Below are 57,671 nucleotides of genomic sequence, written 5' to 3'. Positions count from 1 at the left end.
CTGCCATGCTTGAAGATACTGAACGGTTAATGAAAGTATGCCGCACGTTATCTCCCGCTGACCTGTCATCGCTAATGAAAATCAGTGACAAATTAGCTACCTTAAACGCTAATCGCTTTGCAGAATTTTCTACACCGTTTACGCCAGATAACGCACGTCAGGCTATGTATGCATTTAATGGTGATGTTTATACTGGGCTTGATGCTTATTCGCTAGACAGTGAAACAGTAGAATACGCCCAGAAGCACCTTCGTATTCTGTCGGGCCTATACGGACTGCTTAGACCACTAGATTTAATGCAGGCCTATCGTCTAGAGATGGGCACTAAGTTAGCAAACTCTGCAGGCAAAGACCTATATGCGTTTTGGGACGATCGCATTACCTATATGCTTAATAAAGCACTGGAAGCACAGGGTGATAATGTGTTAATTAACCTTGCTTCAAATGAATATTTTAAAGCGGTTCAAAAGAAATCTCTTGATGGCATGATCATCACGCCCACCTTTAAAGATTGCAAAAACGGCCAGTATAAGATTATTAGCTTCTTTGCGAAGAAAGCCCGTGGCTTGATGGCACGTTATATTCTTGAAAACCGTGTAGAAGACGTTGAAGGTTTAAAAAACTTCGACGTAGACGGCTATCAGTTTAGCGAAGAACAAAGTTCATCGACGGAACTTGTATTTCTTCGTAACCAAGAGGGATAAGCCCCCCTCTCTGGGTACTTATCTATGCGGACTGGTATTATTCGGCGTTACCTTAAGAGCGGTAAAGAAACGGTGCGTGATCACATGCTACAATATACCTTACCATTATTATCAACTGAGTTGAGTCATACCTTGAGCATACTAGTTCGCAATTTACCTAAATCATTTACCCAAGAAAGTCTTGAAGATCTGTTCTTTGAGTTTGGTTCCATTGTGTCATGTGACATGGTGATGGACGATGCAACAGGCTTATCTAAAGGCTTTGGCTTTGTTGAAATGAGCACGCAAGATGAAACCGACAATGCCATTAAAGCGCTAAACGCAAAGATTATTGACGGGAAAAAAATTCGCGTTAAATGGTCAAATCAAGAGAAAAAGCAGGCCGCCGCGGAAGAGCTTGCTCCTGCAGCACCTAGAGATATACCTGAAAACGTGTGGGGAAGTGCTGCTAGCACCAATGATAAGCATAAAAGCGAGTCAGAATAATTGCTTAAAGTTCGATGGTTAGTGTTACGACGAATCGTTGTTATTTTCTCAAATGTTGCCGGGCAAAAAACGCCTGCAAAACGAGATCGATAAAGTAAGAGAAACTTTATTTAATTGCAGCGCCAGCGCGTAGTTACCCTGTAGAGATAAAAACGCGCTAGCGCTTTTTCTATTTCACGAAAAAGGGAAAGTTCGCATGTGCGGCATTACCTTTTCCATCATAAACAAACGCATACAACCGATAAGCCCCCGGAGATTCTGGCGCTTTCAATGTTATTTTCTGTGCTTCAGAGTTCTTTATCAGCCCTAATACTTCCTCTGGCACTACTTCACGGTCGCCACCCACTTCTGTGGCTGTAGACTCTTTTCTCACTTCCCATCTAAATAGCAACGGATCGCCATCGGGATCCACTGCGTTGAGCGTTGCCTCATAACTGTCGCCGGAAAAGAGAAAAACGTTATCAAACGCTACCTTATCATCTAAACCAATGGGGCTTACCCTAGGTGTACGGTTTTCAGGCCACTTTCCTTTCCATATATAGTGCATTACATCTATAGCTTCGGTGCGCTCTCCTGAGTCCAAAAACATTCCGTACCACGTGCTTGTGCGTTCTTGCTTTTGCCCCCAAAGAAAAACATAGTTGCCAATAAGTTGTTTCTTTTCCGGTTCAATTGCCCTTACAAAGCTTTTCGCATAGTTACTGGCCTTTTCTGAACTGGTAGTTTCAACGGGGGCACCCCATTTAGTTTCATATACTTCCCAGTGACCCACTGCGCCCCATTCAGTGATCATATAAGGCCCTTCATAGCCATACTTTTCAATATATTTAGGAAGATTGACCACGTCAGCATAAAGCTGAAAACTGACGAAATCGAGTGACTGAGCACGACGCATAATTGCGTCCATGGCTTTTTTGTCAAACCCGGCAATGGTGGTTGTGGTTGGGTGATGCGGGTCAATTGACTTGATCAATTCCGCAGCCTCATTAACCGCGTCGTATACTTTGGGGTTAGTGAAATCAAAATTCAGCTCATTTCCAATGAACCAAGTAAGTAGGGCAGGATGGTCTTTGTGAGCCAGTACGCTGGCTTTTACCTTCTCAAGCTGTGCAGCGACAGCTTGTTCATCATTATAGTCAAAGCCATGTCGTTCACGAGCGAAGTCAATGCCTAAAGAGACGGTCATTCCAAGCTCATGGGCTTTATCTAATAAAGCTTGGGCAGGCATTGCTCCACCATCTATCGACCATGTTCGAACTGAATTGGCACCGTATGCAGCCAAAGTGGCAAGGTCGGCACCATCTACGCCAGCACCTTTGACTTGATACGGTTTACCGTCACGTAGCAAGATGTAACTGCCATCAGGAAGCTTACTTACTTCTACGTGCACTGGCTTCGCGGCTATTTCGCCACCTGATAACATAGTGAATAGAAATAGCAGACCTCCAATGATAGGGAAACGTTGCACATTATTCTCCTTTAATCATATTTACGTCGAAAATACAGCAGAATGACGATGTTTAAGAGTAATAAAAAATAACGCGCATACTCCTTTCGGTTTATATGCGCGTTGGTTTTGCTTAGTTAAAAACTTAGCGTTTTTCGCTGCTGTTCAACAGTTACATTAGTAGGTGTACCTTACGCGCACGCCAAACGTTCTTGGACGTGTAAAAAAGCGTGTGTTGTCAAACTGGGTAATAATTGTTGCAGCGGTGCGCACTTCATCAAAAAGATTGTTTGCGAAAGCTTCTACACGAAGTGCACCATCGCCATGGGTATAGCCCATACCCGCATCCACTGTCCAATACGTATCTACAGAATCGTCTAGTCGGCGACGAGGATTATCAGGGTTTTGATAATCAATGCTGTTGAATATGGTCAAGAATTGAGAGTCGCGCCACCCTGTAGAAATAACATAATCGAGGGTGCCGCTACCTATATCAAAAATTTGACTTAATGAAGCATTAAGCTGGAAGCGCGGTGTGCGGGGCAGACGATTACCGTCAATAGACTGGAATACGGCTTCATCTGGCGCTACGTCGGCCTGAAAACGGGAATCTTGTATTTCCTGACTATTCTCAATTTCCGCCTCTAGCCACAGTGCGGTCCAGTTGAAGTTAATGTCGTAAGGTAGCTCAAACTTACCATCGAACTGCATACCATAAATTGCTGAGTCTGCAGCGTTAAAGCTAAATGACACTACCAGTGCTCCTGGCGTTGCATCAAGTGGGTCAACAGGTGCGCCAGAGTTGAACTCAAGGGCTTGTTCAACCGACAGAAGGTTTGTAAACACTTGGTCGCGATAATCATTGTAAAACGCCGAGAAGTTAAAGGTGGTAGGAATATCACCAAGATCGAACTCGTTCTTCGAACCAACCTCGAACAATGTTACGCTTTCTTCTTGATAAGTTGGTGCCAACGTTAACCCAGTTGTAGGGTCGCTAAACGTATCGTTAAATCCACCTGATTTGTGACCTGTAGCAATCAGACCATACAACAATTGGTCGTTGTTTAAGTCATGTTCGAGTCTGATACGCCAGTCCACAAACTCATTGTCTATACGACCATCCTGCACGGTTATTGAGTTGTTTGGCGAGATAGGTACTGCGAATGAGTGAGTACCATCTTCATTACAGATAAGTCCATCCGTCACATCACTGTCTGAGCAGGCAGGGCGGTTTTCTGCGCCGCCTTGGGTAACGCCATTAGCAAAGATATCGTCAAGGGTGTCTCTGTCACCAAACTGAGCAATACCGTCGAAGTAGAATGCTAAGAATTCGTCATCAGAAACATTACCATCTCCATTTTGATCTGGGTCGTAAATAGAGCGCCCAAATCCAGCGAACTGGAAGCCTTCTGTGCCCACTCTGGCGCCCATACAGCAACCAAATGGGTTACCGGTATTAACATCGAAGCCGCCGAGTGCAAAAGCATAGCGTGCATTCACACCTTGTCGTGTCTTAGTATCTTTGGTGTAACGTAAGCCAAGCGTTAGGCGTGTATCCGCACTGAACTCGTAGGTCGCGTCACCATATATTGAAAATGAATCTGTATCGGTGTTTGGCTGGTTAAATTCAGCACCCTGAAAAAAGCCGCCGCGATCACCTGCCGATGCCAAAAATGTTTGCTGACGTTCGTCAAACAAAAAGATGCCAGCAGTGTAGGTGAGTCGACTTGCATCGTCGTCAGACAACAAACGTAGCTCGTGAATGATTGACTCAGAGTCAGTTAAAAACTGGAAACGAGAGAAATCATCAAGTGCTTGGTCTAACGGGGCTAGGGCGTCGAAAACGCCAGGGAAGTCTGGTGACAATGGCGTTGCGGCTTGATAGTCGTATATTAGGTCGCGATAGCTTCCATTATATTCCAGCTTAACATTACCCAAGTCATAGGTTATCTCAAGCTTGAAGCCATCGTGAATAGTGTCTTGGATGGGAGAAAAACCGCGGCCTACCACGTCACGAGGGTCTTCAATGGTGTCAGGGTCTATGCCAAGACCAAGTGGCAAGGCGTAGTTCGTGCCCGTGTAACCAGTGCCCTGTTCTCTCGCAAAGTCGTAAGACATGTAAATGCTTAAGTCGTCATTAGGCTCGTAAAGCGCTTGAAATCTTAAGCCTAGATTATCAGCGGCTTCCGCCAGTTCAAGATCGAGCGGACCAACATCGTTGTAATACGAGTCATGGTCGGTTTTGATACCGGCAACACGAAAGGCCAAGACGTCATTGACGGGAATATTTAAAGCGCCTGTGATAGTCCGGTGATTGTAATTACCGAACTCAACTTCGGCACTGCCATTCCACTGACCAATAGCTGGGCGCCAAGGGATGATGTTGACAGAGCCAGCGGTCGCATTTCTTCCGCGGAGGGTACCTTGAGGACCAACGTTTACTTCAACGCGAGATATATCGAAAAATGCTGAACCGATACCAGAGGGGCGCGGTATATATACGCCGTCTAAATGCGTCGCCGCCGCCGGGTCGCCAAGCTCAGTATTGTTAGAGCTGCCTATACCGCGGATCCATACCTCTACGTTACCTTGATTATTACCGATTTCTAAACCGGGAATGGACTCAGAAATATCGGTGATATCTTGAATACCTTGTGCCTTTAGGTCTTCGCCAGAAAACGCAAACGCTGTTCCTCCTAAATCTTGAATATCTTGAGAGCGACGTTCTACGGTTACCACTATGCGTTCTAAGTCTGCTTCCTTTTCTTCCTCGGTTTTTTCTACTTCTTGTGCAACCGCCGATGCGACACTAAAGACAATGGAAGAGGCCAAGATACAGTGTCCGAATAATTTCATAAGGTTTCCCGCACCGACCGATGTTGTAATTGTTGGCATGTCATTAAAATCTCGATTAAAACATTTCATTTTTGACCCTCCCTATTCAACTATTGAAAAATTAACGTTGTCGTAGAAGACACCGCTGGGGTTATAGTCAGTAGCTGAATTTGAAAAACCAAACTGAAGGATTTGACCGTCTAAACTCTCGTCTAGTGTCGCCTCAACATTGTAGCGAGCCCATTCCGTATTACTTACCGCACTCAAATCCACTCTCACGTCCACACTAGATGCAAAACCGTTGTTAGGATCGAGTACTCTGATGTAGGCATACGCTGTGGTGGGTGGGGCAATCCCCCCTTCAAACGGTGCTTTAGCGTCAAATGAGAACACGTAGCTACCGGCGTCAGACGCGCTGAACACGGTCTCTTGGAAACTAGCGGCTTCAATCACCAAGCCATTAGCATGGTCGCCATTATTGTAATCACTGAATACGTTTAAGTACTGAGTACCTTGCGCTTCACCAGCTTCGCCAGTGGCATAACTTGTGAACCCGCCCGTGTTGTTAGGGGAGGGGAATGGACCGTAACTATAGGCAAAGTTGCCGTCAGCAAATACCGCTGCAAAGCTTAGCCATCCATCACCAATTTCTCCTGCACCAGCGTTACCTGATTCGAAATCTGTTTCGTAGAACACACCCGGTTGTGCTTTATCAAAGTCAACGTTATCGACAATGATGGCTGAAGGCGCAAAGTTGGTTGTCCTAGAGGTGAAACCAAACTCTAGTAATTGGCCAGCCATAGCGTCGGTGATATCAAAGTTGACGCTATAAGTTTGCCAGTCGCTACCTGATATCGCCGACAGATCAATTTCTACCCGTGCGGTGGTTGAAAATCCATTGCTGGGATCTAAGGTCTGTACGTAGGCGGTGGCTGTTGTAGGGTCAGCAATTGCGCCTTCGCTTGGTGCCCTTGCATCGAAGGTAAAGGTGTAAGTACCGGTGTCTTCAGCAACCAAATTAAACTGTTGGAATGTCGCCGCTTCTATAAATAAGCCATTACCATGGTCGGCATTGTTGTAATCGTTGAACAACACCAACTGTTGTGAGCCCTGCGCAGCATCGCCTTGTCCCACGGCAATATTAGCAAAGCTATTAGAGTTGAGTGGGGTACCAAATGGTGCGCCATAATTGTAAACAAAGCTTCCGTCAGCAGTAAAAGCCGTACCAAAACTCATCCAGTTGTTACCCAGTGCAGTGGCTTGAGGGTCAACGCCTTCAAAGTCTGCGTAAAAACTTAGCGGTAGTACTTCTTCTTCCACGATATCGGTAAACGGTTCCCAACGAACGTTATCGATAGTGAACGAAGTGGTGGCGTTAACATCCGTAACTGAAAGCACCAAACCAGCACTGACTGTCGTGGTGTTTAGCCCGGCGTTGATAAGTTGATTGAGAGGAATTTCAATTTCCTGCCACTCGCCATCAGCCGGTCGACCTAAGTCTTGTGGACCGCTTGTGCAAGGGAATACACAGTCTATTTGCATAGTAATGGTGTTTGTTTCACTACCAAAGTCTGACACAAACAAATCAAACACCACTGCGCCATTATTGTATCCTGCTAAATTCTGAGGGTCCGTTGCGATAAACCATACGCCGTTTTCTCCATCGCCATTGAAGGTGATATCGATAACTTGGTCTCGTAATGCATCGTCGCTGGTGACAATTTCCCATTCTATTTTGTTAACACCATCGGGATTGCTTCCATCGGTGTAGGTTTCAAAGCCAGATCCGCTATCGACTGCGCCTATGCCAAAGGTCCAGAAGGGGTCAACCTCATCAATGAATACGTTTTGCGGCACGGTAGTAATTCGAACAATACCGCACGGCTCAGATTGTGGCGTTCCGCACACCAGCCGTATATTGTCGAACCGCATTTTCGCAGCGCCACCTACTGGTTCAAGTACAATGAGGTTTACGACTTCCTCGACATTCATTGGGCCGCCGCCAAACGCACCAATATTGCTCTGGATAACGTCACTTAGTGCTAGAGATACTGATGTCCACTCGTCAGTAGGAAGGTTAGCAAGCGGCACCTGGGTAAATCCAATATTTGGGAAACCGCTGTCAACGCCTACTTGCAGCGCGGTCGCTTGTGTGGCAGCACTGTCGATGTACACGTCAAATTTTAATTCGCCGCCATAAAACTCGTTGTTGTCGGCTCTACCCATTCCAAATAATTCAAAGGTGTTGCCTTCTGGATCATTTATTTGGATATTTCCGCCACCACTTGTAGTGACTTCGATTACCGTACCTCTCGTCGTGTCACTTGACTCTACTTCAGCAACGGTTAGCGCACCGTCATTGTCGAATACACCAATGCCCAAAGGTCTTTCGCTGTTAGTGCCGCTAAATAACACGCCCGGAGCGTTGTCATACAAAGGGAACGTATTTACGACTACATCTTGTGGGGGCGGCGTACCGTCGCCTCCTTGAGTGATAACAAACGGGTCTACCTCATCTATGCTATTTTCGCACCCAAGACCGTCGCCTAAAGGTGGTAGAGGGCATTGATAAACGCGAATGTAGTCGACCAAAAGCTGCCCGGGAAATACGTCTGCGTCATTGGGGTTGGGTACACCTGCAGGATTGCCTCCAACGGCTAGGTTAACAATGAGATGCTGATCTTCATTGAAAGGCGCATCGTTCTCACCAGAGAGAAACCCTTCCATTTGGTTTTTGAAATAATAATTCCAGTAGGTATCTCTGCTGATTGTAAAATAGTGATCACCGTCTATAAACCAACGAATGCGCTGCGAGTCCCATTCAACCGCGTATTGGTGAAAACCATCTGTAGGGTCGATATCGTAGGTTTTAGACTCGCTAACATTTAGAGGAAATCGCTGACCGAAGTGCGCAGTACCTGCGACAAATGGCGTAGCCTGACCGAAGCTTTCCATTACGTCTATCTCACCACGCGCCGCCCACTCTCCAAATGGAGATGGATCGCTGCCAAGGGTCCAAAAAGCGGCCCAAAGTCCAACACCCTCGGGAACTTGAATGCTCGCCTCTATTCGACCGTAAGTAAAATCGAATAAGCCCTGAGTTCGCATACGACCGGAGGTGTAAGCGAAATTAGGGTCAGGAGAGTCACCAACACGTGCTTCGATGATTAATGTTCCGTCTTCCACCGTTATGTTGTCAGCCGTGTAATATTGTAATTCGTTGTTACCCCATCCCGGTGGTAATCCCACTGATGTGCCGTCTCCGACTTGTATTTCCCACTTGCTCGTATCTACAGCAGAGCCGTCGAATTCATCAGCCCAAACAAGTTCAAAATTTGCTGAGGTAGGAGGAGGTGGATTTTCAAGCTGGCCGCCTATCGCTTCGTCATCATTCTGACAGCCACTTAAAAGTATGGAAGCGCTTACAATTGACGCTAAACTTAATACGAGTGTTGGTCTGCTCATGTATCTTTCTCTTATTAACAGGACAGGTAGTGAATACTCATGTACACGTTTAACGCTTTGTAGTTGTTTTATTAAGCGTCGTGTGAGCACCCAACTGTAAGTTATAGACAAAAATTTTTAAATTGAAAGAAAATGTATCGTTAATTTAATGTTAACTATGGTGGGACTTATTAATAATGAGGATGTCGATAATGGTGGGGGTGATAAAGCATCAGGTGTCGCTTCCGTTAGCCAACGTTCTTCGAGGTTTAGTAAAAGAGGGTATTGTTGAACAGACACTTACGTCGTTCTATCGGTTCTGGTTGGGGAAAGAAGGGCGGCGCCAAGGCTTTGAGAGGAATGGCAGCAAGATATGGTATCACCCTAAGAAGATGTGCTGGCAATTGTATCCGCCAGCACAAATCAGCAGCTTAATCGGATACCGTTGCTGTCTGAGCTTTGGTATTGCGCGCCGACATCACGATCGCCAGCCAAACCAGCACACCGCCCACAGCAAGAGCAATACCTACCCAGCCCGTTGAAGAATAGCCATAGCCAGCAGATAAAGCCATACCCGCCAGCCAAGGCCCTAATGCGTTGGCTGTGTTAAACGCCGCATGATTCATCGCACCAGCCAGTGTTTGTGCGTCGCCTGCCACATCCATTAACCTAGTTTGTAGCGGAACGACCATGCCGCCCCCGATACCTATGAAAAATAGTGATATTGCCATTAGGTAAGGGTTGCCCATAGAAGCTGCGTAAGCTGCTGCCGATAAGCCTAGCAGTAGTTGAAACATTATGGCTGAAGTGAGCAGACGGCCTTCAGAATACCGTCCGGCAATAATGTTACCCAGCGTTACGCCAATGCCGTAAATCAATAAGGTTGCAGATATTCCCCATTCTGGGGCTGTTGTGGTACTCAGGTACGAGGCACTGAAGTAGGAGTACACCGAAAACATACCACCAAAGCCAATTGCGCCCATTAGCAGCACTAGCAAAACGTCTTTATTTTTAAGGGCTTTAAGCTCAGTGAGCGGTTTGGCATCTGGGTTGGGCCCTCGATACGGTGCCGTTTTCCACACCATGAGGGCAGTCACTATAGCGAAAGCCGAAATCATGAAGAATCCGGTTCTCCAACCAAACATTTGCCCTATGCCACTAATTGACGGCACACCAATAATATTGGCAATGGCCAAGCCTAGAATGACGTTACTAACCGCTTGCGCACGTTTATTTTTTCCTGCGATATCAGCGGCGAATAGCATGGCAATACCGAAATAGGCGCCGTGGGGCAGGCCGGCAATGAAACGAGCAATATTCATTGTCCATTCTGACCATGCCAGTGCTGTAAGCAGGTTTCCAACTGCATAAAACACCATCATTGAAATAAGCATGGTGCGGCGGGCAAGCCGAGAAAAGAATATGGTTATAAGCGGCGCACCCACAACCACCCCGACGGCGTAGGCGCTGATTGCGTAGCCCGCGACATGTTCGGTAATGCCGAAGTCATCTGCAAAGTAAGGTAATAGACCCATAGCAGCAAATTCGCTACATCCTATAACGAAGGTACCGAAAGCCAACCAGAATGTAATAGTGGCGAGTGAATATTCTCCTTTTCCAGGAGTATGGTTGTGATCCGCAGGATTAGACGCCACCTCGTCAGTTTGGTTTGCCATAAACGACCTTTTGTTCCTTCAGTTTTTGTTTCCCATTAAGCTGGACACTAACGTTTTGCATTTAGCCGACATAACAAAACGCCCACACATGCAAAATCGGACAAGCAGTGAGACTGCCGATTTTTGCAATGTGTAACGGCTCTGCGAATAAAAGCGGTAAACCTCAAATGACGCTTTCCCATTGAAGATAAGCAGCACGTGGCTTGATCTTCCACCTATCCGTCGACTAGGAAAGATCGTAACATCATCAAGTTAGCAACGTAACGGTAGCTGATAAGATTTATTAGTGTATTCAACGACTTGATTGTTACCTTTATGTTAAGGGAAAGGGCTTGGCGTGTTTTTTCAAGAATGGTTAAAAGGTAATTGCAAAATGATGCCTCTGACTTTTAGGCAAAAAACATGTGCTTCTATGAAATATAAATCAAGTAACGATTCACATTTACGGTAACATATTGTCGGGGTCAAATTGTGGCTTGCAGCGCTGATTTAACTCACGTACATGAAATACAAGACGATTGGGCGAAATGCCTGATCGCTATCGTTTATTAAAAAGAGACAAAGCAATGAGCACGACTGCAATGCGAAGTGGACTAATACAGGGTGTTATAGACGGGCTGCCTCTGCTGGGTGGTTACATTCCGGTTGCCATTTCATTTGGTGTTATTGCGGTTCAAGCGGGTTTTTCCACACTAGAGGCCACGCTGATTTCTGTATTTATTTACGCAGGGGCCTCGCAGTTTCTGTTAGTTGCTATGGTGGCGGCAGGTTCGTCGCTCTGGCTCGCGGTATGTATGACATTATTGGTAAACGTTCGCCATGTAGTATATGCCCCAAATTTAGTGCCATATTTGCCGCAAAGTAAGGCATGGCCCTTTTTAATGCATGGTCTAACAGATCAAATATTTGCGCTTGCACACGCTCGCTTACCGATACTAGAAGATTCCAGAAAGGTAGATTGGTTTAAGGGCGTTTCGATGGTTGCATGGCTAAGTTGGATTTTGGGCACTGCGCTGGGTGGCATTGCTGGTGAGTCGCTCACACAGCAGTGGCCAGTGCTTGATAGTGTAATGCCCTTCGCGTTACCAGCGCTTTTTCTCGTGTTATTAGCCCCCAAGTTTTCAAGTAAACTATGGAGTACTACTCTACTTGTAACCATCGCGGCTGCGTTAGTTATTGCACTTGGTAGCTTTAAAAACGCAGCTATTCCATTCGCCGCACTATGCGGTGCACTAACTTTTTACGTACTTACGTCACATGTCGATAGGAAGCAGTTCAATGCCAATTGATACTTGGGTAGCAATTATAGTAGCCGCAGTAGGTACATATGCTTTGCGTGTAGGGCCCTTGTTGTGGACACAGCGTCACTTTAATAAACACAAGGCCAACAACACCCAAGCACGTTTGCCTACTTGGTTGAGTGTACTTGGCCCATTGATGATAGCGGCCATGTTGGGAGCATCGCTTATTCCAAAAGCGCCATCAGCAGAAAGCTGGGCCGCAACTGCTATTGGCGTTTTTATAACTACACTTACATGGCGTAAATACAGAAGTTTAGGGCTGCCCGTTTTTTGCGGTGTTGTATCATTTGGTCTAGCGTTCGTACTGCTGGGTTAAGAATCTTTCTTTCCCAATGCCTTGTCCCCCCAAATTTCTTTTAAACGCTGGTCGCGACCGCAGTTCCATCGATAGAATTTGTAGCGAACAGGACTTTTTTTGTAGAAATCTTGATGACCAATTTCATCGCCCTTTATTGGATAAAAAGTAGAGGCGTCGAAAATAGGTGTAACAATCTCTTTATTCGGAAACTGGGCTATTACTGCCGCTTTCGTTTTTTCTGCAATCGCCCGCTCTTTATCGTTAGCAACAAATATGGCGCTTAAATAGCTTGGGCCTTTGTCACAAAACTGTCCGCGGCTGTCGAAGGGATCTATGTTTACCCAAAAATGATCAAGAATATCTCGGTATGAAAGTTTTGATCCATCATAGGTTATTTTGACCGCTTCATAGTGCCCTTTGTGATTGCCGTTGTAGGTTGGATTTGGCGCACTTCCACCGGTGAAGCCAGAGACTACATCGGTTACCCCCTCTAGCTTTTCAAAATCAGATTCCATACACCAAAAGCAGCCACCCGCTAAAACGGCTTCGTCTGCATAAGATGCTGGTAAAAAAATAGCGGTACTAAGCACAGCGCTTAGAAGTAATGTAGAGAAAGTTGATTTCATTTTTTACCTTCTGTCGTGATAACGAATTCTGCGCTAATAATTAGAAATGTCGAAATGGTGCAAAACTATTGACCTACTTCCTAATCATATACGCCACACCAATAGAGAACGTTTAAGTGCGCGAAATATTTCATCGCAGTATTCGTCTTCTGCTGTTTCTCCACCTTTTTAGATAACTTCTTTCAAAAAAATGTAGCAAGCCAGCACGTAAAATTTTCACTTTAGTCTGTAGTCTGACTATGTTTTTAGTCATTAGCTTACCTTACATATAAACCTGCTCTTTCCTAAGGCCAGGCATAACAAGGGGGAGCGCTAAATTGTGATGTCGGCAAAGCGTTTGCATTATTGAAGTTACATAAAAGCCGATTTGTTTGACCGCAGGTTGGCTTTAACCCGCTTATTGCTAAAAGCTCTGTTTAAAGCAGTTCAGTTAGAGTTTGAATATGTTCGTAGCAGTCAAAACGTTTAGCGAGAAGTTAGTTCAGTCAAAAATGTAAGGATGAATGATATGTCGATAGTAAAATCAGGTAGTGCAGCGTACAAACCACTTGGCAAAAAAGGGAAGGGGAGTATCTCTACAGAAACAGGTGCATTGTCTAATCAGCCCTATGGTTTTAATACACGATTTGAAGACGGAAAAGGGACTAACCCTGAAGAGCTAATTGGTGCTGCTCACGCAAGTTGCTTCACAATGGCGCTTTCATTTGCACTATCAGACGCTGGCTATGACGATGGCGAGTTAAATACGACGGCTAAAATTACTTTAGAGAAGAGCGATGACGGTTTTGAAATTACTCAATCAGCGCTAAGCCTGGATGCCAATGTTGAAGGTATTACCGAAGATGAGTTCGAAAAAATTGCACAGGACGCGAAAGAGAATTGCCCCGTATCTCAACTTCTAAACGCTAATATTACGTTGGAATACAAACTGAACAAAAGCTGAGAAAACAGCAAAAACCTTTTTTCAAACAGATGAGAGAAAAGCGGCATTGGCCGCTTTTCTTGATTTTGGAATTTAATGAGTTCATTTGAGTTCTAAATAAACTTTCCAGGGCTTATTTCCCAATTACACCACAAGCGACGCGCTCACCACCGCCGCCCAGCTTTTTAGGTGAATCGGAATAATAGTCGCCGCCTGCGTGGTTATAGGTTTATAGAAAGGAAAGATGAACGAATTAATGGGGAAAAAAGCCGACATTTGAAGTCAGAAGCACCTTTAATGTGCAAGTCGTATGTAATGCACGCCATAAAATTGAAGTCCCGTGGTTTGGTAAACCTTTAATTACACCCTTAAAACTCAGTTACAATATGTCGCTAGCACTCTTAGCGCATTAGACTTAAAGTGAATACACATTAACTTGATAAGGGCGGGATATGTATACGCTTTACGGCTACCCGAAAACGCGCTCGGTACGAATAGCATGGGCGTTGGAAGAAATTGGTTTACCTTACGACTACAAGGTTATTGATTTAAAGGCAGGCGAGCATCTGTCCGATGAATACAAGGCAATTAGCCCCGCCGCCAAAATCCCAGTACTTACAACACCTGAAGGTACCTTGACTGAATCAGCAGCTATTGTCACTTTTTTGGCTGAAAGACACGGTATGCATGAGTTTATTCCTGCACCCGGTAGTTTTGAAAGAGCCAAATATGAAGAGATGATGCTGTTTCTTACTAACGAGTTAGAACAGCCCATCTGGAACTTAGCGAAGCACACCTTCGCGTTGCCTAAAGAGCAAAGGCTTGAGCAAATGCGAGATGTGGCAGTATGGGAGTTTAAACGAGCTCTTCCCGTATTTTCGTCCATGCTTGGCGACAACGAATTTGTGTGCGGCAGCATGTTTACCATGGCTGACGTTATAGCAGGTCATATTTTGGCATGGGCGAAAGGAAGTAGATTAGACTTAACATTAGATGGAAATTTAGAAAATGTTTCGGTTTACGCGCAGCGCGTATTAAGTCGAGAAGCGCATGAGAGAGCGTGGCGAAAAGAAATGGCTCAGATAGCCGAAAACTAATAGCGCATATGCATGTTCTCAAGATGAGACTTATAAAGCTTCTCTTAAAAGAATCTGACCTTGAGGCTTTTAATAGAAATGCAGCATACGAAGTTTAAATAACGTCTGGTGGCTCCGCGCATCCGCTAAGCGATATAGCACTTAAAATTATAACGAATTAAACACGACAGCGCCCTCGTTGCAAAACGGCGGCGAAATAGCTGCAAAACGGCGGCGAAATAGCTGCAAAATAGCGGCGATAAAACAAGGAACAAATATGAAAGCATTTAAAACACTACTGGTTAGTAGCGCAGTTACTATGGCTTTAGGCTTCAGCGCTACGGTGGCGTTTGCTCATAATCACGCAAAGCAGCAAAACGATAAACCAAGTGTGTCGGCAGCAAAAGACGCGTCTGAGCACGATAAGCTTTTTACACTATTTGCGGCTGCTGATCAGCGCAATATAGAGCTAAACCCTATTATGGCTATTTTCCGTGGCGATATGCGTTATGCAGATAGAATGGGAGATTTCTTAACAGACTCCCATGCATTAGCTGGCAAAACGGCCACACTGCTAAACTTGTCAGAGCTTAAACAAATTGACCGTAGTCAATTAAGCGATACAGACAAGCTTGCCTACGATGTATTTAAATACAACCAAGAGCGCTCGCTGAAAATGTCGACAGACGAGATTGAAGCGCTAACTGAAGTTCGTCCTGTTAACCACTTCAGCGGGTTTCACACCTTCTATCCAACCTTTGCGAGCGGAAAGGGCGCAGCGCCATTTAAAACGGTAGAGGATTACCAAAATAACCTATCTCGCCATGAAGATTACATTGCGATTTCTGACCGCGCTATCGATAAGTTTCGAGAAGGCATGGAAAGTGGCGTGCTTGAAACCAAGCTTACTATTGACCGCGTAATTAAGCAGTTTGATACCCAGTTGGCTATCCCAATTAAAGAGTCACAATATTGGGGGCCAATCAACATGCTCCCAGAGAGCTTTTCTGATGAAGAAAAAGCTCGTTTAACTGCTGATTACGAAAAAGCGACGCAAGATATTTACGATGCAACTACACGTATGCGTGACTTCCTTCGCGACGAGTACCTTCCCGTTGCTCGTGAAACTATTGGCCTTAGCGATATGAAAGGCGGCGCGAAGCTTTATCAGCTTATGGTGGAAGGCTCTACAACGTTGCCGATGACGCCAGATGAACTTCACAAACTGGGCTTGAAAGAAGTGAAGCGTATCAAAACTGACATGCTTGAAATTAAGGATGAAGTGAAGTTTGAAGGGACGCTAAACGAGTTCTTCGACTATGTGCGCACCGACCCTAAGTTTAAGCCTGAAAGTCGCGAGGCGCTAACGCAAAGCTATTACGATATTGGCCGCGAAGTTGACGAGAAAATTGACCAATACTTTTCTTTATTGCCAAAGTCTGAACTAGAAATAAAACCGTATGATCCCGCCATTGAGCAATTTAGCGCGGGTGGTTCTTATCAGCCGGGCACGCCTGATGGTTCACGCCCAGGTACTTTCTACTTTAACGCGTATGACCTTCCTAGTCGCTTAACCACAGGGAACGTTACCTTGTACCTACACGAAGGCGCGCCGGGTCACCATTTCCAAGTGAGTCTAGCGCAAGAAAATGAAGCGCTACCTTCATTTATGCGCTTTAGCTTCCTTCCTGCCTTCGGTGAAGGTTGGGCGCTGTATTCTGAAACGTTAGGCTACGAAATGGGCTTCTTCGATGACCCATGGAATCGCTATGGTACGCTTCAAGATGAACAACTGCGCGCCATGCGTTTGGTGGTAGATACAGGTATTCATGCCAAAGGGTGGACCCGAGAACAAGCTATCGACTTTATGCTTGATAATTCAGGTATGACACGTACAGAAGTTGTGGCTGAGGTAGAGCGTTATATCGCTATTCCTTCCCAAGCCCTGTCTTACAAAGTTGGCGCGCTAAAAATTCAGGAATTGCGTACTCGCGCTGAAAAAGCGTTAGGTGATAATTTTGATATCCGTGAATTTCATGCACAGGTGTTAAATACAGGTGGTATACCATTGGCCATACTTGAACAGAAAATTGACCGCTGGATTGCGAGCCAGAAAAGTTAGATAGCATCTACACACTAGGTAGACGTTAAAACATATTAAAGCCAGCAAGTTTAAAGCCTTGCTGGCTTTTTTCGTTTTTGCGACCAATGGCAGTGATATTGGTAAGTAGCTTCACTAGAGTAGTAATTAATCATTATTTACGACTTATAAGGAAGCGGAAGGTGGATTTAGGGCTATTTTCGTTGAGTTTAGCGGTAAAGGACATCAGCAAGTCGAAGGCATTTTATGAGGCGTTGGGCTTTAAAGCCATGCCTTCATGCGGCTCGGTGGAAGACAAATGGTTAATGATGAAAAATGGCACCACCATGATTGGCCTATTCGAAGGAATGTTTGAAGACAATATTATGACTTTTAACCCTGACGATGTTAGAGCCCTTCAGGCTGACCTAGTAGAACAGGGAATAGCCCTAGAGGTTCCTGTGAAAGGCGATAGCGGCCCTGGGCATTTAATCGTTAAAGACCCAGACGGCAACGCTATCATGTTTGATCAGTTTTAAATATTCGCTGCGAGCTCCGCGCCTTGACGAATCGCACGCTTGGCGTCTAGCTCTGCAGCTACATCAGCCCCACCTATAATGTGTACAGTTAATCCCGCATTTTCCAGCGGTTCTTGGAGAGGCTTAAACGGCTCTTGGCCTGCGCATACAATGATATGATCAACAGGCAATACTTTTGGTTTATCGTTGATTAGAACGTGTAGACCCTCATCGTCCACTTTTTCGTAGCTTACCCCATTTATCATCTGTACATTATGGTGTTTTAATGATTGCCTGTGGATCCAGCCCGTTGTTTTGCCAAGCCCTTTGCCTACTTTTGAGGTCTTACGCTGAAGTAAATAAACGTCGCGGTCTGAAGGCGCTATTGATTTTTGTTTGAGCGCACCTGGCGTTGAATAATCTTTATCGATACCCCAGTGGTCAAGCCATTTGTCTTTATCTTTGGCTAAATGTTCATGCTCAACTAAAAACTCTGCCACATCAAAACCGATACCGCCAGCGCCCACAATTGCTACTTTTTTGCCTACCTGCTTGTGGTCTCGCAGTACATCCAAATAGCTCATCACTTTGGGGTGGTTGTGGCCTTCAATTGTCAGTTTACGTGGGTTGATACCGGTTGCTAACACGACTTCATCAAAGCCGCCTTTAGCAAGGTTTTCAGCATTCACGTCAGTATTAAGATGGAGAGTAACGCCAACACGTGCCAACTGATTGTCGAAATAGCGTAACGTTTCGTAAAATTCTTCTTTGCCTGGCACTTGTTTAGCGTAGTTAAATTGCCCCCCAATCTCAGCGGCTTTATCGAACAAATGTACGTCATGACCACGTTCAGCGGCATACATGGAAAACGCCAGACCAGCTGGACCTGCACCTACTACCGCTAACTTTTTCTTGTTTTGGGTGGGTTCAAAAGTCAGTTCAGTTTCATAGCATGCCTGCGGGTTGACCAAGCAGCTCGCACGCTTTTGTTCAAATGCGTGGTCAAGACATGCCTGATTACACGCAATGCAGGTGTTGATAAGCTTTGATTCATTGCGCATGGCTTTGGCAACAAAGTGTGCATCAGCCAGGAAAGGGCGGGCCATCGACACCATATCAGCATGACCTTGAGCCAACACCGACTCTGCAACTTCAGGCGTATTGATACGGTTAGTCGTAATAAGAGGGACAGACACCTCTTTTTTCATCCGTTCGGTTATCCAGGTAAACGCCGCGCGAGGCACCGAGGTGGAAATAGTGGGGACCCGCGCTTCGTGCCAACCAATGCCGGTATTAATGAGTGTTGCGCCTGCTTTTTCAATTTCTTTAGCCAAGTACACGACTTCATCCCATTTAGCCCCGCCTTCAACCAAATCCAGCATAGACAGTCGGTAAATAATTATGAAGTTAGTACCTACTTTTTCCCGTACGCCTTTAACTATCTCTACAGCAAGACGAGCACGGTTTTCCAGACTGCCGCCCCATTCGTCACTTCTATGATTGGTACGCTCGCAGAAAAACTGGTTAATCAGATAACCTTCAGAGCCCATAATTTCGACGCCGTCGTATCCTGCATCTTGGGCTAAGCTAGCGCATTTTATGTAGTCTTTAATGGTGCTTCTTACGCCCCGTGAGGAAAGTTCCCGTGGCTTAAAAGGTGTGATAGGCGACTTCATAGGTGAGGCTGAAACGGCTAGAGGATGATAACCGTAACGGCCTGAATGCAGAATTTGCATGCAAATTTTGCCGTTTTCTTTATGCACAGCATCAGTAATCACACGATGTTTTTTTGCATGACTTGAGCGCGTCATTCTTCCGGCGAAGGGCGCTACCCAACCTGAAATATTAGGGCTGATCCCGCCAGTTACGATAAGACCTGCACCGCCTTTCGCACGCTCGGCATAAAATGCAGCTAGTTTGTCGAAACCGCCTTTTTCTTCTTCAAGGCCAAGGTGCATAGAACCCATTAGCGTTCTGTTGCGAAGCGTAGTAAAACCTAAATCTAGTGGTTCAAGTAGGTGAGGGTAAGGTGAAGGCTGCGACGAGGGCGTACTCATAATTATTCTCTGTTTTTATATGCTATGAAGGCGACTGGTGTAAGGTTTACGCGCTAAGGTTTACCGCACAACGTATAAACCTTAGCTTGACCGACCAGTTGTTCTGATTATTTACCACTGCATGCAATTGGTAAAGGAGAGTCATCAAGTTTTTATAATAATAAAAAAGCGAGATACCCGTTAAACGGAAATCTCGCTTTGAATAGGTTAAATTTATTAACCATGACTTGGTGCAACGCATGAGCTAACTGTTACGCTTATATTTGGCGTAAGTGCTTAAATATATCGCTATCTATTCATCAACATACATTTTTTGCTGGAACTTCAACGTTTGTTTACTCGCACCTTTTTGTACATCAATATCAAACCTAAAGGTTTCCTGATCGCGAAACGGTAAAACAGCTAAATAATAAATTGCGTCGCCATCTTCAACTTTTTTGAAGGTGAGCTTGCGGGTGTTACCTAAGAGGTTCTTTGCTGTACCTGTGACGTCTGCACGTTGCGCTTCGCCAGAAACTTTGTCGAGTACAGAAATGTTCACCAGCGCATTAAACTTGCTTCTTACGATGCCATAGCTAGCAGCTACTTCGGGCGTTAAAAATGGGGTGCCGACCACCATATAATGTACATCCCATTCACCCAGCGTTTGCTTTTGCTCGGCAAAAACAGAAATGCTTAAGCAAGCCATCGCTATTGCAAGAAATGCCAAATAGCCTTTTTTAATTCGGTTTAATTTATTCATGATAGACCTTATCGTTGCCTTCATTTTTACTTATGTTTTTCCGCTCACGATGCAACAGACTTCATTGCTTGAACCGTAGATTCCTATTGATATGTCGGTATGTAGACATTAATTACATAGGGAAAGTATCTTGGATCAGTAGCTGTAAAAACTGTAATGCAATGATGGCAATAAGCACCGATAAGTCCAAGCCGCCTAACGGAGGGATCACTTTACGAATAGGCGCTAAAAACGGTTCGGTAAGCTGATATAAAACGTAGTCAACAGGAGATTGACCTTGCGATACCCAGCTTAAAATAGCCCGTAATAGTAATACCCAAAACATCAGCGACAAGGTTTCTTTTACCACGCCAATCAATGACAGAATAGCAATGCCGACGGGGTTAAGGCTACCGCCAAACATGAGCCCTAATGTAATTAGTTTGAGGGCACACACGGCCACCGCTAACACAAAGGTAGCGGTGTCGAATCTGCCGATTGACGGGATGACACGGCGCAACGGCCCCACGATAGGGTGGGTTGCTTTTACAACAAACTGACTAAGTGGATTATAGAAATCTGCTTGAACCACTTGTAACCAAAGGCGCAGAATAACCACCATCAAATAAAGGCTAAATAAGGTATCAACCAAAAATACCGTTGCATTCATGTTGTGCTTTTCCTAATACGTTATAGCTGTTTTGCCATTTCTTCAGCACGTGCTACGGCTGCGCGCATCGACTTGCTGACAATGTCTTGTAAACCTTCATTAATGAAAGTATTTACGGCTTCTGCTGTCGTGCCGCCTTTAGACGTAACTTGGGCACGAAGCTCGCTTAATTCAAGATCAGGGTTGTTACAAACCATTTCGGCAGCGCCTAACATGGCCTGCTGAACCATTAAGCGCGATTGCGCTTTATCAAAGCCCATGTTCATGGCTTCTTCCTGCATATTTTGCAGGAACAAGAAGAAATAAGCAGGGCTGCTGCCCGCTGCAGCGATAACACCGTTTATACCCTCTTCTTTATCTACCCATACGGTTTCGCCCACGCTGTTCATTACATCGTCAACGTATTGCCTGTCAGATTCTGAAACCGTGTCGTCGGCATACATGCCCGACATACCCTTACCTAACAAGCTTGGGGTGTTTGGCATAATGCGAACAACAGGGTATTCACCACCTAGCATTTCTTGAAGCCGAGCAACGGGTAGACCGGCAGCAATACTCATAAACAACTTGCCAGATAGGTCATTGTTCTTTTGTAACTCGGCGCACATATCGCCCATTATTTGTGGTTTTACCGCAAGCACGATGGCATCAGCGAATTGGCAAGCTTCATCATTAGATTGTGTGGTGTGAATACCAAACTCGGCTTTCAGGCCGTCTAACTTGGGTGTGGAAGGGTTTGCCGCCAAGATATTTTCTTTGGCGTAACCAGATTTGATAAGACCACTGATGATGCTGCGGCTCATGTTACCCGCGCCAATAAATGCTAATTTTTTCTGTTGCATGTAAATCCTATTAATTAGTTTCGTTTAAGTCTGTGTAGTGAGGTGTCGACCTAATTTCGTTTGCCGAAAATAGCGGTACCTACGCGCACCATCGTCGACCCGTGCTGAATCGCTTCTGCCATATCACTACTCATTCCTACGGATAGGGTATCAAAATTGCTCAGTGATGTATGGTAGTGGTCGAATAATTCTTTAAGTTTGGCAAGCGACTTATGCTGCTGCTCTTCACTCGGGTTGGCTTTGGGAATGGCCATCAATCCACGCAAAATTAGGCGTTCCTGCGATTCTATGAGCGTTACGAGTGCGTCTAATTCGCTTAATGCGACCCCTGATTTGCTGTCTTCATCATCAATATTCACCTGAATACACACATTGAGCGGCGGCATTGTATCAGGTCGTTGGTCATTTAAGCGACGGGCAATTTTTTCTCTGTCGACGGACTGAACCCAATCGAAATGCTCAGCAACGATTTTAGTTTTGTTTGATTGAATTGGGCCAATCATATGCCATTCCAGATCACTGAGATGCGAAAGTTCTTGAACCTTTTCAACACCTTCCTGTACGTAGTTTTCACCGAACATTCGTTGTCCCGCTTCATACGCTTCCATGATATCTGATACGGGTTTTGTTTTGCTAACCGCTAGCAATTTAACGGAATTTGGTGGACGATGTGCACTGGTAGCGGCTTGGTCTATTCCTTTTAGTGCGGAATTTAGTCTTTCTGCTATTGTTTGCATTATTCACCTTGTTTTGGAGAAGTGGTTGTGGATATTACCGAACTTTTGGCTTTCAGTGTTAAGAATAACGCCTCAGATTTACACTTATCAGCAGGCTTACCACCAATTATTCGTGTAGATGGCGAGATGCGTAAACTGAATGTGCCTGCTCTCGACCACAAGCAAGTGCACAGTCTCATTTATGAGATTATGAATGACATGCAGCGCAAAGAATACGAAGAAAATCTAGAAACCGATTTTTCTTTCGAAGTAAATGGTCTGTCGCGCTTTCGTGTAAATGCATTCGTTCAAAATCGCGGTGCTGCCGCTGTACTGCGTACCATTCCCAGCAAGGTATTGACGCTAGACGATTTAGGCGCACCTGAAATTTTTAAAGATATAATAAACCAACCTACGGGAATTGTACTGGTAACGGGAGCAACAGGCTCGGGTAAAAGTACCACGCTTGCAGCAATGGTCGATCATATCAACACGCACAAGCGTGAGCACATTCTCACCATTGAAGATCCCATCGAATTCGTTCATGAAAACAAGCTTTGCTTGGTAAACCAGCGCGAGGTGCACCGCGATACCCATTCGTTTAACAATGCGTTGCGCTCTGCACTTCGTGAAGACCCTGATGTTATTCTAGTGGGCGAGCTACGTGACCTCGAAACTATACGCCTTGCTATTTCAGCTGCGGAAACCGGTCACTTGGTGTTTGGAACGCTTCACACTAACTCTGCGCCAAAGACTATCGACCGTATTATCGATGTATTCCCAGCCGAAGAAAAGGCCATGGTGCGCTCCATGCTCTCAGAGTCGCTGCGCGCAGTAATATCTCAAACCCTGCTGAAGAAAGTCGGGGGAGGTCGAATAGCAGCCCATGAGATTATGGTAGGTATCCCAGCTATTCGTAATCTTATTCGTGAAGATAAGGTGCCGCAAATGTACTCTGTCATTCAAACGGGTCAGGCACATGGTATGCAAACGATGGATCAGTGCTTACAGCGTTTAGTGGCCATGGGGGTGATTACTAAACAAGATGCGGCGGCTAAGTCGGTGGATAAACAGTCGATGAACAACTTTTAGAGGCCGATATGTTAGATTCACTATTACAAAAAATGGTCGACACCAATGCGTCGGACTTGTTCATTACCGCAGGGTTTCCTGTTAGCGCCAAGATAAACGGTAAGCTTACGCCTGTCACTGAAACTGCGACTTCTGAGGACGCCTCATTAGCGCTTGTTCATGAAGCCATGACCGAAAAGCAGCAAAATGAATTCCATACCTCGAAGGAATGTAACTTCGCGATAGTGCGAGAGGGAATTGGCCGCTTTCGTTGCTCGGCGTTTTGGCAGCGAGACCAAGCGGGCATGGTCATTCGTCGAATTGTTACTCAGATACCCAAAGCGGATGATTTAGGTCTGCCGCGAGTATTGAAAGAAATCATTATGTCCAAACGCGGTCTGGTTCTTTTTGTGGGTGGAACCGGAACGGGTAAATCAACCTCGCTTGCTGCGCTTATTGGTCATAGAAATGAAAACTCTCATGGTCATATATTAACTATCGAAGACCCTATTGAATTTGTGCATGAGCACAAAAACTGCGTTATTACTCAGCGTGAAGTGGGTATTGATACTCAATCTTTTGACGATGCTCTCAAGAGCTCGCTACGTCAGGCGCCAGATGTCATTCTCATTGGTGAGATTCGTTCTATGGAAACCATGGAATACGCCATGTCGTTTGCCGATACGGGGCATTTGTGTGTGGCAACATTGCACGCTAACAATGCAAACCAAGCCATAGAACGTATTATGCATTTAGCGCCTAAAGATCAGCACGACAAGCTGCGCTTCGATTTAAGCCTAAACATTCGGGCTATTGTTGCCCAGCAGCTTGTTCCTACTCCGGATGGTAAAGGCCGGGTAGCTGCAATTGAAATACTGTTAAATTCACCACTAGTGCGCGACCTCATTCAGCGAAATGAAATTGGTGCGTTAAAAGAAGCGATGAAGAAGGGCAAAGAGCAGGGCATGCAGAGCTTTGATATGGCCCTTTATGATCTTTACAAAGCGGGCAAGATCGATATGGATCAAGCGCTACACCATGCTGACTCGCCTAACGACTTACGCTTAATGATTAAGCTTGATACTAGCGATGGATCTAGTTTGGGCACGTTGTCTAACGTGTCCATTGATATGGACGATTAGAAAGCGATTTAGTTGAATTTAGACATATTGCAGGTCTTTATTTTTTGTGGTCTGTTAATTTCAGTAGACAGGATAGATGACAAAAGCAGCCCACAGTGGCTGCTTTTGGATCTGAATAAGGATAGCTTTTGAAAAAACTTTTCACTTCGCAAGATGCCTTTGAAATGCAAGCCGTTCGCAGTGAATTAGACGCCCTAACGATACCTTATATGGTAAAAAACGAGTTCGCTAGCGGCGCCATTGGTGAGTTGCCCTGGCAAGACTCACAACAAGAAGTATGGCTTGTTGATGAGAGTTGGTATGGCAGAGCCTCTCAAGTGGTTGAAGCGTTAATAAACAACGCAAATAAAGCAGCGAGTGCCAGAGAAGACTGGCTTTGCACGCAGTGTGGAGAGGAAAACGGTAGCGCATTTGAGCTATGTTGGCAGTGTAACGAAGGAAACCGCCCAGAATAACGTTAGCTCAATAATTTTTTATGTGAAGTGCCACGTTGTTATGCTGGGTCGAAGAAAAGGCACAACTTTCTCAATAGCCTTAGCCATACTGGCTTTCACTCCAACTGGCAAAAATAACACAAGCAGACACACTATCTACCTTATCTTTGGTCAATTTCTTATAGCCGCCTAGCTCAAATAGCATGGATTTGGCATCGGTGGTAGTAAGGCGCTCATCACAGGTCTCTACCGCAACACGAAATCGCCCATGCAATCGGTTGGCAAACTTGCGCGCTCGCTGGGTCATTTCTTGCTCGGTCCCATCCATATTAAGCGGTAATCCCACTACGACAACATCAGGCTGCCATTCCTCGTAGAGTTTCTCAATAACCGTCCAGTCTGGAATGCCGTCTCGGGCTTTCAACGCGGCTAAAGGAGAAGCGGTGCCGGTAATTTCTTGCCCTACCGCCACGCCAATGCTTTTAGTACCAAAATCAAATGCAAGTACTGTACGACTACCTAGTTCAGGCATGTCCGGCCCCTGGTGCAAGCTGCCAAACGTCAACCCCGAGTTTATTAACCGTCGCCTGCCACTTTTTGTGCATGGGCGTGTTAAACAAAATGTCTTCATCGGCCTCGAATGTCAGCCACGCGTTCGCTTGCATTTCTTTTTCAAGCTGTCCTGCTGTCCAACCTGCATAGCCCAGGGCGATAAGCACGTCCGTTGGCCCTTCGTCATTGGCAATTGCAGTAAGTATATCTTTCGATGTGGTAACCATTATGCCGGGTGCAAGCTTGAGACTCGACGCCCATGCTTTTTGCGACGAATGCAGCACAAATCCGCGCTCTTGACTGACCGGACCGCCAGCTAGCACTATCTGCTCGGCTTTATCGTCAGACACATTGAGGTCTTTATCAGTCTGTTCTAAAAGTTGCTTTACGTTCATTGTGGAAGGCTGATTTACTACAATACCCATTGCACCGTCAGCATTATGCTCACAAACATAAATGAGTGATCGGGAAAAGTACGGATCGTCCAAACTCGGCATTGCGACTAAAAAGTGGTTCTGTAAGCTTTTCAATTCCGTCATAGGTTTTCTTTCACTTCTATTGGACTGCGAGTTGATGGTGTGCAGGCCTTATCTAACTCATTATTCATTGTATAGTCAGTGTAAGGCTCAATGGTGTTGAGCCTTTTGATCATTACTTCGTGAGGCGCTTTTCAATCGCATCAAACAGCGCACCAATTATATTAATGTCGTAAGCCGCCTCTATTTCTCTTACGCACGTTGGGCTGGTAATGTTTATTTCGGTAATTTTATTCCCAATAACATCAAGACCCACAAAAAGAATATTGTTTTCTTTTAGCGTAGGCGCTATGGCCTCAGCGAGCGCTCTGTCAGACGCTGAAATAGGCTGCGGGCGACCTGTACCTCCGGCAGCCAAATTACCTCGGGTCTCGCCTTTAGTTGGTAGGCGTGCCAAGCAATAGGGCATGACCTCGCCATCAACAATTAGTACACGCTTATCGCCATCTTTTATTTCTGGCAAATACTCTTGGACCATCATGTAGCGCGTGCCCAACTTGGTTAACGTTTCAATGACAACGCCCAAATTGTTGCCGTCAGGTTTAATTCTGAAGATAGAGGCACCGCCCATACCGTCCAATGGCTTACAGATAATATCCTGGTGCTTAGCGTGAAACTCGCGGATCAAGGTTTGATTGTTTGAAACCAATGTATGAGGAATATGTTCTGGAAAGTAGGACGTAAATAGCTTTTCGTTGTAATCACGCAGCGCCTGCGGATTATTAACCACGAGCGCGCCTTCATCTTGAGCGAGCGAAAGTATTTGAGTGGCATAGAGAAACTCACTGTCAAAAGGAGGGTCTTTGCGCATTAGCAATACATCGATATCCCCTAAGTGAACAGTAAATTCATCCTCAACAGTATAAAATTCTGTTGCTTGATCTTTTACTGATACGGTCTTACCTAGCCCCATAGGCTTACCGTTATCCAAGTACAAGTCTTTTAGCTCAAAATAGACAACTTTTGCACCGCGGCGCTGAGCTTCAAGCATCATTGCAAAGCTTGTGTCTTTATGTGGCTTAATGCTCTCAATGGGGTCCATGATTACGCCAACGGTATATTGCATAGTTTCTCACCTTGAATAATTTTAACATCCCATCAAAGATGGATTATCTTCTTATCGCGTTATATTGGGGCACAGCTTAAATTCTTCAAGCTAACCACGTTTTAAGGTAGCGGCGCTAAAAATCGCCATGCTGCGCTTGAAGTATACTTAGGCTGGTAATTGCTGCGGTTTCCGTTCGCAATATCCGAGGACCCAAGCTTACCGACTGATAGCCGTTTTCATTTGCAATATGTATTTCTGATTCGGATAAACCGCCTTCAGGACCGATCAATAAACGAAAACCCTGGGTGTTGTAGGGTTGTCTGGCTAGGCTTTGCTCTGCCCCTGGAGCAAGTACAAGCCTAGTTGTGCTTGTCGATGATGACAGCCACTGGTTTAGCCTTACTGGCGCATTAAGCGTTGGAATAACGTTGCGGCCGCTTTGTTCACACGCGCCGATAATGATCTTTTCCCATTGCTGAATTTTCTTTTCCCAGCGCGACTCGTCGAGCTTGACGGTGCAGCGCTCGGTGATGATAGGTGTAATTTCAGACACCCCAAGTTCCACACCCTTTTGTAACACAGTGTCCATTCTATCGCCCTTTGAAACGCCCTGACCTAAATGAAGGTGAAGTGGCGATTCTTTTGCCAATGAAAGGCAAGCATCGGCTTCCACAATGACTTTTTTTCTTTGAATGCTGATGATTTGGGCGCTGTATTCATTGCCATCACCGTTAAAAAGCACTATTGGGCGATTAGGCTTGATACGCAAAACAGTGGCGATATGATGCCCTGCATCTTCGGTTAACTCGAACTCTTGTTCTAAAGAAATAGGGTAGGGGTAATAGACTCTAGGTATACGCATAGTAAATCAAGTGTATGGTTTTACCGCGTATAATACGTGTGTGGAGATACAGGTTGCAATGCTGTTGAAGACTTCGTGTATACATTAAGGCCAAATTTACCTCAATAACAGATAACACCAACAACAGCACGCGGCCTTTTAATACTCGCTGACTCGGTTTTACTCTACGCTGCCGTTGGCGAAGAGTCGTTAGAAGACGATTTCAACACAGAGGTTGTTCGCTTCGATTGCGGTGCTGGGCGGTAATCCGCTCTTGCGTACTTAGTATGTTTTCCCTTATCAGTGCGTAGTGAATATAAAAACAAACACAATACAACCGAAAATAAGGTAGTGAGAAGCAACATGCGTTAATCCTTTAAGTGACATAGTTTGCTAAAGCTCGTTCATGTAAAGTTAGCCGGCTACAAATAGAAGTGTAACACGTCCAACTTTCATGAGACTTTAGTCTAAAACGTTGTGGCTAAAAAATCATCAAAAAAATTGTCTTAAAACTCGGTAACTTCCATCTTTATGAAAGATAACAAAGCGCATTTTAGCTTCGACTAACATCATGCTTTTGATGAGTGACAGGTGTGTGACAATTATTCAAAAAGATACTCAAACTTTAGTCTATAAGATTATTAAAAATGACGCTTCAGACCGCTACTTTAGGATAAGTCTCGCTTTATCAATAGCCTATCTAGCTTAGACTTTAGAGCAAATTTATACTGTTTGAACCTATTATGTATTGGTGTTAATACGAATAGCTGCTAACGTATTTGCGTTGATCACAACTAACCATGACAAGGACCATATTATGGAAGAGAAACTCTCGCTTTTTTCAGCAAGCGATGTTGAAAGATATATAAACGAATACGCCATTCCTTGGGGTATCAATATATTAATGGCGATTGCAATTTATGTAATCGGTAAAATCGTAGTTGGACTCATCCTTTCTGTTTTTAGACGCCTAATGGCTAAATCTAAATACGATGACATGTTAGTAGACTTCCTAGAAGCCATACTTAGCGCAATTCTGATGCTGTTTGTTATTGTAGCGTCACTCGACCAGCTAGGTGTAGACACTACGTCTCTCGTCGCAATACTGGGTGCTGCCGGTCTTGCAATTGGCCTATCACTGCAAGATTCACTGAAGAATTTCGCGGCTGGTGTAATGCTTCTAGTATTTAAGCCATTTAAAGCAGGCGATTTTGTTGAAGCTGCTGGTACGGCGGGTTCTATTAAGAAGATTGGTATCTTCACAACCACAATGAATACACCAGACAATAAAGAGATTATTGTACCAAATGGTAATATTTATGGCGGTAACATCACCAACTATTCTGCAAAAGATACTCGTCGCGTAGACATGGTTGTTGGTATCGGTTACGACGCCGACTTGTTAAAAGCTAAGCAGGTATTGCAAGAAATGGTTGCTGCTGATGAGCGTATTTTGGCAGAGCCAGCACCGACTGTTGCAGTTTCTGAACTAGCAGATAGCAGCGTTAACTTTGTAGTACGCCCTTGGGTAAAAGCTGCAGATTTCTGGGCGGTTAAGTTCGATTTTACTGAGCAAGTCAAACTTCGTTTCGACAAAGAAGGTATTTCTATTCCATTCCCACAAATGGATGTTCATCTTCACAAGCAAGATGGCGAATAGTCACTAGCTTTGAAAACAAAAAAACGCTGCAATGTTGCAGCGTTTTTTTGCTTTAAGGAAAGGGAATACTGGTGCCTTTTACTGTAGCCTTATTAGTAGCCAAAAAACGTCGATTTTGGCGCCCATATTTTATCTGCAGTTAGGACGATAGGCAGTGGCTTGATAGTCTGCATAGGCGTCGGGCATATTAGCTTGCAAGTTATCAATTCTGGTTTGTGGAGCAGGGTGAGTTGATAACAGTTCCATTGGACGGTTGCCACCACTCGCTGCATCCATGTTTTGCCATAAGTTAACTGATTGTCTAGGGTCAAATCCAGACTTCGCCATGAGCTGAAGACCTATAACATCGGCTTCAGATTCGTGAGTTCTGCTGAAGGGAAGCTGAACACCCACCTGAACACCTAAACCTATGGCAGCCATAATCGGCCCTGATTGAGGCACTTCGTTCGCTGCTAACACCTGACCAACCGCTTGACTTCCCATATTTATCAATGTTGATTGAGACATCCGTTCGTTACCGTGCTCTGCAATAACATGCCCCACTTCATGACCGATAACAGCGGCAAGCTGATGCTGGTTTTCTGCAACGTTAAGAAGCCCTGTATATACGCCAATCTTTCCGCCTGGCAGGGCAAACGCATTTACCTGTTCATCGTCAAACACCACCACTTCCCACTGACCATTGAAAACGCTAGAAGGTACTTGGGCAGTAATCGCGTTTGCGACACATTCTACGTAAGAATTCTGAACAGACTTGTTCGAAATTTTGAGCTCCTCTTTCATTCCTGTGAAAGCTTGGTCACCCATTTGAGCTAACTGACTCTCAGAAAAGAGCAATACTTGATTTCTGCCTGTTGGTGAGGTTGCACAAGCAGTTAGCGTAAGCGTCGCTGCAATCAATGCTGACGCTGTGAATTTCAATTTCATGACTAATCCTTTTAAAAACCTAAGAGCGTCGGAACCACTCACTTCAACAACGAGCTATTCCAATTTCATTAAGTTTATACATAATATTGGGAATATTAGTATCAGATAGTGGCTTTAAATAAAACTAGCTGTTTGCCTTATAGAGTCATCGATGTGCTAAACCCACGGATTTCTTATCTTTGTTATAGAAAAGTTACTCCCCTTTGCCTATTTAATATTTGTGTCATAAACTGATTCTAATTTATACATAGAAGTTACATAAATTTTCTGGTGTACTAAGGCAAGAAGTCCTTGTTTCTCTTTTTACTCTCGCGGGCGAAAGTAAAAGGTCTGAGATTTCTAGGGCCTCATAACGTACGACAAAAATACAAATAAAAAGGAAATAAGATGGCAGTGCGTAATAAGTTTAAATATGGATTACTCGCATTTTTAGTGTCTGCTGCGCTCTCTGGATGTGGCCTTGATGGCGACGACGGGGCACAAGGTGAAACGGGTGCGCAGGGCCCACAAGGTGAACAAGGTGAGTCTGGCGCAGATGGAAGCGATGGTACCGATGCATCAATCGGCATTGCTATGGACGTTGTCGGTCGTGCCTTCCTAGGTAATCAAACGGCCGCTGAAATTGTTCAATTCCACGCTGGGACTAGCACAATTTACGCAACAAATGGTGAAACCAACACCATTGCGGTTATTGATGCTTCTAGCGTGAATACGGCTACTATGCCAGATCCCATCAACACGACTTCACTAACCCCAACCACTATCGCACTGCCTGCTGATATTAACGGCGTTACGCTGGGTAGCGTAACAAGCATAGCAATAAGCGGTGACCTTATGGCCGTTGCAATGCCGGCTGACGTTAAAACAGACAATGGTTATGTACTGTTTTATAACGGTCTGGATAGCTCAGCGCCCGCATTTTTAGATTCGGTAGAAGTAGGCGCGCTACCTGATATGGTTACCTTTACACCAGATGGCGGCAAAGTATTGGTAGCAAACGAAGGTGAGCCTTCTGATGATTACACTATTGACCCTGAAGGGTCGATTACGGTTATCAATATTCTAGCCAGTGGTGAACCTGAAGAAACAGGGACTACCGTTGGCTTTAGCGCACTTAATGGCACTGAAGCTGATTTGATGGCACAGGGAATGATGTTCCCTAACCCAGCAGGACGAACAATTAACGGCACTGCAATCACGTCGTCTGTTGCAAAAGATTTAGAGCCAGAATATATCACAGCCACCAACGATGTTGCTTACGTAAGTCTTCAGGAAAACAACGGCCTGGCTATTTTAGACTTAGAAGAGTTAACAGTTGATGTTGTTGGCTTAGGCACTAAGTCGTGGGCTGGTCTTAACATTGATATACAAGAAGACGGGGCCGTGAGCTTTGGTCAGTACACAGGACTATATGGTGTGTACCAGCCTGATACCATCGCTAACTTTACGTGGAAAGATGCGACTTTCATTGTTACAGCGAACGAAGGTGATGCCCGTGAATACTTCTTTGAAGCTGCTGACGAGGCCGCATGTACTGCTGCCGGCGGTCTATCATTTGATGAAGACGATGGCTGTCTGGCGTATACCGATGAAGTTAAAGTAGAAGACCTGACTGCTGCCGCAAACTCTGAATTAGCCATGTTGCAGGCAACCGGTGAAGCTGACGATCTACGCGTAACTTCAGCAATGGGTGATGCTGATGGTGACGGTGAGTACGATGCTGCTTATGCATATGGCGCGCGCTCATTCACTATCTGGGACCAAAACGGTTTAGTGGTTTATGACTCAGGAGACGACTTTGAGCGTATTACTGCTTCGATTCATGGTGCACAATTTAATAACGGCGATGACGAAAACGAAGGCGACTCTCGTTCAGAGAATAAAGGGCCTGAGCCAGAAGCATTAACGGTAGGTCAAGTAGGCGATCGGACTTACGCCTTTATTGGTACGGAGCGCATGGGCGGTATTTTTGTTTACGACGTAACAAACCCATACGATGTACAGTTTGCTGAATACATCATTAACCGTGACCTTACCGAAGGATTAACCGCTAACGATGTTATTGGTGATCTAGCGCCAGAGAGCTTAGTATTTGTAAGCGCTGAAGATAGCCCAAGTGGTGTTCCTCTTCTGGTTGTAGGTAGCGAAGTAAGCGGTACAGTGACCGTTTGGCAAATCAACCAGCTTTAATTATTTACGAAACACTCTATGAAAACCCGCCTTTAAAAGCGGGTTTTTTATTGGCATAAGACGAGTGTCAAAGCTGTCATTAGAAGTACCAAGTAAGCGGTTCTGAATGCAATCGGCATAGATACTAAGCGCGCTAAGAGCTTCACTAACACAGATATCTCGCAAAGGTATTTTTCCACTAGTTCAATTCACTAGCCTTTTTCAATCTATGCGGACTGTTATTTATTGAGTCAGAGCGGTTGATTACCAGCGCAAACACGATTGGTCACATTCCCTATAGTTACACCGAAAGCGGATTGAGGTAAGCTATATGCACGAAATGCGCTCGGCACACTAAAGTGGGTGTCGGTGACATTAAATTGCACACGTATTAATGCGTTCAGGACACGCCGCCTATCGTGTAAAGGGCACGTCGCAACGCTGTGCATAATACGTTTGTGGTGTTAATTAAAAAATAGAGAATGCTTATGTCTCAGCAAGTTGTGATTAGTGGTGTAGGTGTATGGCACCCTAAAGACAGTATTACAAATGAAGAACTGGTTAATAGCTATAATGCCTATGTTGACGCTTTCAATGAAGAAAATAAAACGCAGATAGAAGCGGGCGACGTTAACGCCATGCCTTATTCAAGCGCCGAGTTCATCGAAAAAGCATCAGGCATCAAAAGCCGCTATATCTATCAGAAAGAAGGTGCGCTCGATATCACTCGGATGAAACCGAAAATTGCGCCTCGTGGTGATGATGAACTCTCCCATCAAGCTGAAATAGCCGTTGAAGCGGCAAAACTTGCCCTGGCATCAGCTAACCTTGATAGCAAAGACATTGACGCTGTTATCGTCTCATGTGCCTATACACAACGTGCCTATCCGGCAATAGCCATTGAAGTGCAAGAAGCACTCAATATTGAAGGTTTCGGTTTCGATATGTTGGTGGCTTGCTCGGCGGCAACTTTTGGTATGCATCGCGCTTATGAGATGCTGTGTGCGAAAAACGCAACGCGCGTATTGGTAATAAACCCCGAGTTGGTTTCTCCACAAATTAACTACGCCGACCGCGACAGCCATTTTATTTTTGGTGATGTGGCAACTGCTACCGTGTTGGAGATGGCTGAAACCGCACAGAGTAAGCATGTTTATGACGTGCTTAGTACTAAGGCGCTGACAAAGTTCTCCAATAACATTCGCTCGAACTTTGGTTATATGACCCGTGCAGAAGATGTTGATCCCTATGGACCTGATAAATTGTTCCATCAGGCTGGGAGAAAAGTGTTCAAAGAAGTTTGCCCCCTGGCTGCTGCGCATATTGAGGAGCACTTAGCCACTCACGACATAAAACCTGAAGGCGTCAAACGCTGGTGGCTGCATCAGGCAAATATCAATATGAACACCCTCATTTGTAAGCGATTGCTTGGACGAGATGCAGATCGTACAGAAGCGCCAATCGTGCTGGATGAATTTGCCAATACCGCTTCTGCAGGCTCTGTGATTGCCTTTGGCCTTAACCATGAAGATCTTGTTGCGGGCGACGTTGGCGTACTTTGCTCATTTGGGGCGGGTTATTCAATTGGATCTCTGGTTATACGTAAGAGATAGTGCTTTATTAACTTATGAAGGCACTGAGCTGTGTAAGCATAGTGTCTTTAGGATAGGGATGTCGTGCTTACACGCGTTCTCTGATAGTACATTTCTTAGAAACGACAATAAGGGTGAGATAAAAGGATGATTTCAGATGTAGGCTATGTGTTAAATAGTCTGGCGCATTTAGCCCTTTTATTGTTGTTACTGACAGTACGCAAACCGGGTGTGGCCAAAAATCTATTAGTGTTGGCCACGGCTGCTACATTTTTGTGGTCGACTAGTTTAGTTACTACACTGTTTGGTCCTGTCTCACTGAGCTGGTTACTTAGTGCAGACGTTCTCAAACAGCTTGCGTGGTTGTTATTTCTAGCGGGCTGCCTGCAAACCAGTTTTAACAATATTGTTGATGTGTTGAAGCGGCCCGTTACGCTTATTATTTTAGCACCTGCGTTAATTGCATTGCTTGCGCCTTATTTATTGGCGGTCAATCCAGCGTGGAGTTTTCTTGTACTCATTGTATTGTCTTTGGAAGTACTGGTTTTACTAGAAGTGGTCTATAGACAAGCAGGTCGAGAGCAATGGGCCTTTAAGCCACTTATTATTTATCTAGGGGCAACAAATTTATTTGAATTTGTTACCTACGCGAATGCAACCATGGTCAACCAAGTAGAGGTTGGCTACATAGCTGCCCGCGGTTTTATCTACTTCATGTTAATGCCCCTGCTCGTTATTTCCATCCGGCGAATCCATCATTGGGGCATTGATATATTTATCTCCCGTGATGTTGTATTGCATAGCTCGTTGCTTTTAGTGGCAGGTGGCTACCTTTTTGTAATGGCGGTAGTTGGGTACGCGATAAACTATATGGGGGGGAGTTGGGGCGCGACCGTTCAAATAATTTTAGTCGTCATGTCCTTTGCTTTGCTTGCCACGGTATTCTTATCGAATGGTTTTCGAACCAAGATAAAAGTATTTATTACGAAGCACTTTTTTGCCAACCAGTTTGATTATCGCGTCGAATGGGTAAAGCTGACGAAATGGCTGACGAAAGCCGGAGAGTCGAGTTCAGATGTGTACTATGCGGGTTTAACCGGCATGCTTAACGCTATCCAGTACGAATCTGGCTTGCTATTTAAAGTCACGTCGAACGGGTATGAGTGTGTTGCTGAAGCGTCTCCAATTTCAAACGACAAGGCGCACAAGTGCACAACCCTTGATGCGCTCGCACTTTATAGTGACAAAAATGGTTGGATTATCGACACCGATGCTTACCTGGTAAAGCCCTTTGATTACGAAGGGTTGAAGCTAGATAGAGACGCGTTAAAGCAGTGGGGGTACCAACTTTTTGTTCCTTTTCTGAAAGATGATGGTTTGTGGGGCTTTGCTGTGCTCGCGGCAGGGGAGAACGAAAAAATCAGCCTTAATTGGGAAGTGAAAGATTACCTAACCGCCGTATCTGAGCAAGTAGGCACATATATGCAGCATCACGAAGCTGCCCAAGTCGTAGCTGAAAATGCTCAGTTTGCTGCATTTAATCGAATGTCAGCGTTCGTATTGCATGATTTGAAAAATGTTCTAGCGCAAGTCGATTTGATCTTGGCCAATGCTCAGCAGCATAAGCACAATCCGGAGTTCATCGATGACACCTTTGAGACCTTAGAGCATACCAAAGCCAGAATGGAAAAAATGCTCAAACAACTTACCGATAAAAAAGCGGTAGAAGAGGGCGTGAATTCTGAATTTCTTCTTTCAGACATTGTGAAAGATGTGGTTGAGAAGCGATGTTCAGTACTACGTCCTTTACCATCTTTGCATCTTGTGCGAGAAACACCCGTGTTGGTAGATAGAGAAAAAGTTGCAAACGTACTCTACCATCTCATAAGTAATGCGCAGCAAGCTACGGCAGATGATGGTGAAGTAGATGTGGTTATTACCCATAATTCAGATAATAATACACAGCTTGTAATGATAGAAGATACCGGTACAGGCATGGATAAAGCGTTTATTGATGAGCGACTATTCAAGCCCTTTGATACGACTAAAGGGAATGCGGGTATGGGCATTGGTGCTTATGACGCCAAAACCTACATTGAGTCACTTGGCGGTAAGCTTACCGTTCAAAGCGAACCTGGTCGTGGAAGCTGTTTTACGCTGTATTTTCCGATAGGATAGGGTGTGCTCTGAATAAGTGTGAAAAAACGCATAAAGCCACGCGCTCTCAATGGATGAAGTATAATAATAGGATGACAAGATGACTGATACCATTTTGGTAGTAGACGATGATTTAGGTATTCAAAAGCAGCTTAAATGGAGTCTTACGGATTACAATGTTGTGTTCGCTGACGATCATACTTCAGCCATCGCTCAACTGCGTCGGTTTGAGCCAAAAGTTGTGACTCTTGATTTAGGACTGCCTCCCGATCCAGCGAATGCCTCAGAGGGGCTTCGTATTCTCCATGATATCATCTCTCTTGCGCCTCGAACTAAAGTCATAGTTGTTACAGGAAACAATGACAAGCAAAATGCGTTGAAGGCTATAGACTTCGGAGCCTACGATTTTTATCAAAAGCCAATAGACTCTGACACCATAAAGTTGCTTGTCCACCGCGCACTCAATCTTTCTAAGCTAGAACACGAAAACAGCATATTAGCCCGCTCTCGTTCGGGTATGTCGCGTATTGTGGGTAATAGCGAGGCGATTCAAAAAGTAGTACGCCGCGCTGAGAAAATTGCCAATACAGATATAAGTACTTTGTTATTGGGTGAAAGTGGCACAGGTAAAGAAGTTTTTGCTCGTAGTATTCACGAGCACAGCCCTAGAAGAGATAAGCCTTTCGTGGCGATTAACTGCGCCTCTATTCCTGAAAACTTGTTAGAAAGCGAGCTGTTCGGATATGAAAAAGGCGCGTTTACCGGCGCGAATAAAACGACCGTGGGCAAAATAGAGACCGCTCAAGGAGGAACGCTGTTCTTAGATGAAATTGGAGACATGCCTATTGGACTTCAGGCTAAAATGCTTCGTTTCTTGCAAGAGCGTGTTATTGAGCGAGTCGGTGGTCGAAATGAAATTCCAGTAGATATCCGAGTCATTTGCGCAACCCACCGAGATTTACAAAGTATGGTTGCGCAAGAAACCTTCAGAGAAGATTTATATTATAGAGTAGGTGAGATGCCTATTATGATCCCGCCGCTGCGCGACCGGGATCAAGATATTATTCTGCTTGCCCGAACTTTCCTCAATATTTATCGTGAAGAGTTTAAAGCCAAAGCCAAAAGTTTTTCTGAGTCAGCGGTTAATGCCATGCTTGCACATAAATGGCCGGGCAACATTCGCGAAATGCAGAACAAATTGAAGTCAGCGGTAATTATGGCAGAGGGCACGGTTATTCAGCCTGACGATCTTGGGTTAATGCCTGTTGATGCTCAAGATGAGCCTGAAACGCTGAATTTGCGAGAGGTGCGAGAAATAGCCGAAAGCCGTGCAATTCGTCGGGCGTATCAAAAAGCGGAAAAGAATATGTCGAGAACGGCCGAGCTTCTTGGTGTAACTAGACCAACCCTTTACTCACTTATCGATAAATATCACATGGAAGACATTAAAAGCAGCGATTAACTTATCGCACAATATGGTGGTAAGTGCCTTTGCTTGCCACCATACAAGAATAAATAGCGCGTCGTGAGCATCACAACATTCCGCTAGAGAATGAACTGGCAGTGTGTCTCAGCTAACACATCATGGCCGCTGTAATTAACCTCTACCACAATATTTTTCGCGCTATCCTCAATATAAACGACGCTGCCACAAAGGTTGCATACGTGATGCGTTTCTCCATTTGACTCATGCAGTGCAGCCAGCGTTGAAGGTGCGCAGTCAATGACCAGTTGCTCTTTGGTTATGTTTACCCGAAATGCGCAGGCATCAGCCTGTGACAATGTCTCATTATCAGCTTCAAGTTCACCAATATGGTCAACTTCATACTGAATAGCTTGGCAACTACAACTTCCTCTATACATACCGCTATTCCTCTACTGCTTTTAATCGAGGTTATCTGGCCATTTTATACTTGCAACGTTATTGAATGATGTCGCAATTCTTGAACCAGTAAAATTAAATTTGTGATCTATTGGCGTGCGCTTATTTTCATTGTTATTGAGCGTTTCAATAACGCCTACCCAGCCGTTTCTTCCTGAGAGCTTTGCAGCGTAGAGCGCATAATCAACGACAGCAAACGTACGCTCCCAAGCCATGTCAAAATTGTCTTTTTTGTCTGGCGGCAGTAACGAGAAACCTATGCTGCAGGTTATATTTATCGGTTTTTCTAACCCAATATCAAAAGGGGTACTTGCAACCATTTCGCGACAACGTTCAGCAAGCTCCGGAAGCTCCTCGCGATTAGACTGGCGACAAACGACTAAAAATTCTTCGCCTCCCCATCGAATTATTAAATCGGTAAGCCTAAAAACGTGCTTTAAAACTTGCGCAAACGATGTCAACACCTTGTCGCCTGCAATGTGGCCGTAATCGTCGTTAATTCGTTTGAAATGGTCAATATCAATAAGTAGACAAAGTAAATCTTGCTTTGACTTATTCGTATCAGTGCTTTGATTAGATGAAAACTGGCTTCGCCTTATTTCTCCGGGAAGCTGAGACTCAAGGTAGTGTCTGTTGTATAAACTCGTTAAAGAATCTCGTAAGCTGACTTCTTCAAGGGTTCTATAGGCGGCTTGTAATTCTTCGTTCTTCTCTTGAAGCGTCAATGTTTGCTGACGAACCTCACGGCGCAAAATGATGGTTTGCTGGCGCTGTTTGTATCGGCTCCATATTAGAAACGTAAACAGCAACGCTGCCAACGAGATGCTCCAAACTAGGGTTGTCTGTAGCTTTTCCTGCTCTGCCTGGGCAAGGGCTAGCTGTTTTGATTCCTCTAGCTTTTCAAGAGTGTGAGATTGTCGGATAACTTCAATTTCAGCTTGAAGGCCTTCAATAGCAGATTTGTTTTCAGAGTCCAGTAATGCCTCGCGCAACTGCTGTATTACCGATTGAATGTCCAACGCCTTTTTAAACTCTCCCACGGATACGAAAGCATTGAGCTGTAAAGATAAAAAGCTTATTTGTTCGCGAAGGTCACGATGTTTTCTAGCCTCAACAGTTCCGGTGCGCGCCTCAGCTAACGCCAGCTCGAAACTCTGCTCCTTCATGTAGGCGCGAGCGAGGGCAAGCCGCCCTTCCTGCATAAGTTTTAATTGTCCGGATGATTGAGCAAACGCCATGGCTTCTTGCAGCAATTCACGCCCATTTTGTGTATCACCGTGTTCTACAAGCGCGCTACCCAACAACATTTTCGCTTCGGCGATAGCGCCCACGTCGTCAGTAGCGTCTAAATGCTTAAGCCCGTTTTCAATGCTTTCAATAGCTTGTATAGGTGTACTCGTTTTAAGCAAAAGTGCACCCAAGCGAGTTTTAATAATACCAAGCAAGCGACTGTCATTCGTTTTTTCTATACTTTCTAATGCGTCACGATAATAGGTATGAGCAAGTGAAGTCTGATTAAGTGTGCTGTATAAGTCGCCAATATGCAGCAAGGAAAGGCTCATCTCGCTGGGCATATCATTATCTCGGAAGAAACCTAATGCTTGTTTGAGTGGTTCGAGTGCAATCCCGATTTTGCCTTGCTGCTGCTGAATAGTTCCGAGTTCTAAATTTAGCCTGGCTTTTAAGGTATCGTTTCTCTCTATTTGTGCAATCGACATAGCACGATGCACATAGGTAAGGGCGGAATCGTAGTTGGAAAGATGCCTTTCGGAAATAGCAAGGTGAAGCAGTGTCAGTGCCATTTTGCTAAGTGCACCTGTAGATGTGTAGCGTTCCAATGCGGCACTAAATACTACTTTAGACACTTCAAAACGAGATGCATTTAGGAAAAGTACACCAAGTTTCAGAAAGTCGTCCGCGGGTACTTGGTTTTGTTGATAGGCTTGCTCTATTACAAGCAGTGCTTTGCTGTCGGCATCAGCATATCGTTCGGCATCAAGAAGCCTTTCAATGTTTGCGATTTCAGTGCCCAAAATGGTGTCTGCAGCAGCCATTTTGATATAGGCAAGTTGCAGAGTAATAAGAAGGGCACACCCCAGCACACGCAAAGTGCTACGTCTCCTTGAGCCCATTCGCTCTTATCTCCTATATACTGACGGTATTCGCGTTGTGTAAAAGTTTAGTCAGGCTTTTAAAGCAGCCGGTTCTTCAGCCCAAACATATAAGCGGAACGCTGTTACATTGTGAAGGATTAAACGAATAAAGTCTGTATTTAGGTTTATACTTTTGTCTATTTTTAGCTGTGCGCGTTTATCCATTCCCGAATTAAGGCAGATTTGGCTTTACCTGTTTTCTCTGAAATATCTGCTAGCTTATCGATACATTGTGGAGTTAGCGTAAAAGTAGCATGACGCATACCTTCTTTGACCGGCCTGTCAACCGTATTGTTAATCGATACCACACGATCTGGCAGCGACGCGCAAGGTTTAACACTCTTTTCTTTGGCTAACCGCTGATCCACAACACTAACTTGATCTCGCGCATTTACTTTCCCCTGAGCGTAGTGCAGTGCATCATCAATGAAATCTTCAACAGTGCGGAGGTTGGGCTTAGCTAATGGCTTCGACTTTTTGAGGTTGAGCAAACTCATAAGCATCCTCCATTTTGCCAGCAAGTAGCTCTTCAAATAACGCTCTAATTTCTGTAGCGGCTTTGCCTTCTGGTTCGCTTTCAATAACAGATTGACCTGATTCCTCTGAATCGTCATACATATTACGGCTGAACGTTACTGAGTTTAGAACCGGAATGCCAAAAGAGCGACACACTTCTTTTGCTTCTAAGATACGACTAGCAAGACTCGGCAGGGAAGGACACTGCGTGATAACGAATGCCGCGTTCATCTTAGGGTTTACCATCTTACAGGTAGATAAAATATCTTCCATATGGGGGACTGTCTTCAAATCCCGTCTTTTAGGACGTAATGGAATTAAAATGTGGTCGGCCACTGCCATTGATGAGCGCAACGCTAAGTTGTCCTGCCCTCCACAGTCGATAACAACGTAGTCATAATATTGGCGGAGGCTCAATAACTCATTGCGTATTTTTCCGTATAACTGAACGCAATTTATTTCAGCCAGGCGAGGGTTAGCCTTACGTTCCTGGATCCAGTCCGAGGTCGTTCGCTGTGGATCGCAGTCTACCATCAGCACCTTTGCACCCTTTTCGGTGCGAAGGTATACGGCTATATTTTGTGCTAAGCAGCTTTTGCCACTACCGCCTTTTTCTCCACCAACTAAAATAATCATGGTGCTAACCCTCGAATGTCGCTTTACATTAAAATTTGCAAGTAAGTCCGACCATAAATAATCTTACGGCCGTACCTGTCTGTGCTAGAAAGGATAGGCAGTGCAGGCGTTTAATTCAGCATCAAAATCGATATTAACGAATGTAAGGCAATACCTATTGATTTGTGTGCGAACTCGCTCTAGGCTTCTAAGCGTAGTGATGTGTTTATTTTCAAAATTATCGATAAGAGGTTGTTATGTCAGAAAGTCGCTTTACGTCAAAAGAGGGGCAAAAAGTTCCGAGTGTTTCATTTCAATGCCGAGATGGCGAGGCTTGGGTAACCAAAACCACCGATGAGTTATTTTCTGGCAAAACAGTCGTTGTGTTCTCGCTTCCGGGCGCATTCACGCCAACCTGCTCTTCTACACACTTACCTCGTTATAATGCGTTAGCAAAAAAATTCGCTAAGCATGGCGTTGATGACATCATTTGTATGTCGGTGAACGATACTTTCGTGATGAATGCCTGGGCTGCGGACCAAGAAGCAGAAAATATTACCGTAATTCCTGACGGGAATGGCGAATTTACTGATGGCATGGGAATGTTAGTTGATAAAGCGGACTTAGGCTTTGGTAAGCGCAGCTGGCGCTACTCAATGTTGGTAAAAGATGGTGTGGTGGACAAGATGTTCATCGAGCCAGATGTGGCTGGCGACCCCTTTGAAGTGTCTGATGCGGATACCATGCTTGCCTATATTGCACCGGAGGAAGAAACTAACGCGCCGGTTTCTATCATTACGAAACCAGGGTGTCCTTTTTGTTCAAAAGCTAAAGCGTTGCTTGATGAGAAAGGCTTTGAGTATGAAGAAATTGTGCTTGGTAAAGGCGCTACGCTTACAAGCCTGACAGCAATTAGTGGTCGAGAAACAGTACCGCAAGTCTTTATCGGCGGAAAGCACATTGGTGGTTCAGACGACCTAGAGGCTTATTTCAGCTAATACAATTTTTGTTTGAATCGTCACAAAAGCGGGGGCATGTTACTATGCTCCCGTTTTTTATTAGTCATCCATAGCGGAGAAGAATGGTGTCGTTGAAGTCTTTTGTAAAAACGCTGACGTGTTGTGTTGTATTAATAGCTGCAAATAATGCTGTAGCTGAAAACAATGAAATAAAAGAGCACAAAGCGCAGTTTAAAGGGTTTTACGAGAAAGAATGGGGACAAACCCAGCCCTGCAAAGAAACTAGCCTTAACCGTTATTCCGTGTGCAGCAACGTATTGCGCAATGAAGGCAATGCGCCTTTTATACTCACTAACAAAGAAAGCGATAATGTCGCTGTGTTAATCCACGGCCTCAGTGATTCACCTTTTTTCATGCGCGAAATCGCCAATATCCTTTTCGAACAAGGATTTACCGTTGTTGTGCCGCTGCTTCCAGGTCACGGTAAACGGGACGCCGATGACGATATGTCTGATTGGGATTTAGCAGAGCGCTGGCAACAACACATTGACGATGTTATCAACTTAGCGAATAGCATGGGCGACACCTTGCTCGTGGGCGGTTTTTCTACAGGCGGCGCTCTTGCGGTAGAGCATTACTTAGATAGCGCTGAAAATATTGACGGCCTAATGCTCTTTTCCGGTGCACTTGCGCTTTCTGATAACGCTGAGGGCATGTCTCGAATTTGGGGTATTAAGCTTCTAGCGCAAATGATTGACGGTAGTTATGAGACTCACGGCCCGAATCCTTATAAATATCCAAATGTCGCAGGATTTGCCGGTTTGGAGTTGATGGACTTAATTAACACTATTCGCGAGAAAGTGAGCGAAGGGCAGTTAATCGAAGTGCCGCTATTCGCTGCGCACTCTCAAGCTGACGTGACAACACCTATTCGCGGCATTGAGCAATTAATGGACGCCAGCAAAGGCCCGAACACCTTTTTCGTTATTGATGAGTCGTATTCACTTTGTCACGCCGATTTAGTGGTTAACACACGTTTACTGAGCCAGATGAATTTCAATGCGATTATGGTTAACCAGCAAGAAGAATGTGCTGTACCAAAAGAAAATCCGTTGTTCTCGACTATGGAATTGATGTTGCGTGATTATCTATCGCAGTTTTAATAAATTAGCGTCAGCAGCCGTTAGCCTTTAGCTTTACTGCCAAAGACTAACGAGCTATGATTCACAGTACTAATAGAAAAAGTAAACCTTTTAACGTAGAAACCGTGAGCAATTTACAGCATTGTTTAATACCAAGGTGGTATAAGCCAGCTAACCCGTGTTCGTTAATGCTTATACTGTTTTTGATGGCGTCCCTTGTGTCGTCAGGCAACGCTGTGTCTTATGAACATGCTCACTTAGTATCTGATACAGCGGTAAATAACGCTTTACCTCACGATGCACAATATATTCAAGCTAGCAAAATAACACATGACATTCATCACGCCGCCTATTTAGATAAAACTGCGGTATCTCCTGAGCTTGCCAGTACCCATTGTCAGCAGCACGGCATGGCATCGCAAAATGCCGACACCTTTCAAAATAATGAAGCGACGTCTAGTGCTGATATGGGGTCAAAAGCCGGTATGGCTTGCTGTAAAGATGAGTGCCAATGCTCCACTGACCATTGTTTTAATACCAGTGCTACCGCGCTTTTACAGCCAATAATGGAAACCCACGTTTGGGTGACCAATATGGCAGCAATTGCACCTGTCTTGGGGCAATATCCAACCCTTCGCTTTGGGCAATTTCGCCCACCTAAGTCCCTTTTCACAGCATAGATCTATCTAGCGAGTTTGCGTCGCAGGTTTATTGGCGAATCGCGCTTGCATGTTAACTCGGTTTTATTTACCGAAGCACAACTTCGAAATAATGCCCGATTTAATTCTGTTTATCTATGTGGTACGTGGCTACTTCTCTAGTCGACACTAGCGTTGGCGAGTTCAATAAAAACAGCCCAAGAGACACGTACTGCTTCTAAAAAGTGATGTCATTGATGCGTTATTTTACGGTTTTTCAAAAAGTGAACGAGTGCGTTGCGGTATATCGAAAATCTCGTGCTTTGTTCACCGTTTTACCTTTGTTTTTGCTGTATTCTTTATTTCCTTTGAAGGGGTACGGACAAGTCCTTAGCCTTGAACAAGCACTTCAATTAGCGATTCAACATGATCCACAATTAAAAGGGAACGCTTATCGAGAGCAAGGGTTCAACGCCCAGTCCGATGCAGCGGCATACTGGGAAAACCCTCAGATTTCGGCGTCGGTTCAAAATATTCCAACCGATGGTTTTGCCGTTGACCAAGAGCCTATGACTCAATTCAAAGTGGGGCTGAAACAGCAACTGCCGCGAGGCGACGAAAATGTCTATACCCAACAAAAATACAAGGTCATGGGTAAAAGCGTGTCGATTGAAAATCAAGCAAGAAAAGCCTGGCTTAAAAAAGAAGTCACTCTCACTTGGTTAAACTGGTTTTATGCCTCACGTCGCATTACGCTGTTAGACAAAGAAAAGGCTTTGCTTACCCAACTACTCGATTTTACCAATTCTAGCTACAGCCAAGGTGCGAGCTCAACCGTTCAGCAAGATATACTAAAAGTCCGTTTGGCGCTCCTATCCCTTGACGACAAGTATGTACAGGCTTATCAGCAACAAAGTGAAGCGAAAGCAGCACTGTCAAAATGGTATGGTGCACCGCTAGAAGAATCGTTAAGTGTACCGTCGACGATAGACCTTAGTGCTATTTTGCAAAACCATAATGGCAACCTATCTGCTTTTTTAAATGTTATAGATAGTGCCGAGCCTTTTACAATACTACAGCATCACCCTGAAGCCATTTTGCTTAAATTTCAAACCCAAATCGAAGCACAAAATGTGAATATTGCTCGTGAGCAAACTAAATCACGGTGGGCGTTTGAAGCAAGCTACGGGTATAGGCAGGATGACGAAAATGGCGTGAGTCGCGCAGATTTTGTTTCTTTTGGCGTCCAAGTGGACCTTCCGTTTTTTAATCAATCTCGTCAAGACGCTTCTATTTCGGCGGCGGCTTCTAAGATGAGTGCGTCAGAAACTGACTTTCGATTAAAGGTAAATGAGCTAGCTTCGAAAGCCGACGTTCTTAAGACGCGATTATCCGGATTAAGTGAGCGAAAAACACTTTATGAAAGCGCGCTTATTGGCGAAACGGAACAACTTTCAGAGGCTGAGCTTACGGCTTACACCAGTGACACGGCAGATATCACTGACGTAGTAAATGCGAATCTTATGTTAGTAAAAGTGCAGGACGACCTATTAAACATTGATGTTGAGCGCGCCAAAACGTTTGCTGAACTTGCCTATTTATATTTGCCATCTCACATTAATCTATCGAGTAAAGAGTAGTTATCATGACACCTTCAATAAACATGAGTCCAACCACAAAAGGGTTACTTTTAGGCGTTGTGATTGGCGCATTATTAGCTCTAGGGCTATCTACACTATCAACGTCAGACTCGTCCAGCAGTGGAAAGAGCGAGAGCAATGGGCAAAGCGACGCACAAAGCGACGAAAACGTGCCATTATATTGGGTCGCCCCAATGGATGATAGCTATCGCCGAGATAAGCCAGGCAAGTCACCGATGGGAATGGATTTAGTGCCGGTTTATGCCACTGCTGATACACGCTCTGAACAAGGGAATGCGCGCACGCCTGGAACGGTCATGATCCCCTCCAATGTGCAACATAATATGGGGGTGAAAGTTGCCCCCGTTAGCATTGGTTCTTTGGAACAAACCGTAACAGCGTTAGGCAACGTAGCCTACGATGAAGAGAGTATTGTTCACATCCATCCCCGAGTATCGGGATGGGTAGACACGCTTTTTATTAAATCTCAGGGAGAGCAAGTTGAAAAAGGACAGGCACTTTACTCGTTATACTCACCGGAGTTGGTGACTGCACAAGAGGAATACATTCTTGCCCTTAAACGAGGAGACTCCCGCTTAATTGAAGGAGCCGCCGAGCGACTTAAAACGCTGGGGCTGTCACAGAAGGTCCTCGATAGCCTGACAGAAAGTAGACGCATTTCTCAAACGGTTACGTTTAACGCACCGCAAGGCGGTGTTGTGGAAGCGCTGAATATTCGTGAAGGGTTCTATATTCAGCCAGGCATGACACTGATGAGTATTGCCCAGCTAGATACGGTGTGGATCATTGCCGAGTTTCCTGAGAAGTACGCGCAAAACATAGCCCTGCACGATACGGCTTTAGTAAGCCTTGATGCACTTGCTCATACCTCAGATGCTAATTGGAAAAGTCATATTGAATACATTTATCCTTCTATGTCTGACGTTACGCGAACATTGAAAGTACGTATCCCACTTAGCAATAACCATCATACCCTTAAGCCCAATATGTTCACCCATGTTTCGATAAAACCATCTAAGCGCGTTGCTGCATTGCTTGTGCCTCGCAGTGCGGTCATTCGCTTCTCCCAAGGGGCCAGAGTTGTGGTGAGCGATGGGAAGGGGAACTTTAAATCAGTGAACGTGAAGCTAGGTCAAAGTGACCGCTCACATTTTGAAGTGGTAGACGGCTTGTTACCAGGAGATGAGGTTGTGGTATCAGCACAATTTTTGATTGATTCTGAGTCATCGAAAAGCAGTGACTTTAACAGGATGAAAGCACCAGATCATCAGGCAACAACGACGGGAACCATTGAGGCAATTACTTTCCCGGCAAATGACGAAGGCAATGAGGCTGGCGGCAATGCAGAAGTGGTTATAGCACGCGGGCCAATAGAGAAATGGGGGCGGGGCCCGGCAGTGATGTCATTTGCAGTTTCAAAGCACATTGATTTATCTCAGTTTGAAGAGGGCGACAAGGTTACGTTTACCTTCGTAACCGGCGAAGAATTTACGGTTATCGATATGCGTAAACAAATCGAGCATGCTATGCATAGCGATATGCTTCAAGGCTCGGAACACAGTGGCCATGTGCATCCTACCCCTATTGATGATGTTTCACACTCTAACGCTCTGGAGAATGAGATAGGAGAGGGGGCTCACAACGAAATGGGGCATGACAATAACAGTGGCGACAAAAACGAACACAAAGACCACCAAGAAAAGGATAAAGCCTACGAGTCGATGAATCACAAGGAGCACATGCACCATGATTGATTCGGTAATTCGCTGGTCGGTAAATAACAGAATATTGGTATTGCTGAGCGCTCTTGTGCTCAGTGTTGCCGGTGTGTGGGCAGTAAAAAACACGCCTATTGATGCGATCCCTGATTTATCTGATGTCCAGGTTATTGTGAAAGTAAGCTATCCGGGCCAGTCTCCACAAGTGGTCGAAGATCAGGTGACGTTTCCCCTAACATCAGCGTTAATGTCGGTGCCTGGTGCACAAACTGTGCGAGGCTATTCATTTTTTGGCGATGCTTACGTGTACATAATCTTTGATGACGACACGGACATGTATTGGGCGCGAAGCCGAGTTTTAGAATATTTAAGCCAAGCGGCTTCACAGCTCCCCGAGGGCGTCACACCTCAACTGGGGCCCGATGCTACGGGTGTAGGCTGGGTATACATCTATGCCTTGGAAAGCGATGCAAACCAGCCCAATGCGCTTGATGCCGGTGAATTACGGGCATTGCAAGATTGGTTTTTGAAGTTTGAATTGCAGTCAGTGGAAGGCGTATCAGAAGTCGCATCTGTGGGGGGTATGGTTAAGCAGTATCAAGTCATTGTCGACCCGGAGAAATTGCGCGCGTATAACATTCAGCCTTCTGTGATTGACATTGCCCTTAAGCGCGGTAATCGTGGCACGGGTGCTTCAGTTATCGAAATGTCCGAAGCAGAATATATGGTGACGGCGCAAAGCTATATTCAGGGAATAGATGACATACTCGCGTTACCTACAGGCGTTATTCAAAATGGCGTTAGCATAACCATCGACGATGTGGCGCAAGTAGTAGAAAGCCCGCTGATGCGCCGTGGTGTCGCAGAGCTCAACGGGAAAGGTGAAACCGTAGGTGGCATTATTGTCATGCGCTATGGTGAAAACGCGAAAGCCACTATCGACGCCGTCAAAGAAAAGTTAAATGCATTAAAAGCAGGTTTGCCGGAAGGCGTGAATATTGTTCCGGTTTACGACCGCTCAACCCTTATCGATAAGTCGGTGGATACACTTGCTAGTAAGTTGGTAGAAGAGCTGCTCGTTGTCGGGTTGGTATGTGCTGTATTCTTGTTTCATCTACGTTCTTCTATGGTCGCGCTAATCAGTTTGCCGATCGGTATTTTAAGCGCCTTCATCGTAATGAAGCTGCAGGGGCTCAACGCAAACATCATGTCGCTAGGCGGTATCGCGATTGCCATAGGCGCTATGGTCGATGGGGCCATTGTGGTGGTTGAGAATTTGCACAAGCACATTCACCAGCATTCAGTGTCTGCGCGTATGGGGGCAAGATCTCATCAGATTTCTTCTGCTGAGCGTTGGGCGCTGGTGATTAAGTCAACCACAGAAGTTGGCCCTGCGTTATTTTTTGCGCTCCTTATTATAACGGTATCGTTTATCCCGGTTTTTGCGTTAGAAGCACAAGAAGGGCGGCTTTTTGCGCCTCTCGCCTTCACCAAAACGTATGCCATGGCAGCCGCAGCGGCGCTGGCAGTTACCTTGGTCCCCGTGCTTGCAGGCTACTTCGTTCGCGGCAGAATACGTGCTGAAGGAGAAAACCCGGTTAATCGATTATTAGAGCGTATGTATCAGCCATTGCTGACACGGCTGCTTAATCACCCAATAGCGACGCTTCTTGGCGCATTGCTTTTATTGGTTTCTATGTATTGGCCGTTAAGCCATCTTGGCAGTGAGTTTATGCCTGAGTTAGATGAAGGTGACTTAATGTACATGCCCACGACTTACCCAGGTATTTCGGTAGGCAAAGCCAGAGAGCTTTTGCAACAAACCGATAAGCTTATTGCAACCTTGCCAGAAGTTAAGACAGTGTTTGGGAAAATTGGGCGAGCTGACACGGCGACTGACCCTGCGCCACTCACGATGATTGAAACGTTTATTCAGCTTAAACCGAAAGCGCAGTGGAGAGACGGAATGACCACTGAAAAGCTTAAAGAGGAACTTAATGCCCTTGTACAGTTTCCCGGGCTAACGAATGCATGGGTAATGCCTATTAAAACCCGTATCGACATGTTGGCGACGGGAATTAAAACCCCTGTGGGAATTAAGATAGCTGGGCCAGATCTGGCAGGCATTGAAGCAATTGGTAGAGAAATAGAAGTGTTACTAAAAGACGTGCCAAATACAGCGTCGGTATATGCCGAGCGCGTTGTTGGCGGGCGTTACGTCTATATTGATATTGATAGGCAGTTGGCGGCGCGCTATGGCATGACGATAGACGATGTGCACAATATCGTGGGAACAGCCGTGGGCGGCCAAATCGTGACTCAATCTGTGGAAGGGCGAGAGCGTTTTCCTATAACGATGCGATTTATAGAGCATTACCGCGATACGCCTGAATCTCTGGCATCTATGCCGTTCGTTACGCCAAGTGGGGCGCATATTACTTTGGGGGATGTCGCAAACGTACGAATAGATGATGGTCCTGCAGCGATCAAAAGTGAAAACGCGCGTCTAAACGGTTGGGTATATATTGATATATCGTCCGACTCAGCTACGGGTATAGATTTGGGAGGTTATGTAGCGCGTGCAAAAAGTCACCTGTCAGAGCACCTTAATTTACCCGCTGGATACTCAATTTCTTGGGCTGGCCAATTTGCTTATCTGGAGCGCGCGAAAGCAAAACTTTCGTTGGTTATACCGCTTACGTTAGCCATCATCTGTCTTTTGCTTTATCTCGCATTTAAACGCTTGCGCGACGTGGCGTTAATACTTGCTACCTTGCCCTTAGCATTGGTTGGGAGCGTTTGGCTACTTTATTTTCTTAATTTTAACCTGTCGGTTGCGGTAGGCGTTGGATTTATTGCGCTTGCGGGTGTAGCGGTTGAAATAGGCGTCATCATGTTAGTGTATTTAAAACAACATGTATCGGAAGCCCTTGCGAAGCCTGCTATGGAAAGCCGTAATGTTAAAGGTGATGAGCGGGTGAAAGAGGCAATCGTGCACGCCGCATCGGCAAGACTTCGACCGGTTATGATGACATCGCTTTCTATTATCGTGGGGTTGTTGCCCGTCCTATATGCGACCGGAACTGGTAGCGAGGTCATGCAGCGAATTGCCGCGCCAATGGTGGGCGGCATGGCGAGCGCACTGGTGCTAACGTTACTTGTGTTGCCAAGCGCGTTTTATCTCACGATTTCGCGTAAAAAGTAACAGGCTAGAAAAATGTGGGGAAGCAAACATCTGCTTCCCCAAGCCTTATCTGAGACGCGCTGGCGAGCTAGTGCGCTGCGGCATAGTCTTCTACCTGCTGCCAAACGCGCAGTAGGTTACCGCTTAATATCTTTTCAATATCAGTTCGGCTGTAGCCTCTATCTAGCAGCCCTTGAACGAGGTTTGGAAAGCTTGCTACGTCTTTAAGTCCAATGGGGAGTGAGTCACCTACACCGTCGTAGTCTGAGCCAATACCCACATGATCAACACCAATTAGTTTTACCACGTGGTCGATGTGATCAAGCACTTCATCAAGGGTTGAATATGGGTAAGGCACTTCTTTGCGGTAACTGTCTTCAAAATTCTCTAGCTTAGGGCTATCTTCGCCTTCTTTTTCAATCAACGCTTTTCGCGCAGCAGTTAGGCCACTACGCCATTTACCGGCTTCTTTCGAAACAAAGCTAGAACCAAAGTTAATCATGATCACGCCGCCGTTTTCGCCGAGCTTTTTAATCATGTCGTCGTTCATATTTCGTTCGAAGCCAGGTGTGAAGCGGCGCAGTGAAGAGTGAGAGGCTATAACCGGCGCCTTGGTCAATTCAATAACCTGATAGAAGGCGTCGTCAGATACATGAGAAATATCCAACATAATGCCAATATTATTCATTTCGCCTACGAGTTCTTTGCCAAATGGACTCAGCCCTTTCCACTTTCTGCGAAGATCGTATGAAGAATCAGAAATATGATTTGCTTGGCTGTGAGCAAGAGTAATATAGCGGATACCGCGCTCGTAAAAAGCGGCTAGGTTTTTCAAGTCACCTTGAATAGGCGAACCGTTTTCCATACCCATAGGCAAAGAAATTAGCCCTTTTTCAAACTGTGCTTTTACGTCAGAAGGGCTTTTAGCAATGGCGAACTTGTCCGAAGCGCGAGCAACAATTGCTTCTACTGAGTCAATAAGCTCGTGAGCAAGCTGTGTAGATTCAGGTGAATTGTCTAAGCTTGCGGGTACATAAATGCTCATAAACGGGGCGTTTAAACCACCGGCTACAGCGCGAGGGTAGTCAAAGTCTCCACCATCGGTCGCCTTGGTAACATCTACCCATTTTTCTTTTACGCGATAAGGCACATCAATGTGCCCGTCTACTATAATGGTTTCTTGAGCGATCTTAATCGCGTTTTCTGATGCAGAGTAGACCGGAGTGTCTGCAAATACACTGTTGGAAGCAAAAAGCGCAGAGATAAAGAATGCGCAAGACGAGAGTGGGAAGTGCCCCTTCATAGAAAATCCTTATTTTGTTTTTTATCGCTTAGGTCAACAGCCCCTAATTAACTAGCAATAAGAGACTAAAGGATAATTCATACCGCGACAATAGGTCTTCAACAGACTCTCATTTACATCAAATCGCTCTTTCGACTCTTGAAATCAGCTTGAATTGCTCATTTTTAGAGCGCTTGTGCTTGTTTACTTCAAGTTTACATTGCAATAAAAATTTAAAACTTGTTATGGTGAAGACTGCGTGACTTCATTGCGCGAATACGGGATACTCCCAAGCGCTCCGCCAACTATCGATGCTGATACGCATCAGCGCGGCCGACTTAAATTTTTTGATGGCACCCGCTCTTCTCACATAATCAAGCCGGGGCCACAGCTAACAAGTATGAGAAATAAATATGGCTATTAATTTTGTACCGCTAGATAAAGAAAAGCATAAAGACCTAAAGGTTGCGGTAAACACTTCTTTCAGCTTTGCGAAAAACACACACCTTGCAGCAGCGACAATTCGTGAGTTTGCACAACTTGCAGCGACAATGCCGTTGGTTTTTATTGAAGATACCAATGCAAAGCGCCATCACGTGGTGACTATGCTAGGCATGGAGCAAGGACAAAACCTTTTCCTTACTGGCGATAGTTGGAAAGGCCCACACGTTCCGATGAACATCCTTCGCTACCCATTCGACGTACGTCCTGACGGCGACAAGCTTGGTGTTTATATTGATGAAAACTCTGACCTTATCTCTGATGAAGGCCAAGCACTATTCACCGAAGCTGGTGAAGCAAGCGAGTTCCTTGAAAACCGCCAAAAATTCCTAGCGGACCTTGCAAACAGCGAAATGCTAACGCAGCGTTTTGTAGCGAAAGTCGTTGAACTAGACCTACTAGATCCGATTCAAATTCGTCTTACTTACCAAGATGGTAAGCAGCGCAACGTTACCGGCATGATGAGCATCAACGAGAAGAAACTTCTTGAGCTGCCAGAAGAGCAAGTACTAGAGCTGCACAAGCAAGGCTTCCTAGGCGCTATCTACGCAGTAATGATGTCTGTTGGTCAGCTTAACCGTCTTGTTGAGCTTTCTAACGATACAGAAAACCCAATTCGCAGCATGCAGCTTTCTGCTGTAAAAGCAGAAGAAGCGCCTGCAGAAGCGGCGCCAAGCGCGTAATCGCTACCTCATTTTGAAGTTTAAAAGCCCGCCAAGTTGCGGGTTTTTTTGTACCAAAAATTCACGTTCAGACTTCGTCACGTTTCGTTCAGAAACCGTTAAGTTTTAATGTCTTATCTTGTTTGTCGATTCCAACACATTTTTTAAGGACAAAAGACATGAACATCAAATCTAATAAATTTTCAACAACGCTAACTGCGCTATCACTTATTACGGCTTCAGTATTTTCAGTCTCAGCAGCACATGCCGCTACACAAAACGAAGTACAAGTTATGGCTGTCGATTTTGAAGGATTAGATGAAAATCTTTATGGTGCAAAATATGTTCGCTATTTAGATGAAGTAAGCGGTAACAGCGGCGCTTACCTTATCAACCCTTATCTTCAGCGTGTATCTAGCCTGTCTGGTGGTTATGCAAATTTAGATGGTATCGACGTGTTTAATTTAGGCAGCACGTTTTATATTGATGACATCTGGATGCTTGCTATAGAAGGCGCCCATAGTAAATTTGATGATGACTTTGGTGATGAGGACTACACCAATATTGATCTAAAAGTAGGGTTTAACCTATCACGTCAGTGGCAAATTGGTGCAGGTCTTATCTACCAGCGTGCTACCTACGACTTTAATGCCGATGGAGAGAGCTATAGCGAGAGTGAAAATGAAACATCACCCCTTGTTTTCACCCGATATACCACGGTAGGTAATGCAGGAACGGGATGGGATTTCACAGCCCAATACATCGCCGATGATATTGATGTGCTGTCTGGAAGTGCGCGTTACTTCTTTAGCCCGGGATTAAGTGTTCAAGGTAGCTACAGCTATACGAATGCGCCAGACGGTTTTGATAATGTTAAAACGGCAGGCGTAGCGCTTGATTACTGGGTCAATGAGCAGTTCGCAATATCAGCGAGTTATGAAACGGATGTTGATAGCGACGTAGATAGCGATGTTGCGGCATTGTCAGCCACGTACCGTTTCTAATTAAATGCACGGCTTCTCAATAGAATAAAATTCAACAGCGATAAACAATAAAGACAGTGGGCTTTCAGCTAGGTTGAAAGCTCATTTTTTGCTTTCATCCTCCTACCTTTACCACGTTAGAATTGTTGCTGCGCTCGTGATTGGGGAAATCTACAGGCCCTTCACTTCAGTGCGTTAAAAACTGCAGTTCATCGATTAATTACACCTTTATTTTTTCTAACCTGAATAATTTTTAATCTTTTTTACACGCCTAATCATACACTTCCTAAAAACACTGTATATACAACCAGTTTAAACCCAGTGTTTATGCGGCTTTCACGGCTTTTTTCTACTTGACAGTGGGGATCATTGGTACCTAAACTGTATCTCAGTGGGTAAATGTGGCGAATTGTGGATCAAATCATCATCACTTTGCAGATTAGTACTCAAAAAACAAGAAAACCAAGAGCAAATAATAAAAGGCTAGGGGAATGTTCCGCGGCGCTAACGCAATCAATCTGGATACAAAAGGCAGACTGGCTATACCTACGAAGTATCGTCAGTCGCTGCTGGATGATTGTCAGGGACAACTAGTCTGCACAGTCGATACACAACAAAGTTGTTTGCTGCTTTACCCACTTCCCGAATGGGAAGAGATTGAGCTAAAACTCTCTAAACTTTCAAGCATGATACCAGCCGAGCGTCGCCTTCAGCGACTGCTCCTTGGATATGCTTCTGAAGGCGAGATGGACAAAAGCGGCCGTATTCTTGTTCCCACACCGCTGCGAACATTCGCAAAACTCTCAAAAGAAGTCATGTTAGTTGGTCAGTTAAACAAATTCGAAATTTGGGATGCCGATATTTGGGCACAACAAGTTGAAGCTGATATAGACACCGAACGCAAAGGCGAATTTGAACTTACCGAACGACTACAGGACTTCTCGCTATGACGCAGCCTAATGAATTTAAACATATTTCGGTACTTCTTGATGAGTGTATTGAGGCGCTGGCGATTAAACCAGACGGTATCTATATTGATGCCACGTTTGGTCGTGGTGGGCATTCAGCACACATATTAAACTCGCTAGGTCAAAACGGGCGTCTTATCGCCTTTGACCGTGACCCCCAAGCAATTAAAGCCGCTGAACGCTTTGCCGATGACAAGCGCTTTAGCATTATCCACTCACCATTTGGTGATATGGCTGAAGAAATCGAAGCGCTGGGGCTAACTGGTAAGATTGACGGTGTACTGATGGACTTAGGCGTATCTTCACCACAGCTTGACGATGCTGAACGTGGGTTTAGCTTTTTGCGTGACGGTCCGCTTGATATGCGTATGGACACCTCGCGTGGTCAAAGTGCGGCAGACTGGTTAGCCAACGCCGAAGAGCAAGACATAACACAAGTCATTAAAGAGTTTGGCGAAGAAAAGTTTGGCAAACGTATTGCGCACGCTATTGTAAACACTCGCAAAGATACACCCATTACCCGTACTGCTCAGCTAGCAAAAATCATCGATGAAGCCGTGCCTGTAAAAGATAAATTTAAGCACCCGGCAACCCGCGCGTTCCAAGGCATTCGCATCTATATCAATGCAGAGCTTGAGCAGCTTCGTGTGGGCCTTAAAGCTGCCACACAGGTGTTGGCAAAAGAAGGGCGTCTTGCTGTTATCTCGTTTCATTCTCTTGAAGATCGTTTAGTAAAGCGCTTTATCAAGGAGCAAAGTAGAGGGAAATCAGTACCACACAATTTACCTATTACACAGGCTGAAATAGATGCCGATAAAGTGCTTAAGGCACTGGGCAGAGCGATAAAACCTTCAGAGCAGGAGATTGCGAACAACGTTCGCTCTCGCAGTTCAGTGCTACGCGTGGCGGAAAAGCTATGACGAAAGTCACGCCAGACAAGGCCAGCACTAATTTTAAATTACTGCTCATAATTGTTTCAGATTTGACCCGCAACAAGTTGCGGGTTTTGTTGTATTTAATGGTTATTACAAGTGCTATGGCTGTAACGCTCAGCAGCCACCACAATCGGCAGCAAGTTATTGCCCTTGAAGACCTTATGCAGGAGAAGGATGAGCTTGATGTTGAGTGGCGTAACCTTGTTCTAGAGCAACGTGCGTTAACTGAACATAACCGTATCGAAAACCTCGTAGAAAAACAGCTGGGCATGTACCGCCCGACAGCTGACGATGAAGTAGTGGTGAGGTTGAAATGAACGCCGCAAATATTCGACAGCGAAAGAAAACCGGCGCAAAACAGAATGTCACGCCAAGCTTGGTGCACTGGCGCTTTGTCGTTGTGCTTGTTGTTATTATGCTAGTTTTCAGCGTGCTAGCCGCCCGTGCCGCCTATATTCAAGTTATTGAACCTGATGAACTTATTCAACAGGGAGACAACCGTACGCTTCGCACCCGTGATATGCCGACCTACCGTGGCCTTATTACCGACAGAAACGGGGTTGAACTGGCGGTGAGTGTACCTGTTCGCGCTATTTATGCAGACCCGAAAATTATTCACGAAAACGACGGCTTTAAAGAGGAACGTCGTTGGGAAGCGTTGGCCGATGTGCTGCGCCAAGATGTTAATGAACTTAAAGAAAAAGTAGCTAACCCTAAACGCCGCTTTGTGTATTTGCAGCGCCAAGTTTCGCCTGCCATGGCCGAGTATGTGGATAAGCTAGATATTCCGGGCATTTATCTTCGCCGTGAGAGCCGCCGCTATTATCCTACGGGGGAAGTTTCCGCTCAGCTAATCGGCGTTACCGACGTTGACGACACGGGTGTTGAAGGTTTAGAGCGCATGTATAACGAGTGGCTCACGGGGACGCCAGGCTCTCGCAAAATCCGCCGTGACGCGAAAGGCCGTCAGGTTGAGATTTTAGAAACCACTTCAGGTGAAAAGGCCGGCGATTTACAGCTCACTATCGACCAACGTATTCAAGCTCTTGCTTACAAAGAGATAAAAGAAGCCATGATTTATTATCAATCAAGCTCGGCTTCTGCCATCGTTATCGATGTAAAAAGCGGAGAAGTGCTGGCAATGGTTAACGCGCCATCATTCAATCCAAATGATAGAAGTGATATCAGCCCGCACCGCATGCGCAACCGGATTATCACTGACGCCTTTGAGCCGGGCTCCGCACTTAAACCCCTTGCGGTGTTAACTGCTCTGGAGTTTGGCGAGGTAGAACCGGAAGATTCTGTTAATACTCACCCAGGCTGG

Annotated in this window: 48 protein-coding genes and 1 pseudogene (2 of these 49 cut by a window edge); 28 read left to right on the top strand and 21 right to left on the bottom strand. The window is 45.2% G+C overall.

The annotated features are described in order from the left end of the window. On the top strand, positions 1–704 hold the 3' portion of the coding sequence (gene yaaA, locus JC525_RS02535) for a peroxide stress protein YaaA (RefSeq protein ID WP_198814189.1). The gene continues 73 nt to the left of window position 1, outside the view; only the last 704 of its 777 coding nucleotides appear in the window; the start codon falls outside the window, past its left edge; its stop codon occupies positions 702–704. Between the two features lie 24 nt (positions 705–728). Then, positions 729–1,190 (top strand): RNA recognition motif domain-containing protein, encoded by a 462-nt coding sequence (locus JC525_RS02530; protein ID WP_233094901.1) that lies wholly within the window; start codon positions 729–731, stop codon positions 1,188–1,190. A 169-nt stretch (positions 1,191–1,359) separates the two neighbouring features. Here JC525_RS02530 and JC525_RS02525 read toward each other — a convergent pair whose 3' ends face one another. From JC525_RS02525 to JC525_RS02510, 4 genes are all read right to left on the bottom strand, one after another. After that, positions 1,360–2,658 carry a glycoside hydrolase family 2 TIM barrel-domain containing protein gene (locus JC525_RS02525; protein ID WP_332874068.1) on the bottom strand — a complete coding sequence of 433 codons (1,299 nt, stop codon included), beginning with the start codon at positions 2,656–2,658 and terminating at the stop codon, positions 1,360–1,362. A gap of 156 nt (positions 2,659–2,814) precedes the next feature. Next, complete coding sequence (locus JC525_RS02520; protein ID WP_233094899.1) at positions 2,815–5,493, bottom strand: TonB-dependent receptor; 2,679 nt, start codon at positions 5,491–5,493, stop codon at positions 2,815–2,817. 81 nt (positions 5,494–5,574) lie between these two features. Next, positions 5,575–8,937, bottom strand: coding sequence for a family 16 glycosylhydrolase (locus tag JC525_RS02515; RefSeq protein WP_198814185.1), 3,363 nt, complete (start codon positions 8,935–8,937; stop codon positions 5,575–5,577). Positions 8,938–9,347: 410 nt separating this feature from the next. Further along, positions 9,348–10,592, bottom strand: coding sequence for an MFS transporter (locus tag JC525_RS02510; RefSeq protein WP_198814183.1), 1,245 nt, complete (start codon positions 10,590–10,592; stop codon positions 9,348–9,350). Positions 10,593–11,158: 566 nt separating this feature from the next. On the opposite strand from JC525_RS02510, the gene JC525_RS02505 reads away from it, so the two are divergent. Continuing rightward, entirely contained in the window at positions 11,159–11,881 is a 723-nt protein-coding gene (locus JC525_RS02505; RefSeq protein WP_198814181.1) for an AzlC family ABC transporter permease, read from the top strand. Continuing rightward, positions 11,871–12,209, top strand: coding sequence for an AzlD domain-containing protein (locus JC525_RS02500; RefSeq protein WP_198814179.1), 339 nt, complete (start codon positions 11,871–11,873; stop codon positions 12,207–12,209). Before JC525_RS02505 ends, JC525_RS02500 begins: the two co-directional genes overlap by 11 nt. Here the strand turns inward: JC525_RS02500 and msrA are convergent. Beyond that, the gene (gene msrA / locus JC525_RS02495) at positions 12,206–12,817 is read right to left on the bottom strand and encodes a peptide-methionine (S)-S-oxide reductase MsrA (RefSeq protein ID WP_198814177.1); all 612 of its coding nucleotides are present in this window, start codon (positions 12,815–12,817) and stop codon (positions 12,206–12,208) included. The two genes, JC525_RS02500 and msrA, sit on opposite strands and share 4 nt — an antisense overlap. 508 nt (positions 12,818–13,325) lie before the next feature. Between msrA and JC525_RS02490 the strand changes: the two genes are divergently transcribed. Beyond that, positions 13,326–13,760, top strand: coding sequence for an OsmC family protein (locus JC525_RS02490; RefSeq protein ID WP_105929664.1), 435 nt, complete (start codon positions 13,326–13,328; stop codon positions 13,758–13,760). Positions 13,761–13,872: 112 nt separating this feature from the next. On the opposite strand, the pseudogene JC525_RS19815 reads toward JC525_RS02490, so the two are convergent. Next, positions 13,873–13,959, bottom strand: a pseudogene (locus JC525_RS19815) (superoxide dismutase family protein); the annotation flags it as partial. Positions 13,960–14,191: 232 nt separating this feature from the next. Here JC525_RS19815 and JC525_RS02485 point away from each other — a divergent pair. From JC525_RS02485 to JC525_RS02475, 3 genes are all read left to right on the top strand, one after another. Next, a complete protein-coding gene (locus JC525_RS02485; RefSeq protein WP_198814174.1) occupies positions 14,192–14,836 on the top strand; it encodes a glutathione S-transferase family protein in 645 nt (214 codons plus the stop codon). Positions 14,837–15,092: 256 nt separating this feature from the next. Then, on the top strand, positions 15,093–16,937 hold the full coding sequence (locus JC525_RS02480) for a DUF885 domain-containing protein (RefSeq protein WP_198814172.1): 1,845 nt from the start codon (positions 15,093–15,095) through the stop codon (positions 16,935–16,937). Between the two features lie 161 nt (positions 16,938–17,098). Further along, on the top strand, positions 17,099–17,434 hold the full coding sequence (locus tag JC525_RS02475) for a VOC family protein (protein ID WP_198814170.1): 336 nt from the start codon (positions 17,099–17,101) through the stop codon (positions 17,432–17,434). On the opposite strand, the gene JC525_RS02470 is transcribed toward JC525_RS02475, so the two are convergent. The 5 genes from JC525_RS02470 to JC525_RS02450 all read right to left on the bottom strand — a co-directional run bounded on the left by JC525_RS02470 (position 17,431) and on the right by JC525_RS02450 (position 22,440). Beyond that, the gene (locus tag JC525_RS02470) at positions 17,431–19,470 is read right to left on the bottom strand and encodes an NADPH-dependent 2,4-dienoyl-CoA reductase (protein ID WP_198814168.1); all 2,040 of its coding nucleotides are present in this window, start codon (positions 19,468–19,470) and stop codon (positions 17,431–17,433) included. The genes JC525_RS02475 and JC525_RS02470 overlap by 4 nt on opposite strands. Positions 19,471–19,762: 292 nt before the next feature. Beyond that, on the bottom strand, positions 19,763–20,236 hold the full coding sequence (locus JC525_RS02465) for a DUF4426 domain-containing protein (RefSeq protein WP_198814166.1): 474 nt from the start codon (positions 20,234–20,236) through the stop codon (positions 19,763–19,765). 88 nt (positions 20,237–20,324) lie between these two features. Further along, positions 20,325–20,861: a YggT family protein gene (locus JC525_RS02460; protein WP_198814164.1), complete on the bottom strand. Its 537-nt coding sequence runs from the start codon at positions 20,859–20,861 to the stop codon at positions 20,325–20,327. 20 nt (positions 20,862–20,881) lie between these two features. After that, positions 20,882–21,703, bottom strand: a complete 822-nt coding sequence (gene proC / locus JC525_RS02455) for a pyrroline-5-carboxylate reductase (RefSeq protein WP_198814162.1) — start codon at positions 21,701–21,703, stop codon at positions 20,882–20,884. A gap of 50 nt (positions 21,704–21,753) precedes the next feature. Continuing rightward, the gene (locus JC525_RS02450; RefSeq protein WP_198814160.1) at positions 21,754–22,440 is read right to left on the bottom strand and encodes a YggS family pyridoxal phosphate-dependent enzyme; all 687 of its coding nucleotides are present in this window, start codon (positions 22,438–22,440) and stop codon (positions 21,754–21,756) included. 27 nt (positions 22,441–22,467) lie between these two features. Here JC525_RS02450 and JC525_RS02445 point away from each other — a divergent pair, with 27 nt between their 5' ends. The 3 genes from JC525_RS02445 to JC525_RS02435 all read left to right on the top strand — a co-directional run bounded on the left by JC525_RS02445 (position 22,468) and on the right by JC525_RS02435 (position 25,087). Then, positions 22,468–23,511: a type IV pilus twitching motility protein PilT gene (locus JC525_RS02445; protein ID WP_105929558.1), complete on the top strand. Its 1,044-nt coding sequence runs from the start codon at positions 22,468–22,470 to the stop codon at positions 23,509–23,511. 8 nt (positions 23,512–23,519) lie between these two features. Continuing rightward, positions 23,520–24,632 (top strand): PilT/PilU family type 4a pilus ATPase, encoded by a 1,113-nt coding sequence (locus JC525_RS02440; RefSeq protein WP_198814158.1) that lies wholly within the window; start codon positions 23,520–23,522, stop codon positions 24,630–24,632. Positions 24,633–24,760: 128 nt separating this feature from the next. Then, positions 24,761–25,087 (top strand): putative signal transducing protein, encoded by a 327-nt coding sequence (locus tag JC525_RS02435; protein WP_198814156.1) that lies wholly within the window; start codon positions 24,761–24,763, stop codon positions 25,085–25,087. Positions 25,088–25,166: 79 nt separating this feature from the next. On the opposite strand, the gene ruvX is transcribed toward JC525_RS02435, so the two are convergent. The 4 genes from ruvX to JC525_RS02415 form a co-directional block, all read right to left on the bottom strand. Next, positions 25,167–25,598, bottom strand: a complete 432-nt coding sequence (gene ruvX, locus JC525_RS02430) for a Holliday junction resolvase RuvX (RefSeq protein WP_198814154.1) — start codon at positions 25,596–25,598, stop codon at positions 25,167–25,169. Next, positions 25,591–26,157, bottom strand: a complete 567-nt coding sequence (locus JC525_RS02425) for a YqgE/AlgH family protein (protein ID WP_198814152.1) — start codon at positions 26,155–26,157, stop codon at positions 25,591–25,593. The genes ruvX and JC525_RS02425 overlap by 8 nt, the downstream gene beginning before the upstream one ends. A 112-nt stretch (positions 26,158–26,269) precedes the next feature. Then, positions 26,270–27,220: a glutathione synthase gene (gene gshB, locus JC525_RS02420; protein WP_198814150.1), complete on the bottom strand. Its 951-nt coding sequence runs from the start codon at positions 27,218–27,220 to the stop codon at positions 26,270–26,272. A 115-nt stretch (positions 27,221–27,335) separates the two neighbouring features. After that, a complete protein-coding gene (locus tag JC525_RS02415; RefSeq protein WP_198814148.1) occupies positions 27,336–28,064 on the bottom strand; it encodes a 16S rRNA (uracil(1498)-N(3))-methyltransferase in 729 nt (242 codons plus the stop codon). Positions 28,065–28,860: 796 nt separating this feature from the next. Here JC525_RS02415 and JC525_RS02410 point away from each other — a divergent pair. Beyond that, a complete protein-coding gene (locus tag JC525_RS02410) occupies positions 28,861–29,703 on the top strand; it encodes a mechanosensitive ion channel family protein (protein WP_105929564.1) in 843 nt (280 codons plus the stop codon). A 129-nt stretch (positions 29,704–29,832) separates the two neighbouring features. On the opposite strand, the gene JC525_RS02405 is transcribed toward JC525_RS02410, so the two are convergent. Then, on the bottom strand, positions 29,833–30,630 hold the full coding sequence (locus JC525_RS02405; protein WP_198814146.1) for a M48 family metallopeptidase: 798 nt from the start codon (positions 30,628–30,630) through the stop codon (positions 29,833–29,835). A gap of 387 nt (positions 30,631–31,017) precedes the next feature. On the opposite strand from JC525_RS02405, the gene JC525_RS02400 reads away from it, so the two are divergent. The 4 genes from JC525_RS02400 (at position 31,018) to prsR (ending at position 38,010) form a co-directional block, all read left to right on the top strand. Further along, positions 31,018–32,820: a choice-of-anchor I family protein gene (locus tag JC525_RS02400; protein ID WP_198814144.1), complete on the top strand. Its 1,803-nt coding sequence runs from the start codon at positions 31,018–31,020 to the stop codon at positions 32,818–32,820. Between the two features lie 467 nt (positions 32,821–33,287). Next, positions 33,288–34,412 carry a beta-ketoacyl-ACP synthase III gene (locus tag JC525_RS02395; protein ID WP_198814142.1) on the top strand — a complete coding sequence of 375 codons (1,125 nt, stop codon included), beginning with the start codon at positions 33,288–33,290 and terminating at the stop codon, positions 34,410–34,412. Positions 34,413–34,538: 126 nt separating this feature from the next. Further along, on the top strand, positions 34,539–36,569 hold the full coding sequence (gene prsK, locus JC525_RS02390) for an XrtA/PEP-CTERM system histidine kinase PrsK (protein ID WP_198814140.1): 2,031 nt from the start codon (positions 34,539–34,541) through the stop codon (positions 36,567–36,569). 79 nt (positions 36,570–36,648) lie between these two features. Next, positions 36,649–38,010, top strand: a complete 1,362-nt coding sequence (prsR, locus tag JC525_RS02385; RefSeq protein WP_198814138.1) for a PEP-CTERM-box response regulator transcription factor — start codon at positions 36,649–36,651, stop codon at positions 38,008–38,010. A gap of 83 nt (positions 38,011–38,093) precedes the next feature. Here prsR and JC525_RS02380 read toward each other — a convergent pair whose 3' ends face one another. From JC525_RS02380 to JC525_RS02365, 4 genes are all read right to left on the bottom strand, one after another. Further along, on the bottom strand, positions 38,094–38,411 hold the full coding sequence (locus JC525_RS02380; RefSeq protein ID WP_198814136.1) for a GFA family protein: 318 nt from the start codon (positions 38,409–38,411) through the stop codon (positions 38,094–38,096). 21 nt (positions 38,412–38,432) lie between these two features. After that, on the bottom strand, positions 38,433–40,562 hold the full coding sequence (locus tag JC525_RS02375; protein ID WP_198814134.1) for a diguanylate cyclase domain-containing protein: 2,130 nt from the start codon (positions 40,560–40,562) through the stop codon (positions 38,433–38,435). Between the two features lie 164 nt (positions 40,563–40,726). Further along, positions 40,727–41,080, bottom strand: a complete 354-nt coding sequence (locus JC525_RS02370; RefSeq protein ID WP_198814126.1) for a replication protein RepA — start codon at positions 41,078–41,080, stop codon at positions 40,727–40,729. Then, the gene (locus tag JC525_RS02365) at positions 41,040–41,735 is read right to left on the bottom strand and encodes an AAA family ATPase (protein ID WP_198814124.1); all 696 of its coding nucleotides are present in this window, start codon (positions 41,733–41,735) and stop codon (positions 41,040–41,042) included. Before JC525_RS02365 ends, JC525_RS02370 begins: the two co-directional genes overlap by 41 nt. Before the next feature lie 236 nt (positions 41,736–41,971). Here JC525_RS02365 and JC525_RS02360 point away from each other — a divergent pair, with 236 nt between their 5' ends. The 6 genes from JC525_RS02360 (at position 41,972) to JC525_RS02335 (ending at position 51,037) form a co-directional block, all read left to right on the top strand. Further along, complete coding sequence (locus JC525_RS02360; RefSeq protein ID WP_198814122.1) at positions 41,972–42,712, top strand: glutathione peroxidase; 741 nt, start codon at positions 41,972–41,974, stop codon at positions 42,710–42,712. 83 nt (positions 42,713–42,795) lie between these two features. Further along, entirely contained in the window at positions 42,796–43,836 is a 1,041-nt protein-coding gene (locus JC525_RS02355) for an alpha/beta hydrolase (protein WP_198814120.1), read from the top strand. A gap of 197 nt (positions 43,837–44,033) precedes the next feature. Next, positions 44,034–44,495, top strand: coding sequence for a hypothetical protein (locus JC525_RS02350; RefSeq protein WP_198814118.1), 462 nt, complete (start codon positions 44,034–44,036; stop codon positions 44,493–44,495). Positions 44,496–44,710: 215 nt separating this feature from the next. After that, entirely contained in the window at positions 44,711–46,093 is a 1,383-nt protein-coding gene (locus JC525_RS02345; protein ID WP_198814116.1) for a TolC family protein, read from the top strand. Between the two features lie 5 nt (positions 46,094–46,098). Next, positions 46,099–47,868 (top strand): efflux RND transporter periplasmic adaptor subunit, encoded by a 1,770-nt coding sequence (locus tag JC525_RS02340; protein ID WP_198814114.1) that lies wholly within the window; start codon positions 46,099–46,101, stop codon positions 47,866–47,868. Continuing rightward, positions 47,861–51,037 carry a CusA/CzcA family heavy metal efflux RND transporter gene (locus JC525_RS02335; RefSeq protein WP_198814112.1) on the top strand — a complete coding sequence of 1,059 codons (3,177 nt, stop codon included), beginning with the start codon at positions 47,861–47,863 and terminating at the stop codon, positions 51,035–51,037. Before JC525_RS02340 ends, JC525_RS02335 begins: the two co-directional genes overlap by 8 nt. 67 nt (positions 51,038–51,104) lie before the next feature. Here JC525_RS02335 and JC525_RS02330 read toward each other — a convergent pair whose 3' ends face one another. Beyond that, positions 51,105–52,319 (bottom strand): dipeptidase, encoded by a 1,215-nt coding sequence (locus JC525_RS02330; protein ID WP_198814110.1) that lies wholly within the window; start codon positions 52,317–52,319, stop codon positions 51,105–51,107. A 392-nt stretch (positions 52,320–52,711) separates the two neighbouring features. Between JC525_RS02330 and JC525_RS02325 the strand changes: the two genes are divergently transcribed. The 6 genes from JC525_RS02325 to JC525_RS02300 form a co-directional block, all read left to right on the top strand. Continuing rightward, positions 52,712–53,482 carry a SapC family protein gene (locus JC525_RS02325; RefSeq protein ID WP_198814108.1) on the top strand — a complete coding sequence of 257 codons (771 nt, stop codon included), beginning with the start codon at positions 52,712–52,714 and terminating at the stop codon, positions 53,480–53,482. A gap of 158 nt (positions 53,483–53,640) precedes the next feature. Beyond that, positions 53,641–54,465 carry a DUF5777 family beta-barrel protein gene (locus JC525_RS02320; protein ID WP_198814106.1) on the top strand — a complete coding sequence of 275 codons (825 nt, stop codon included), beginning with the start codon at positions 53,641–53,643 and terminating at the stop codon, positions 54,463–54,465. A 470-nt stretch (positions 54,466–54,935) separates the two neighbouring features. Then, the gene (gene mraZ, locus JC525_RS02315) at positions 54,936–55,394 is read left to right on the top strand and encodes a division/cell wall cluster transcriptional repressor MraZ (RefSeq protein WP_105929580.1); all 459 of its coding nucleotides are present in this window, start codon (positions 54,936–54,938) and stop codon (positions 55,392–55,394) included. Continuing rightward, complete coding sequence (gene rsmH, locus JC525_RS02310; RefSeq protein WP_198814104.1) at positions 55,391–56,332, top strand: 16S rRNA (cytosine(1402)-N(4))-methyltransferase RsmH; 942 nt, start codon at positions 55,391–55,393, stop codon at positions 56,330–56,332. Before mraZ ends, rsmH begins: the two co-directional genes overlap by 4 nt. Beyond that, the gene (ftsL, locus tag JC525_RS02305) at positions 56,329–56,664 is read left to right on the top strand and encodes a cell division protein FtsL (protein ID WP_198814096.1); all 336 of its coding nucleotides are present in this window, start codon (positions 56,329–56,331) and stop codon (positions 56,662–56,664) included. The genes rsmH and ftsL overlap by 4 nt, the downstream gene beginning before the upstream one ends. Continuing rightward, on the top strand, positions 56,661–57,671 hold the 5' portion of the coding sequence (locus JC525_RS02300) for a penicillin-binding transpeptidase domain-containing protein (protein WP_198814087.1). It continues 762 nt past the right edge of the window; the window shows 1,011 of its 1,773 coding nt (coding positions 1–1,011); it begins with the start codon at positions 56,661–56,663; its stop codon lies beyond the right edge, outside the window. Before ftsL ends, JC525_RS02300 begins: the two co-directional genes overlap by 4 nt.

Origin of the sequence: Alteromonas sp. IB21, from assembly GCF_016405965.1 — a bacterium.
GTDB lineage: Bacteria > Pseudomonadota > Gammaproteobacteria > Enterobacterales > Alteromonadaceae > Alteromonas.
Note: the sequence above shows the minus strand (reverse complement) of the source record. Positions and strands in the feature narration are given on the sequence as shown.

Bases quoted from the DNA above. Each gene is read 5' to 3' on its own strand.
- JC525_RS02440 (WP_198814158.1), top strand. From the start codon at position 23,520: ATGTTAGATTCACTATTACAAAAAATGGTCGACACCAATGCGTCGGAC.
- JC525_RS02320 (WP_198814106.1), top strand. From the start codon at position 53,641: ATGAACATCAAATCTAATAAATTTTCAACAACGCTAACTGCGCTATCA.
- JC525_RS02460 (WP_198814164.1), bottom strand. From the start codon at position 20,861: ATGAATGCAACGGTATTTTTGGTTGATACCTTATTTAGCCTTTATTTG.
- JC525_RS02450 (WP_198814160.1), bottom strand. From the start codon at position 22,440: ATGCAAACAATAGCAGAAAGACTAAATTCCGCACTAAAAGGAATAGAC.
- JC525_RS02415 (WP_198814148.1), bottom strand. From the start codon at position 28,064: ATGCGTATACCTAGAGTCTATTACCCCTACCCTATTTCTTTAGAACAA.
- JC525_RS02370 (WP_198814126.1), bottom strand. From the start codon at position 41,080: ATGAGTTTGCTCAACCTCAAAAAGTCGAAGCCATTAGCTAAGCCCAAC.
- msrA (WP_198814177.1), bottom strand. From the start codon at position 12,817: ATGAAATCAACTTTCTCTACATTACTTCTAAGCGCTGTGCTTAGTACC.
- JC525_RS02510 (WP_198814183.1), bottom strand. From the start codon at position 10,592: ATGGCAAACCAAACTGACGAGGTGGCGTCTAATCCTGCGGATCACAAC.
- JC525_RS02355 (WP_198814120.1), top strand. From the start codon at position 42,796: ATGGTGTCGTTGAAGTCTTTTGTAAAAACGCTGACGTGTTGTGTTGTA.
- mraZ (WP_105929580.1), top strand. From the start codon at position 54,936: ATGTTCCGCGGCGCTAACGCAATCAATCTGGATACAAAAGGCAGACTG.
- proC (WP_198814162.1), bottom strand. From the start codon at position 21,703: ATGCAACAGAAAAAATTAGCATTTATTGGCGCGGGTAACATGAGCCGC.
- prsR (WP_198814138.1), top strand. From the start codon at position 36,649: ATGACTGATACCATTTTGGTAGTAGACGATGATTTAGGTATTCAAAAG.
- ftsL (WP_198814096.1), top strand. From the start codon at position 56,329: ATGACGAAAGTCACGCCAGACAAGGCCAGCACTAATTTTAAATTACTG.
- JC525_RS02405 (WP_198814146.1), bottom strand. From the start codon at position 30,630: ATGAAATTGAAATTCACAGCGTCAGCATTGATTGCAGCGACGCTTACG.
- JC525_RS02500 (WP_198814179.1), top strand. From the start codon at position 11,871: ATGCCAATTGATACTTGGGTAGCAATTATAGTAGCCGCAGTAGGTACA.
- JC525_RS02410 (WP_105929564.1), top strand. From the start codon at position 28,861: ATGGAAGAGAAACTCTCGCTTTTTTCAGCAAGCGATGTTGAAAGATAT.
- JC525_RS02345 (WP_198814116.1), top strand. From the start codon at position 44,711: ATGCGTTATTTTACGGTTTTTCAAAAAGTGAACGAGTGCGTTGCGGTA.
- JC525_RS02425 (WP_198814152.1), bottom strand. From the start codon at position 26,157: ATGACGGAATTGAAAAGCTTACAGAACCACTTTTTAGTCGCAATGCCG.
- JC525_RS02480 (WP_198814172.1), top strand. From the start codon at position 15,093: ATGAAAGCATTTAAAACACTACTGGTTAGTAGCGCAGTTACTATGGCT.
- prsK (WP_198814140.1), top strand. From the start codon at position 34,539: ATGATTTCAGATGTAGGCTATGTGTTAAATAGTCTGGCGCATTTAGCC.
- JC525_RS02400 (WP_198814144.1), top strand. From the start codon at position 31,018: ATGGCAGTGCGTAATAAGTTTAAATATGGATTACTCGCATTTTTAGTG.
- JC525_RS02375 (WP_198814134.1), bottom strand. From the start codon at position 40,562: ATGGGCTCAAGGAGACGTAGCACTTTGCGTGTGCTGGGGTGTGCCCTT.
- JC525_RS02490 (WP_105929664.1), top strand. From the start codon at position 13,326: ATGTCGATAGTAAAATCAGGTAGTGCAGCGTACAAACCACTTGGCAAA.
- JC525_RS02380 (WP_198814136.1), bottom strand. From the start codon at position 38,411: ATGTATAGAGGAAGTTGTAGTTGCCAAGCTATTCAGTATGAAGTTGAC.
- JC525_RS02325 (WP_198814108.1), top strand. From the start codon at position 52,712: ATGGCTATTAATTTTGTACCGCTAGATAAAGAAAAGCATAAAGACCTA.
- rsmH (WP_198814104.1), top strand. From the start codon at position 55,391: ATGACGCAGCCTAATGAATTTAAACATATTTCGGTACTTCTTGATGAG.
- JC525_RS02365 (WP_198814124.1), bottom strand. From the start codon at position 41,735: ATGATTATTTTAGTTGGTGGAGAAAAAGGCGGTAGTGGCAAAAGCTGC.
- JC525_RS02520 (WP_233094899.1), bottom strand. From the start codon at position 5,493: ATGAAATTATTCGGACACTGTATCTTGGCCTCTTCCATTGTCTTTAGT.
- gshB (WP_198814150.1), bottom strand. From the start codon at position 27,220: ATGCAATATACCGTTGGCGTAATCATGGACCCCATTGAGAGCATTAAG.
- JC525_RS02505 (WP_198814181.1), top strand. From the start codon at position 11,159: ATGAGCACGACTGCAATGCGAAGTGGACTAATACAGGGTGTTATAGAC.
- JC525_RS02530 (WP_233094901.1), top strand. From the start codon at position 729: ATGCGGACTGGTATTATTCGGCGTTACCTTAAGAGCGGTAAAGAAACG.
- JC525_RS02465 (WP_198814166.1), bottom strand. From the start codon at position 20,236: ATGAAGGCAACGATAAGGTCTATCATGAATAAATTAAACCGAATTAAA.
- JC525_RS02335 (WP_198814112.1), top strand. From the start codon at position 47,861: ATGATTGATTCGGTAATTCGCTGGTCGGTAAATAACAGAATATTGGTA.
- JC525_RS02485 (WP_198814174.1), top strand. From the start codon at position 14,192: ATGTATACGCTTTACGGCTACCCGAAAACGCGCTCGGTACGAATAGCA.
- ruvX (WP_198814154.1), bottom strand. From the start codon at position 25,598: ATGCCTGAACTAGGTAGTCGTACAGTACTTGCATTTGATTTTGGTACT.
- JC525_RS02340 (WP_198814114.1), top strand. From the start codon at position 46,099: ATGACACCTTCAATAAACATGAGTCCAACCACAAAAGGGTTACTTTTA.
- JC525_RS02360 (WP_198814122.1), top strand. From the start codon at position 41,972: ATGTCAGAAAGTCGCTTTACGTCAAAAGAGGGGCAAAAAGTTCCGAGT.
- JC525_RS02470 (WP_198814168.1), bottom strand. From the start codon at position 19,470: ATGAGTACGCCCTCGTCGCAGCCTTCACCTTACCCTCACCTACTTGAA.
- JC525_RS02515 (WP_198814185.1), bottom strand. From the start codon at position 8,937: ATGAGCAGACCAACACTCGTATTAAGTTTAGCGTCAATTGTAAGCGCT.
- JC525_RS02330 (WP_198814110.1), bottom strand. From the start codon at position 52,319: ATGAAGGGGCACTTCCCACTCTCGTCTTGCGCATTCTTTATCTCTGCG.
- JC525_RS02395 (WP_198814142.1), top strand. From the start codon at position 33,288: ATGTCTCAGCAAGTTGTGATTAGTGGTGTAGGTGTATGGCACCCTAAA.